The following is a 49,003-nucleotide window of genomic DNA, read 5'->3' on the forward strand; positions in this document are numbered from 1 at the left end:
AGATGGACGACTTCACTGAAGTGGTTGTGACCGGCTAAGTAAACCATCCGTGGCAGCTGCCCGTTGCGCTCCAGCAGCGCCTGGGCCAGCCCCAGGAACTGGCGTTGGTGCTCCGGCGGATCCATTTCCGTCACGACCACCATGATCGGCACTGCCGACTGCACCAGCCCCGGCAGTGGTGAAACGGGGGCGAGGTCTCGCTTAGTGCCGTAATAATTATCCAGAACTCGCTCCCGGGGCACGACCGTCAGATCGTACAGACCGGAGAGCAGGATGGTGCCCGCAACCGGCGCTTCGTCCAAAGCGGCTGCCGCGAGGTAGCTGGCCACGTGGATGGCGCCCGCAGAAGCTCCCATCAGCACAATATGGTCCGGGTTACCGTTCAAGGTGCCGATATTGCTGCGGAGCCAGGCAACCACGGCATTAAGGTCCTCGATCCCGGACGGGTATTGGGCGGCAGGAGCCAAACGGTACGAGATCGTAACGCCTATAAATCCATGCCGTACGGCCCAGGCACCGACATTGTCGTAGAACGGGCTTCCCTCTGTGTGCTTCTGCCCGGCAACGAAGTTTCCGCCGTGAACAAAGACCAGCACCGGCAGTTTTTCCGGCGACACAGCCTTGGGGCTGAAGACATCCAAGCGATGCCGGGGATGGTCCCCATACACAAAATCCCTTTCGATCACGACATCGCCAAAGGGCGCCAGATCATGCAAGGGCGCATAGACGGTGTCCGTAGCCTTTGCCCGGTCCGGAGCGATCACGTTTCCGATGTCCCGGATCGCGGCTGCAGTCTGTTCATCCATCATTTCCCCGCCCTTAACTCCTTCCAGCCCGCTGGCTGCTCTCCCCGTTACGGGGAGGTGTTTCAATTCGCTTGGCTGAGCTTAGGCGCGCAGGTCGGGCAATTGGCCCAGTTCCTCAGCAGAGACCCACAAACCATGGAAGGTGGGGCGGATGTGCAGCGGAATATGGACTGTGGCAATGGGTCCGTCGGTTAGTCGCGCGGTGTCCAGCACTACCAGGTCCGTTTTCTCGTCCGGGAAGCGGTTGACCAGGGCCACGAGGAAACCGTCCCCTTCAGGCGCATCATCGGAACGCGGGATGAAGACCGGCTCCTGGACATTGGAGTCGTCACCGGCGTACCACCGCTCAGATTCTCCCGTGAGGTGGTCCAAATGGATCAGCGTGTTGAACCAAACGCCCTTTGCGATCTCCTCATTGACCGGCTTGCTCATGTCGCGTCCGCCGAGGAAACCATGTCGATAGTTCAGGGTTTGGAAGCGCTGGTCAATCTCGGGGAAGTCCACGTGGATGCCGTCCAACAGGCGGCGTTGTTCAAAGTCACCGCCGCCACGAGAGGTATCGCAGGTCCATCGGGTCAGGTACTGCGTGACCCTCGCCGGATCGAAGGGCTGGCCGAGTGTATCCGGCAGCGGGGCGACCTCGGAAACGCAAAGGTCGATATGAACGAGAGGTCCCTCGGTGAACGAGTTCATGGTGTGAAAGGACCACTGCGCGGGACCATCGAAGTAGACGATATCTTCTACTGATCCGCGCCTTGGCAGAATCCCAAGGTGCGTTGTTTGGCCCGGCTCCCAGGCCCAGCGCGGCCCACCAGCCCTGACCCGCTCGACATCCGTGGTCAAGGGCATGACAGGAAGGATGCTGTGCTCCTGGGTCACGGCCCAATCATGCACCATGCTTTGGTAGGGAGGCAGGAGCCATTGCTCATCAGTTAACCGACCGCTGGCGCTGGCGCTGCCAACAGCGATGTCAGAGCTGAGCTCACCGTTGGCCGAATATCCGAAGAAGACCCACTCCCCGGTGAGCGGATCGATCTTCGGATGTGCCGTCATGGTCTTGCTCCGGAGCCGACCGCCGAAATCGTGTTTCCCCAGCGTTCTTAGAGTCATCGGGTCAAGGCGGTGCGCCAACCCATCCTCCTTGATCGCGAATAGCTGGTTGCCATGCCAGACCATGCTCGTATTCGCTGTCGTTCGGTCCACGCCGGCTACCGAGGGATCGTCGGTGTACGGGTTTCGGTAGGCCCCGAAGAGTGCCCGGCGCGCGTCCCGCTCGGCGTTGAATTTGTCGGTCCGTACGTAGCGGGTCCGGACATCGGCCCGTCCCTCGGCGAGCACAAACATATAGACCATGCCATCGCCGTTGATGTAAATGTCATCTCCTGCCCGGGGAGGAAAGGCCGGGTCTGGTCCGCAGCGGTAGAGGACACCTGCGACCTGGGGCGGAATTCGACCCTCAATCTCGAGCGACAGGACGTCGCTCTCGACGCGTCCCGGGCGGTTGATTCCGGTGAATTGCCGCGTTTTGGGAAATTCTGAGGATACTGCCTGAGCAGCTGCGGTGGTGGTCATTGCGGGCCTCCAGCGGATTGAAGGTGATACGGAATGGTTTGGGAGGGTCTCGTACATGCTGCCCTCCGAGAGGCCAGAAGCGCCGATGCTTCGCGCCCAATCTTCAGCCAGTGCTACGAGCCTAAGTCAGCAACGCAAAGATGACAAGCTTCTTTGCAATAATTCTGCCGCTTCACCGGGCTGGCTCGCCGCCAGAACTAACACCAAATTTGCTGCTGGCAGTCAATATTGATCAATTTGGTTTACACTAGAGTCACTACTAAATCTGACAATCGAGATCCGACAAGGACCCGGAGGATAAGGCAACGTGACTGAATTGGAGCCACTGTCGGCAGCGGCAAAAGCCAAGGCTGACCGCCGACCCTTGCTGGGACTGATCCTGACTGCCGACCGACGGCTTCGGGCGCTCATGGACGAGGTGCTCCAGCAGTACTCCCTGCCCACTCCCGAATACACCGCCCTCGTCATATTGCGGCGGCAGGGACCGTTGTCTTCCGCAGAACTTGCGCGTTTGGTTTTCGTCACTCCGCAGGCCATGGGACAGATCATCACCAGCATTGAACGACGCAACTTGATCATCCGGCACCCGGATCCCAATCACGGCCGAAAGCTGCTCGCCGAATTGACGCCCGTCGGGGTCGAACTCGTGGACAAGTGCGTGGACAGTCTTCAGGCCGTGGAACGGCATTTCCTCGGAGCGCTGAACGAACGGGAGCAAGAGTATTTCCTGAACCTGCTGTCGGCCTGCACCGACCACCTCGAACAGAATCCGAACCTGGGAAGCGAAGACCGGGTGGTTCAGGAAGCCTCGTTGCCATGAGCTGGGTGGCGGTTCCGTCGGAACCGCCACCCAGTGGCACGGCGTCGCCGCGAACCGCTGCCCCCTAGTGCCGGATCTCGTTAAGGATTCGCCGGCGCGCCTCAGTGAACCTTGCGTCCGCCTTGGTATCGATCTGGTCCCGGTCCATCCCAAACGGCACATCGACGACGTCCACTACGGTTGCAGGATGGCCCGACAGAACCACCACTCGGTCGGCCAGATAGACGGCCTCGTCAATATCATGAGTAACGACGACGATACTGATCCCCAGGCGCTTGCGGAGGTCCAAAACTAGGTCCTCCAGATCGAAGCGGGTCTGGGCGTCTACCGAGGCGAACGGTTCGTCCATGAGCAGGATTTCGGATTGGTATGCGAGCGCACGGGCGATGGCAGCGCGCTGCTGCATCCCGCCCGAGAGTTGCCACGGGTACTTGCGGCCTACCGCGGGCAGGCCAACGGCGTCAAGGCACTGTTCAGCCAGAGCCATCCGCTGCGACCTGCCCATTCCCCTGCCTTGCAGTGGAAAGGCCACATTTTCCTTGGTTCGCATCCACGGCAGCAATGACCGGCTGTAGTCCTGGAAGACCACGCCCACCTCGGAGAGCGGCTCGGTCATTTCCTGGTCCCCCAGCATCACCTTGCCTGAGCTCGGGGGCAGCAGGCCGGCGAGGCATCGCAGCAATGTGGTCTTTCCTGCCCCGGACGGACCGACAATGCAGACCACCTCGTTGGGTTCAACCCTGACGTCCAGCTCGTGCAGCACTTCCACGGCGTCGGCGCCCTCGCCATAGGACTTGCTCAGAGACTGGACAGACAGGGTGTGCCGAGCTTGGCGCTCCTCAAGTCGATCGAGGTTTTGAACTGTTGTCACTTCTTTGCCTTCCGACGTGATCTGGTGGTCTTGATACGACCGTGGCTGGCCAATGCGGCAGAGTCGAAGTACCAGCGAAGCGTGCCCTTTTCAAAAAGGATGAACGAGACACTCAGCAGGTAGCCCAAGGCGCCGACAAGGAGTGTGCCCGCCCATGCGCCGGAAATATCGAAGGAGCTGCCAGCCATATTGATGTAGTGGCCAATGCCGGCCACCGCACTGAAGATTTCGCTGACGACCATAATCACCACGCCGACGGCGAGAGAGACCCGTACTCCTGCGACGATCTGCGGGAGCGCAGCCGGAAGGACGATTCTACGGATTCGCAAGGTCGTCGGTATCCGATAGGACTTCGCCATATCCCGCACTTCGGGAGCGATGGACCGCACGCCGTCGATGGTGTTCAGCAGCACCGGCCAAAAGCAGGCGAAGGCGATCATGTAAATCTTCGGGGCTTGGCCGATACCGAGGGCGCCGATCACGATGGGGATCAGCGCGGACTGCGGCACGGAACGGACAAACTGCAAGAAGGGATCCAGCACCTGACGCAGGCGCTCTAATTCTCCGATCAGGATGCCCACCGCCACGCCGAGAACCGTCGCGACGGCGATGCCAATCAGAATGTTCGAGAGACTAAACACCACATCCCTCATCATCGTCCCGGTCGTGAATCCGCTGACTAGAGACTGCATGATCTTCGACAAGGGCGGGAAATAGACTGATGTGCTGTTCGCCGACAGGAACCACCAGGCGGCCGCCAGCACGGCTACCAGCCAAACCTGCTCCAGCAGGCGGCCGAGCTGTTTGGGCGCCTCGGCCAATATAGTGCTCATTGTCCACCTCCTGTTACTCGACGGTTCCAGCCGAGGAATCGGCCCTCAGCCAACCAAAGGATCTTGTTCAGCACGAGCCCGACCAAGCCGGAGTAGATGACATAGGCCAGGGCCAAGGCAGGGGCTCCGTCAGTCTGTGCCCGTGCCAGGTTGCCGCCCATACCTGGAGTAAGGCTCAGGACCTCGACGCCTACGGCAATCAGAATCGAGGCTGAGGCTGCAATCCGGATGCCGGTAACGGCGAATGGGGCGGCGTTGGGCAGGACGACCTTGAAGAACTTGAGCCCCATCGGGATCCGATAGCTGCGGACCGTGTCGGCAATGACTGGATCAATCCGTCGGGCCCCATAGATGGTTTGCAGCAAGATCGGCCAAACGACGCCGGAGAATACTACGACGACTTCCATTTCCCGGGTCGCGCCGAGCATCAGGACCATCACCGGCAGGAGTGCGATGACGGGGAAAGAACGCCCCAGATCAATGAGGAACTGCGTAGACCGGTAGAAGGCCGGGGTGATACCGAGGAACATCCCGACTGGGACACCCACGACGATGCTGAGCGCTAGCCCGACCAGGGCACTGGACATGGTGGCCGCAAGCGCCGCCCAGAACACCGGATCGACGGCCAAGCCTACGAATCGCACTGCCACGTCCCAGAACGGCGGGACGAGGTCTGGGCTGAAATAACCGGAAGCGTAAACGAGCGTCCACACCAGCAGGATGAGGACTGCTGTTGCCAACTGCCACATGACGAGCGCGATTTTCCTCCGGCGAGCCGGACCCGCGAACCTCTTCTGATCCGGCCGGCGTGCCGGACCCGAAGGCCTCTTCGGATCCGGCACCACCTTGGGCGGAGATAACTTTTCGGAGATGGCCATCCCTACACCTAACTTGGGTAACTTCAATTGACCGGAGGTGAACTAGTTCTGCGGTGCGCCTTCCCAGACGACGTCCTCGTAGGCAACTTCGGAATCGATGAACTTGTACTTGTTCAGCCCATTGATGGTGTTCTCCGTACCCGCCCGGTTGATCTGCCAGGTCAGGATCTGGATGGGAGCGGACTTGATGTACTCCGGATCCTGCTCCGTAAATTCGATCTGCAGTTCCTGAACAACTTCAGGGTTGTCAATCGCGTACTCAGTGGCCTGCTTCATGGCCTCGTTGAACTTTTCAATGGCCTCCCCGTTTTTCGCGATGAAGTCATCGGACGAGACGTACCAGGCGTTCGGGCCGCCCTCGAGGAATTCGTTACCGGGGGACCCAATGGTCCGGAAGCCCATGCCTATGCCGGTCGGGTAGAAACTGCCAATGTTGTAGGCAGCATCCACCTGGCCCTTTGCCAGGGCATCGTTGAGGCCGGGGAGCGGCAGCTGGACGAACTCGACCGAGCTCGTATCAACACCCGCGTCTTCCAAAGCCAGCAATGATCCGAGATGTGTGGTTTCTTTCAGACCCTGCAAGCCAACCGTCTTGCCTTCCAGATCGCCGTAGCTCTGGATAGGGCTGTCCTTCTCGACCAGCAAGCCGGAGGTAATGACTTCAGCATTGGCGTTCTGGTTTCCAAGGATGGCCTTGATGGGCATGCCCTGGGCCACAGCTGCGATCGTGGAGACGCCGCCGGTGGCGGCGATGTCCACCTTGCCAGACACTAGCTGCGCCACCTGTTGCGCTGCCGTTCCGCCGTCGATGATCTCAACGTCGAGACCCTGTTCCTCGAAATAGCCCTCGCGGTCAGCGATGATCAGTGGTTCGAAGAACACTGGTGCCCGAAGGACCTTGAGACTGGTGAGTGCGCCGGCCGCTCCGGAAGCGGCCCCCGCCGGCTCCTCCCCTCCGGCGGCAGTGCTACCGCCGCAGGCCGTCAGGGTAAGCCCGAGGGCGAGGATTGCTCCGAGGCCGGTCAGGCCCTGCCGTGAAAATTTCTTGATCATGGAGATTACCTTTGCCTAGGTGGTCAACGTTGACCCAAACTCTTCGCGGCTGGATGCCGGGACCGGCTCCCTTGAAACCACCGGTCTCGAAACCAACCATATGGATGTGATCTAAATCATGTCAAGTAGCTTGCCACTTATTTGTTTGATTGTGACGAACCGGTGTTCCTGCGCGAATTCCACGCCCTATTTAACGGCGTAGTAAGTGAAGACAGTGTGGTCAGGATTGGCGACCCGTTGCCCTGTGCCGACAATAATGGTCCGAGTCAGCCAATCATGCGGCCCAACCGGCGCATCGAACCGCGGAGTGATTCGGAAATAGAATTCCCTGTCGCCACCCCAGGAGGGGTCGTCCAACCGGGTTTCAGAACCGTCCATTGGATACAGGTAACCGGAATTGTGAATATAAATCGGCGAGCCATCCGAGGCCTCGAGCATGTAGTGAGCGTCCAGCCCGTAGACGCCCGCGTAGTCGGCTCCACTGCCGCCGACCACCCTGCCCTGGAGTCGCGGCCCCCAGATCTCGCCTCCGGCGGCTGGCACATAGGAGCGTTTGCCAGCGGGTGTCTGAAACCGGACACGTTCCGTGAAGTCGATCCGGATGGAGAACGCGTACTCCAGCTCGATACTGCCGATCGAAGGATTTTCGGTACCGAAGCTCAGCGTTGTCGGTGTGTTCTTATCGACGTTCGTCGTCATAATAAGGCTCCCTTAGTTCTCAGAGTGGTTGATCGATGCATACGTTCATTGTTCGTACTGGTTAGCGGGTGGACACCCCCTAGCCGAAGGCAACACTGATGGTCTTCAGCTCGCAGAATGCCTCGATTCCAACAGCTCCGCCCTCACGGCCCATGCCGCTCTGCTTCATGCCCCCGAAGGGCACCTCCGCGCCCACGTGCGGATGCCTGTTCACCCACGCTCCACCGGAGCGGAGCCGGCGGGCGAGCTTCAGCCCCTCCTGGATATCGGAGGTCCAAATGGATCCGCCCAGACCGAGCTCAGTGGAATTGGCCTCCTCAATAACGGCGTCTATGTCGCTGTACGGCATGACTGGCAGCGCCGGGCCGAACTGCTCCTCGTCCACGAGTGCCACTCCCTTGCCAATCCCGGTGATGATCGTCGGCGGAATGAAGTACCCCGGACGATCCAAGGGAGCCCCGCCTGTGACGGCTGTGCCGCCATTCGCCAGCGCGTCCTCGATCAGTCCCTTGACCCGTTCGAACTGTGGTTTGGTCGTCGAAGGCCCCATCGTGGTCCCGTCTACGAACGGATCCCCCGGCTGCGCCTGGTTCGCGAGCTCGGCGAGGGCGGCAACCACTTGGTCGAAGATGGATTCATGGACATAGAGGCGCTTGATTGCGGCACAGATCTGGCCGCCGAGGGCGAACGCGCCCCGATACAGCTTCGGCGCAATCTCTTCCACGTTGGCGTCCGGCAGGACGATGGCGGCGTCGTTTCCGCCCAGTTCCAGCAGCATGCGCTTCAGCGTCGGTGCGCCGGCGGCCATGATCGAACGACCGGCTTCGACGCTGCCCGTGAAGGCAACGAGATTGGTTTCCGGATGGGCGGTCATGGCCTTACCGAGTTCATCGCCGCCCGCGAGGATGTTGACGACGCCGGCGGGCACGATGTCCTTGATCAGGTTGCCGACGAGCAGCGAGGCGAGCGGCGTGAATGGCGAGGGCTTAGCCACCACCGTGTCGCCAGCGAGCATTGCCGCGGCGATCTTGTTGATCAGCATGATAATCGGGCCGTTCCAAGGCACGATGGCGGCCACGACCCCGACCGGCTCACGCACCAGCTGCACGAGCTCGGTCTCGTTGTCGGCCAGCGTGTCAACCGGCAGGTCCTGCATCGCATACCAGCGAGCATGAGCCGCCGCTCCCTTGATTTCGCCAGCACCGATGAAAGCTGGCTTACCGGTTTCAGCCGAATTCACCAGCCCGAGGGTTTCCGCCTGGGCGTCCAGACGCTCGGCCAGGGTCAGCAGGGCTTCCTTCCGACGGTCGATGTCGGCCGCCCATGCGGGCAACGCCCTGCGTGCCGCCGACATGGCCCGGTCCAATAGTTCAAGGGACGCCTCAGGGCAGCTGGCCAGCACTTCTCCTGTCCAGGGGGCAACGACGTCGAAGGACTCCTCTGTGGGAAGGATCTCCCCGTTGACGAGGTGCCCGATGCCGATCAATTGGTCCTGAATTCTCTGAGTGACATCGGTGATCTCAGCAGTGCTACTCACAAATACTCCTTGGTTGCGATGGGTGCTGGCGGTTTGCTACCCGCGTAAATCCGGGATTCGCCCCAGTTCTGCGGATGAAACCCACAGTCCGTGGAAGGTCGGCCGGACATGGAGGGGGATGTGGACGGTGGCGACGGGGCCGTCAGTGAACCGCGCCGTGTCGATGATGACAAGTTCGGTGCGGGCCGATTTCAGCCGGTTGATCAGGGCGAGCAGGTAGCCGTCGCCTTCCGGCGCATCGGGGCCGCGCTCTACAAACACGGGTTCCTGAATGTTGGCGTCGTCGCCGATGTACCACTGCTCGGATTCGCCCGTTTCTTGATCCAGATGGATCAGAGTGTTGAACCAGACGCCCTTGGCGATATCCGGATTGATTGGTTTGGTCCAGTCTCGGCCCGCCATGAAGCCGTGCCGATACTTCTTCGTTTGCAGCCGCTGGTCCATTTCCGGGAAGTCCACCGCGATTCCGTCGAGCAGGCGGCGTTGCTCGAAGTCGCTGCCAGGACGGTCCAAGTCGCACGTCCACCGCGTGAGGTAGAGCTGAGTCATGGACTGTTCAATCGGATTGCCGTTGATCTCAGGGAACGGTGCGGCCTCGCTGACGCAGAGGTCGATGTGGACGCGGCGGCCTTCAGTGAAGGCATTCAATGTGTGGAAAGACCACAGCGCCGGACCGTTGAAGTAGACGATGTCCTCGACAGAGCCATTCCGGGGGACGACCCCCAGATGCGTGGTCTGGCCCGGGTCCCACATCCAGCGCGGACCGCCTGCCATGACCCGCTCCAGATCAGTAGTCGCGGGCATGATGGGCAGAATGTTGTGTTCCTGCGTCACCGCCCAGTCGTGGATAGCGCTCTGATAGGGCGGCAGGAACCATTGCTCTTTCGTCAGCCGGCCGGCTGCGTTGGCGGCGCCCAGGGCAATGTCGGAACTCATTTCACCGGCTGCCGAATAACCGAAGAACACCCACTCGCCAGTCACCGGATCGATCTTCGGATGTGCAGTCATGGTTTTGCTGCGCAGGCGCCCCCCAAAGTCATGCTTGCCCAAGGTCCTAAGGGTCAGGGGGTCAAGCTGATGGGCCAACCCGTCCTCTTTCACGGAGAACAACTTGTTGGCGTGCCAAATCATGCTGGTGTTGGCGGTTGTCCGGTCCATTCCGGCAACGCTGGGGTCGTCCGTCCACGGATTGCGGTACTTGCCGAAGAGCGCCCGGCGCGCCTCGCGCTCCGCCTGGAACTTATCAGTGCGAACGTAGCGGGTGCGCATGTCCGCATGACCGTCGGCCAGCACGTACATCGACACCATGCCGTCGCCGTTGATGTAGATATCGTCGTCGAACATGGGCGGGAAGGCAGGGTCGGGCCCGCAGCGGTACAGCACTCCTGACAGCTGCGGAGGCAGCGTGCCATCGATTTCAAGCGAATAGATATCGTTTTCCATCCGTCCGGGACGGTTTATCCCGGTGAATGCACTTGTATCCGGAAATTGATTCTTGGATATTGACCGCGTTTCGGTCTGAGCAGTCATAGTAAACTCCTTATCGTCAATTGATGCGGGAATTCCCGCCTCAACTTGTGCACAGGTCGATCGGGGGCTTGCGGCCTGAAATGCGTTTTAGAGGGACCTTCCGGAGATCCTGGACGCCATGAGTTCGGCCATTGCAATGACAGTGAGGTTGATATTTCCGCTGACGACCGTGGGCATCACCGATGCATCGATGACACGGAGCCCCTCGAGACCAATCACCTTGCAGTCCGGGGTCACAACGGCCGCGGGGTCGTTCGCGGCGCCCATCCGGGCGGTCGACGAAAGATGCATGACGTCCTTGACCATGGAGAGGATTTCCTCGTCGTTGCGTGGCAGGTTCGCCTCACCGGTGGTTATCCGCCGCATCGAGGGGTGATCCAGCATCGGCTCGATCCTCGCCACGGCATCCCGCATGCGAACTAAATCCCGCTCGTCCGTCAGCAGGTCCATCTCCAGGTACGGGTCCTCGAACGGATCGGCGGACTTTAGGGTGAACCTGCCGCGGGAATAGGCCTGATTGAGCTGTACCGCGATGCCCGCTGTCGGCTGGCCAAACCAGTAGTTGTGGTTGCTGGCCATGATCATCATGTCGTTGCGGCGGCCCTCCCCCAACTCGGAGGAATAACGCACGACGACATTTGTCGGCCGGTTGCCGACGCATATCTGCGATTCGGGAGTCACCGGCACCTGAACGAAGATGACGGCATGGTCCTGGTGCCCTTCGCCGACGGGGAGCACTGTTACCGGCTTCACTCCGATGGCCTCTAAAGCAGCCTCCGGACCGATTCCGGACCGGAGGAGAATTCCCGGACTATGCACGGCGCCCGCGGCAAGTAACACTTCGCCGGCATCCGGTGCTACGTGGAATGATTCACCGGAAGCCAGCAGGACGCCGACGGCCCGGCCGCCGTCCAAGAGGATGCGGTCGACATGGGCGTTGCCGCGGATGGTGAGATTGTCCCGGTCTCTAGCGGGCTCCAGGTACGCGTCGTTGGTGGACACCCGGAATCCGTCCCTGATATTCATCGCGAAGGCGGCCACTCCGGCTCCGTCCGGCGAGTTGTGGTCCGGGTCCCACGCGTAGCCGGCGTGCAGGGCTGCGTCACGAAGGGCGACGTCCATTCCGCCCCAACCCTCCTCGAGTTCACGGTAGACGGGAATGGGACCGGAGGCTCCGTGGTGTTCCATCTCGGGGAAGTCGTGGTCGGACTCCAACTTGATGAATGCCGGGAGTATGTCGTCATACGACCAGCCGTCGGCACCCATCCGCACCCATTCGGCGAAATCTTCCGGAACCCCCCGGATGGCGCAGAGGCCGTTGACTGTTGAACTGCCGCCCAAGCCGCGGCCGCGCCGATAGGGAAAGGCGGGCTGGCTGGGATGCCGGCGGGCCGTGGGGCCGATCCAGAAGTATTCAGGATCGATTTCTTCCCGGTCCGGCGACAATGCCAGGCCGCGGCCGAGGTTACGGTCTCGGAACTGTTCCGGCGTGTCGGCGGACCGATAGTCCGGGCCTGCCTCCAGCAACAGCACTTTGACAGTCGGATCTTCGGACAGCCGGCCCGCGAGTGCGGCGCCGGATGAGCCTGCGCCGACAATAATGTAGTCCCACATTCCCATAGTTGCTCTCCACTGAGTGACTTGGCAGCTCTTCATTGAGTCAGGCGTGGGCGTCGAAGACGATAACGCATCCCGGGCCTGGCAGTGGACTTGAGCCTAGGTCAAAGAGCCATCTATGACAACCTTCTTTGCATATTTACCTGGAAGATTTCCATTCAAGACCCAGTTGCTAACGGAGAAACGAGCCACTTCGCCCTAAAACCCTACTCAAGCTACATTCCATGACGCAGGTCACAGCGGCTGCGGAAATGGTTGTTGAGAGCGCGCCAGCCGCGAACCTACGCTGTTGACAGTCCGGATCAAGGGCGGGAAGCGTCATGGGTCTTCGATGACGGTGGGAACTTCTCAAGGGGATGCCGGTCCTTCGGCTGGCCCCTAAGCCGGAACCAGCGCGTTCGGCCGCGGACGGATGACGGCGTCAGGGCACGGAAGAGCAACCGGGTGCATCACGTCGTCTAGTCCACGGGAGGCCTCGGTTCTGACGAACCGAGGCCTCCCGTTCAAGATGGTGACCCTTAGGTCAGCGCGGTGGTCACCGACTTAACCCGCGTGTAGCTCTCCAGCGCGTACACCGAGAGGTCCTTGGCGTTGCCGGAGTGCTTGAAGCCACCGTGCGGGGCCTCGGCCGGGCAGACCTGGTGGCAGTTGATCCAGGTCTCGCCGTAGTCCAGCGCGTTGATCACACGGTTGGCGCGGCCCAGGTCGCGCGTCCAGACGCTGGCGGCCAACCCGTAGTTGCTGTCGTTGGCCAACGCGATCGCCTCGTCCTCATCGGCCACCGGCTGAATGGTGATCACCGGCCCGAAGAGCTCCTCCTGCACAATCTCGTCGTCCTGTCGGACCCCGGCCACGACCGTGGGGGCCAGGAAATTTCCCGGCCCGTGCACCGTTCCACCGGTGAGCACGCGGGCGTGTTCCGGCAACCGGTCGAGGTATCCCTTGACCCGCTCCAGTTGGGCAGCACTGTTGAGCGGCCCGATGTCGGACACCCCGTCCGCTGGTCCGCCAAAAGTGGTCGCGGCCGCTGCCTTGGCCAACTGCTCGCACATCTCCTCATACACGTCCTGATGCACCAGCACCCGGGTGATCGCGGTGCAGTCCTGGCCGGCGTTGAAGAATCCGTGGAGGGCAAGGCTCTTCGCCGTCGCGGCGATATCGACGTCGTCGAACACCAATGCAGGGGCCTTGCCGCCCAGCTCCAGGTGCACATCCTTGAGACCGTCGGCGGCGCTGGCCATGACCTGGCGGCCCGCGCGGGTGCTGCCGGTGATGGCAACAAGTTCCGGCAGCGGATGCGCCACCAGCGCACGTCCGGTCTCCCGGTCCCCGCAGACCACGTTCAGCACTCCCGGCGGCAGATACTCTTGGGCCATTTGTGCCAGCAGCACAGTGCTGTAGGGGGTGGTTTCGGCGGGCTTGATCACCAGGGTATTTCCCGTGGACAGTGCAGCGCCGATCTTCCATACGGCCATCATCAGCGGATAGTTCCACGGCGTGATCTGGGCGACGACGCCGATCGGCTCGCGCCGCGTGTGGGTGGAGAAGCCGGACAGGTACTCCACCTGCCCCATCCCGGTGAGGGTGCGGGCCGCCCCGGCAAAGAACCGCAGCTGGTCGGCGGAGCGCAGCACTTCAATGGTCCGGGTGGCCTCGCGGGGCTTGCCCGTGCAGGTCAATTCCGCGTCGGTGAAAAGGTCCGCATTCGACTCGATCAGGTCGGCCAGCTTCAGCAGTACGCGCTGGCGTTCGGCCGGCGTGCTGCGCTTCCACATCTTGAAAGCGGTGGCCGCGGCCCACACGGCGTCGTCGACCACCTCGGCGGAGCTGTTCGGCGAGGTGCCCACCGGCTTGCCGGTGGCCGGGTCGTGGAAGGTCAAGACCTCATCGCAGGTGACTACCTGCCCATTGATGACATTTCCGAGCGTGATCATGCTGTCAGGCTCTCCTTTTCAATAGCGGGTCCTCGTGTCTCAGGGTCGACCACGAGGTGGATCAGGGCAGGGCCGTCGAACGCCGCGGCCTCCGCGTAGGCCTCGGCGAAGTCGGCGACGTCGGTCAACTGCCGCCCGTAGGCTCCATAGGCGCGGGCCAGCGCCGCGAAGTCGGGGTTGACCAATTCGGTGGCGCTGGGACGCCCCGGGTATTCCCGCTCCTGGTGCTGCCGGATGGTCCCGTAGCAGGAGTTGTCCACCACCAGCACCACCATGTTGGCCTTTTGTGCGACGGCGGTGGCCAGTTCCTGCCCATTCATCAGGAAGCAGCCATCACCGGCGACGGACAACACCTGCCGGTCCGGAAAGACCAGGCTCGCCGCGACAGCAGCCGGGATGCCCACGCCCATCGCGCCATTCTTCGGGCCCACCACGGACGGGTAGGAGCGCGAGGGCAGGAAGCGCTGCGGCCAGATGGCGTGATTGCCCGCGCCGTAGGTGACCACTGCGTCGGCTGGCAGCAGCGACCGGAGCTGCTCCATCACCGCGCTCAGGTCCACGCCGCTCCCGCCGTCGCGCAGCGGCGTGGAGTAGGTGTCCCAGTTCCGCCTGCCCTCGGCCAGCCAGCCAAGGGCATCTTCCCGGAACTGCGCCTGGACGGCGGCCCGTTCGACGAAGCGCGATGGGGAGACCAACAGCTGCAGATCGGTGCGGCCGAAGTGCGCGGTGGCTTCTGGGTCGGCGCTGATCACGACGGTGCGTGCCTCTAGCCCCAGCGTGTAGCCGTCGCTGAGCACGTCCGAGCGCACGGCACCCAGGTAGACGATCAGGTCGGCCCGTCCCGCGTAATCGCTCAGCTGCTTGCTGCGGCCGTAGCCCAGCATGCCCACGTAGCTGGTGCTGTCGTTGTCGATCACGTCGTAGGAGCGGAAATCAGTGGCCACCGGCAGTGCCTTCGCTTCGGCCCATTTGGCCAGCGCGACAGCGGAGTCCGGGCTCCAGCGCTCACCGCCGGCGATCACCAGCGGTCGCTCGGCCGCGTCGATCAGGGCTTCGACCGCGGCCAGGTCCGCGTCGGAGACTTCGGTAGAGGCCAACGGGCGGGTAGGGGCCACGCGAGCGGACACCCGCTCGCGCAGCACCTCCTCGGGCAGTCCGATGATGACTGGGCCGGGCCGGCCGGACGCCGCCACATGCATCGCCTCGGCCACCAAGGCCCCGGCTTGGTCCGGAGCGTCGAGTACGTAAACCCGCTTGGCTGTCGAACCGAACCAGCCCTCCAGCGAGAACTCTTGGAAGGCCTCGTGGCCGCGTTGGGCGGTGGGAATCAAACCGACGAAAAGCACCATCGGTGTCCCGTCCTGCCAAGCGGTGTGCACCGAAATCATCGCGTTCGCCGCTCCCGGCCCGCGGGTGACCATGGCGACGCCCGGGGTTCCGGTGAGCCGCCCCTCGGTCAGCGCCATGATTCCGGCGCCACCCTCCTGCCGACACACCACGGTGCGGATCGTGGAGTCATAGAGTCCATCGAGTGTGTCGAGGTAGCTCTCCCCCGGCACGCAATAGACACGCTGCACGCCCAGTGCTTCAAGTTGGCGCACGATCAGGTGTCCTGCGCTGGTGGTCGAGGTTTCTTGTACTGCGTTCACTGCTGTCCGTTCTGCCGGGTGCCGTTGAATCGTTCGGTGCCGTGTCAGTGCCGGCCGGTGCCGGTCAGTTCGCCATCGAACTCCAGCGCGGCGGCCTCATCCTCTGCTTCGCGCTTGGCGGCCACTTTGCGGGAGCCGGCGCCAATCGCTCCGATCATGCTCACCAGCGAGACTCCCATCAGCAGCAGGGCCACGCCCCACGAGGCGTTGCCGTTGGCCACCAGCAGTGTCTGGGCGATGATCGGCAGGAAGCCCCCGATGATGCCGAAGACGTTGTAGGAGACGGCCATGGCACTGTACCGGTACTGGGCCGGGAAGATACCGGCGAGCAGCGACCCGATCGGGCCGTAGGGGATGGTCAGCGAGGCCATGCCGATGATGATGCCGAGGGTCACCAGCACGGGGTTGGCGGTATCGACCAAGGCGAAAACCGGGAAGGCCAGCACTGCGGAGATCAGGGCGCCGGAAGCGCAGACCCGCCAGGCTCCGAAGCGGTCGGCCAGCCTGCCGGAGACAATGATGACCACGATCTGGGCCAGCGCGCCGAACAGGGTTGCGTTGAGCATGGTCTGGCGCTCCATGCCCAGGACCGTTGTGCCGTAGCTGATCATGAAGGTGGTGATGATGAAGAACCCGGAGCCGCCCAGCAACGCGGCCATGCCGCCGAGAATCATGCGGCCGCCGGTGTGGCGGACTGCCGCGGCGAGCGGGACCTTCACAACCTTCTGCGTGGCCTGCAGTTGTTTGAAGATGGGCGATTCCTCCACGCGGTAGCGCAGGTACAGGCCGACGCCGAGGAACGGGAAAGCCAGCAGGAACGGGATGCGCCAGCCCCAGGACAGGAAGTCTTCCTCAGGCAGGGTTGCGACGATAGCCAAGGCGCCGGTGGATAGTAGGGTGGCCACCGGCGAGCCCAGCTGCGGGATGGCGGCGTAGATACCGTGCTTCTTCTTCGGCGCGTGCTCCATCACCAGCACCATGGCGCCGCCCCATTCGCCGCCGGCGGAGATGCCCTGGCACAGGCGCATGAGCAGCAGCGCGAGTGGCGCGAGCAGACCAGCAGTTGCGTATGGCGGAAGCAGACCGATAATGCCGGTGGACAGGCCCATCAGCGCGATCGACCCGACGACGGCGGCGCGGCGGCCAATCCTATCGCCCACGTGGCCGAAAATAATCGCGCCCAGGGGCCGGGCGACGAAACCGGCCGCGAACGTGGCGAAGGAGAGCATCGTGGCCACGGCGAGGTCGTGGGCCGGGAAGAAGAGATGTGTGAAGACGACGGCTGACGCCGTGCCGTAAAGAATGTAGTCGTACCATTCCATCGCGGTGCCGGCGAAAGCCGACGCTGCGACGCGCTTCAGCTCGCGGGGCGAAGTAGTGCTCGTGGATGACATGCGGTCTCCTGATGCGAGTGCCGACCGCCTGCTGCGGTCTTGACCTGTATCACGGAAGCCTGCCAGTCGGCGGCGACTACTCAACATCGCCCCCGCGTACAATTGCCGGAGCCATCTATCCGTGGCGGACAGTGCTTGAGAGGTCCGGGGCGCGCAAGCTGGGACGTCGGGTTAGGCAGGATCCGGCAGGCAGAGGGGAGACCGGCAAGAATGTTACGACTATCCACGGTCCTGGTTTCGCCAGGGCTGGGGCTGACCCGCGTCGGTCCCGCCACCGGCGCAGACCCTGAGGTCAAGTGGGCCCACGTGAGTGAGCTGCCCGACCCCACGCCCTGGCTGGCCGGTAACGAACTGCTGCTGACCACCGGCATGGATCTCTTCCGGGATGATGCTGCCACCGACGCCTACTGCGCCAGGCTGGCCGCGGCTGGCGTGGCCGCTTTGGGGTTGAGCACGGGTGCTTCCCTGCCGCATCCGCAGATGCCGCCGCGGCTACCGGCCGCCGCGGAGAACGCGGGCTTGGAACTGGTTCACGTGCCCGAGAGCACCCCGTTGCAAGCGGTGGTTCGCCGAGTCAGCGATGCCCTGAACGAAGAGCAGATGGAGCCGCTGCGGCGCGCCCTACTAGCGCAGCGCCAGCTCAGCGAAGCCGCCACCGGCCCCGACGGCGTTACGGCCGTGCTTCAAGCCCTGGCGGCCAATACGACCATCACCGCGGCGGTCTATGACCCTACCCTGCAGCGATTGACCAGTACCGGGGCCGCCGCCGAGGCACAGTTCGCGTCCCGGCGCTCGGAGATTTCGGCCCGGACACTCGAAGGGCTGCGCTGGACTATCGCCGACGACCGCGCCGCGGAATCCACCGTGGTGGCCCCGCTCGGCTCCCAAGGACGGCTGCGCGGGGTGATGATCGCGGTCAAGTCCGGCGCCATGACCACCTACGACCGGGCGCTGCTGGCCATGGTGTTCTCGCTGCTGAGCGTGCTGCTGGAGCTGCGGCACTCCAGCACGTACCAGCAGCGCAGGGCACGCGACAGGGCGGTCGATGCGCTGCTGGCCGGGAACCTGACTGAAGTCGAGGCCACGGTGCGCTTGGCCCGGGCCGGTGTGGAGTGTTCCGCGCTTCAGGCGGTAGCGCTTCCGGCCGCGCTCGGGGAGCCCAGGGTGACGTCGCTGGTCTCGCAACTACAGGGCGAGTGCACGGATGTCTTGGCCCGCGAGCGCACCGACGAGTGGGTGCTGTTGCTGTGCGACCCAGAGCCGGGTGTCGCTGCCCTGCTGTCCGATTTGATCGGCCGGTCGGGGGCCGGCCCGGCCGGCATCGGCACAGAGGTGAGCCCGGAACGCGCTGCGCTCAGCCTCCGCCAAGCCCGCCGCGCCCAGGCCTTGGCCGCGAGCCGCAAGGTGGAGTGCGTCGTGCTCCCGGACAGCGCCGGCTACCGCGCCATGCTAATGCTCGGCGACGCCGCCGAACGGGGCAGTTTCGCGGACACGGTGCTGGCACCGCTGGACGAGCAGGACGCACGGGGGAACAGCGATCTGGTCCAGGCGCTGCACGCCTATCTGGAGAACACCTCGAATGTAGAGGCGGCGGCCACCCAGCTCGGAGTGCACCGCCACACCATGCGGGCGCGGCTGGCAAAAATCGCGGAGCTGACCCAGCGCGACCTGGCCAACTCGGCGGACCTGCTGGAACTCTGGTTGGCCTGCGAGTTCCGCGCCCTGGCCCGCGAGGCCAGCTGACCGTCCACGAGCCCATGCGGCCCGCGAGGCCAGCTGACCGTCCACGAGCCCATGCGGCCCGCGAGACCGGCTGACCATCCCAGAGCCCCTGCGCGCTGAGCCGCGCCGACACCTAAGCGTCCAAGACGCCGTCCCACAACCGCGACGACAACTGAACCGCGGGGCCCGCGGGACTCAGCCCGCGAAGATCCCCTGCGGGTCGTGTTCGGCGACGCCGCCCACCAGCGTGGCCAGCACCAGCGTGGCTCCGATCTGCTCGGTGGGCACGGCGGTGGGGTCCTGGTCCAGCAGCACAAGGTCGGCGTGGAACCGCTCGCGGATCCGCCCCTTGCTGTGCTCCTCGCGGGAAGCGTAGGCCGAGTCCACCGTGTAACTCTTGAGCGCCTCCAGCGCGCTGACCCCTTCGTGGAGGTTGAACGCTCGTCCGGAGGACGTACGCCGTTCCACCATGGCCTGCATCGCCGGCAGCGGCGCACCCTGGACAACCGGGCGGTCTGAACCGCCCGGGACCACCAGCCCGGCGTCCAGGAAGGAACGGTGCCGGTAAGTCCACGGCAGGCGCTGCTCGCCGATCACCTCGGCCACGCCGTCGCCAATCTCATAGACGAAGCGGCCCTGCGGAGAGGGAATGATGCCGAGCGCCACGAAGCGCTCCAACTGGTCGGGCCGCACCACCGAGGCGTGCTCGATCCGGTGCCGCGGGTCGGGCCGGTGCCGCGAGGACAACGCGGCCTCGATCACGTCCAGCGCCACGTCGACCGCGTGGTCTCCGATGGCGTGCACGGCCAACTGCCAGCCGCCGCGGTGTGCCTGCACGGTGAGGTCGCGCAGCTCCTCGGGGCCGAACTGCATCACCCCGGCATGGTCATGGCCGCAGAAGTTCTCCGTCATGGACGCGGTCCGGCTCATCAGCGCCCCGTCGGTGAACACCTTCAGCGGACCCACCGAAAGCCGGTCGTCGCCCAGCCCGGTGCGGATTCCCAGGTCCAGGCCCAGATGGTAGTCATCCGCCGCCGCGGTGACGACGGAGTGGAAGTTCTCCATGGCCACCATCAGTTGGGTGCGCAAGCGGATCCGCCCGGCCTCGTGCCCTGCCTGGTAGGCGGCGAGCTCCACCGGTGACGAGCCGACCAGCGGGGAGGCACCGATCCCGGCCTCGGCTACCGAGGTCAGCCCCTCGGCCAAGTAGCGGTCGCCGGCCAGCCCCAACGCCTGGATCAGGTCGGCCTCGCTGAACGGCTTGCGCAGGTCGCGGAAGGCGGTCATCGCCTGTTCGGCCACTAGGCCGGTAGGCGAGCCATCGCCGTCGCGCTCGATAAGACCGCCGGACGGGACCGGAAAGGACGGGCTCAGCGCGCCGACTGCCTCGAAGACGGCGGTGCTGGCCACCAGCATGTGCGAGGTGCGGTGGATGAACATGACCTTGCGCCCGCCCGACGCCGCGTCCAGCTTGGTCCGCACCGGATGGCCGCCGATCCGGGTCTGGTCGTAGCCCGAGCCGGTGATCCATTCCCGCCCGGGTTCGGCGGCGGCCGCGGCAGCGACCGCGTCGTAGAGCTGGTCGGCGGAGGTGAATCCGCTCGCGTCGATTTCCTGCAGCTGCTGGCCGAACGCCGCCATGTGGTTGTGCACGTCGTGGAAGCCGGGCGTGACGGTGGCGCCGGCGGCGTCGACAATGCGCGCGGCGGGCAGCTCCGAAATGTCGTCGTCGAGGCCGACGATCCTTCCGTTCCACACGCCCACGGCGCGGGCCTGGGGGCGCTCGTCGTTGAGCGTGAGGACATTGGCGTTCTTGATGATCAGATCCAGCTTCACCCTCCCCACTCTAGGCATCACGGCGTGAGGACCCGAATGTCCAGCATGGACAACATTGCCGAAAGTTTGTCCACCACGGATACATCTTGTGGCGCTGCCGACACGTAGGTTCTTACTCAACACGCTCCGGCATCCGCCGCACCACCCAGGAGGTATCCATGGACCAAGGAACTATGCCCGTGCACCCCTATGTCCCCAACTCGGCCCCCGCTACCAAGCAGGCCATGCTCGACACCATCGGGGTCGCGTCTATCGACGAGTTCTTCGAGTCCATCCCGGACGAACTGCGCATGAAGCGCCCGCTGGACCTGCCGCCGGCCCTGTCGGCGGAATCGCAGCTCCAGCGCCACATGAGCGGGCTGCTGGCGAAGAACCAACCGACTACGGTCGCCCTGTCCTTCCTGGGCTCTGGCTGCTACCCGCACCACGTCCCGGCCGTGTGCGATGAAATCAACCAGCGCGCCGAGTTCCTCACCGCCTACGCCGGCGAGCCTTACGAGGACCACGGCAAGTGGCAGGCTCTGTTCGAGTACACCTCGCTGATGGCCGAGCTGCTCGAGATGGACGTGGTGAACGTCCCCACGTACGACGGCTACCAGGCCGCCGCAACCGCACTGCGGATGGCCGGCCGGATCACCGGCCGCGGCCGCGTCATCGTCGCCGACACCCTTGCCGCCGGCAAACGCGCAAAGATCCAGACCTTCCTGGCCGGGGCGCTGGACATCGACTTCGTGGCACCGCGGCCGGCTACCGGCCGCATCCATCTGGAAGACGTGGCCGCTCTCCTCGGCGAAGACACCGCCGCCGTGTTCCTGGAGACCCCGAACATGCTCGGCGTCATCGAGGGCGACGCCGGTGCTATCGCCTCGTTGGCGCACGGCAACGGCTCCTTGCTGGTCTGCTCCACCGACCCGCTGAGCCTGAGCTTTACCGCGTCGCCGGCCAGCTGGGGCGCCGACATTGTCTGCGGAGACATTCAGTCCTTGGGCTTGGGCATGCACTTCGGCGGTGCGCACGGCGGCTTTATTGCCACGCACGACGACGAACGCTTCGTTTTCGAATTCCCGTCCCGTTTGTTCGGGCTGGCTCCCACCCGCGTCGACGGCGAGCTGGGATTCTGCGACGTCGCCTACGAGCGCACCTCGCTGGCCATGCGCGAGGAAGGCATCGAGTGGGTCGGCACCGCGGCCGCGCTGTGGGGCATCACCGCCGGCGCCTACCTCGCGCTGATGGGCCCGGAGGGCATGCGCACGCTGGGCGACACCATTGCGGTGCGGACCCGGCAGGCGATGGACGCCCTGGCGAAGGTCGACGGCGTCGAGGTGCTGCACACCGACAGCCCGCACTGGCGCGAATTCGCCGTCCGGTTCCCTGGCCGCTCCGCTGCCGAGGTGAACGCCGCGCTGCTTGAGCGCGGCATCTACGGCGGGGCCGCTGCCCCCGCGGTGCTCGGCGCCGGAGCCGACGACACCGCCATCTACTGCGTGACCGAGCTGCACTCGCTCGGCGACATCACCCTGCTGGCCAGCGCACTGGAGGACATCCTGTCATGACCGTGATCGACACTGAACCCACTGCCGTCGCCGCGCCGCTGCCGGCCCTGCCCGTGGAGAAGCCGCTGCTGCGCGACTACCACGCGGCCCGATGGGACGAGCCACTGATCTTCCAGCTCAGCGCCGAGGGGCACCGCGGCATCGACGTGCCCGCCGAGGATCCCGCCGCGCTCGAGGCCACCCCCGAGTCCGTTTTCCGCCGCAGCGATGCACCGGGCCTGCCCGAGATCGGCCAGTCCCAAGTGCTGCGGCACTACCTTCGGCTGTCGCAGGAGACGCTGGGCGCTGACCTGAACGTGGACATCGGCCAAGGCACCTGCACCATGAAGTACAGCCCCAAGGTCAACGAGCGATTCGCCGGTTCCGGGCAGTCGGTGCACACCCACCCGTTGCAGGACACGTCCACCATGCAGGGCACCCTGCAGATCCTGCACGAGCTGGAGTCCTATCTGGCCGAGGTGTCCGGAATGGATGCCGTCAGCCTGCAGGCCGGTTCGGGTTCCGCCGCCATCTACGGCAACGTGAAAATCGTCCAGGCCTTCCACGAAAGCCGCGGCGAGGCCGAGCAGCGCGACGAGATCATCACCACGATCTTCTCCCACCCGTCCAACGCGGCCACCGCCAAGACCGCCGGGTACAAGGTCATCACGCTGTACCCGGATGAGAACGGTTTCCCCGATCTGGACGCGCTGAAGGCAGTTATTTCCGACCGGACCGCGGCCCTGTTCATCACCAACCCGGAGGACACCGGGATCTTCAACCCACGGATCACCGAGTACGTGGACGCGGTGCATGCCGTGGGCGGCATCTGCGTCTACGACCAGGCGAACGCCAACGGTCTGCTGGGCATCGCCCGTGCACGCGAAGCAGGCTTCGACCTGTGCCACTTCAACCTGCACAAGACGTTCTCTACCCCGCACGCCTGCGGCGGCCCCGCGGCCGGCGCGATCGGCGCGACCAACGAGCTGGCGCCGTTCCTGCCCGGGCTGCGAGTCGAGCGCACCTCCGAAGGCTACGCCTGGGCCAAGCCCTCGGAGTCGGCCACCGCCGACATCCGCCCGTTCCACGGAGTCATCCCGAACCTGATCCGCGCTTACACCTGGATCCGTTCGCTGGGTCCGGAAGGGCTGCGGCAGGTTTCAGAGATCGCGGTTCTGAACAACAACTACGTGCTGGCCCAACTGCTGAAGGTCGACGGCGTCACCGCTCCCTATGCGGCCGGCCAGCACCGGATCGAGCAGGTGCGTTACTCGTGGGAGAAGCTCGCCGGCGAGACCGGCGTCAGCTCCTCGCAGATCGGTGCCCGCATGGCCGACTACGGCATGCACTACTGGACCAGCCACCACCCGTATGTGGTCCCGGAGCCGCTCACGCTCGAGCCGACCGAGTCCTACTCCAAACGCGAGCTGGACGAGTACATCGAGGCGCTGCGGCACACCGCGGCCGAGGCGCGCAGCAACCCGGCGCTGCTGCAGGAAGCCCCCTACCGCAGCAGCATCCATACCGTGGATGTGGACGCCACCACTGACCCGGACACCTGGGCGACGTCGTGGCGCGCCTACCGGCGCAAGTACCTGGGCGAGGAGTTCGCCGCGGTGCCGCGCTGGCAGCCGGCTACCGACTTGCCGGTGCGGCAGCGGCCCCCGAAGGCACACCACCGATGAGCACCGCGGCGGGCCCGCTCCGGATCGGCCTGATCGTGAATCCGGTGGCCGGTTTGGGTGGGCCTGCCGGACTTAAGGGCAGCGACGGCACGGACATCCAGGCCGAGGCGCTGCGCCGCGGTTCCGTGCCGCGCAGTGCCGCGAGGATGGGCCGGATGCTGCGGGAGCTGCGCCGCCGCGACGTGCCGGTGTGGCTGCTGGCGGCTCCTGGAGCGCTGGGCGAAGACGCGGCCCGCGCCGCCGGGTGGGAATCCGACGCCGTCGTGCCTTGGCCCGGTGCCACCGCCCCCGCGGCGACCACTGCGGCGGACACCACCACGGCTGCCGCGGCCCTGACCGCGTGCGGCATCGACGTGCTGGTGTTCGCCGGCGGCGACGGAACAGCCCGTGACGTCGCCGCCGGGCTCGGTCCCGACGACGTGGTGCTCGGCTTGCCCGCCGGGGTCAAAATGCAGTCCGGCGTCTTCGCCCGCTCCCCCGAGTCCGCGGCCGGCATCCTCGCCGACGCCGCCCGCGGCGTCGGCACCACCAGCGTGGCCGAGGTGGTCGACATCGACGAGCAAGCCCGCCGCGAAGGCATCATCAGTTCGACGCTGTACGGGCAGCTGCGCGTGCTGGGCGCCCGGGCGCAAATGCAGGGCGGCAAGGTCGGCTCTCGTTCGGAGCCGCGCGAGGTGCTGGGCGGGATCGCCGCCGAGTGCGCCGGGCGGATCGACCCTGAGGCCATGTGTCTGCTCGGCCCGGGAACCACCGTGGCCGCCGTGGCGGCAGGGATGGGCCTGGACTCCTCCCTGCTCGGCGTCGATGTGCTGCACCGCGGCCGGCTGGTCGCCACCGACTGCTCGGCCGCCGAACTGCACCAGGTCACGGCCGGCCACCGCCTGCAGGTGCTGCTCTCCCCGGTCGGCGGTCAGGGCTTCCTGCTCGGGCGGGGCAACCAGCAACTCGACGAGGCCTTGCTGGCCAGGCTGTCTCCTGCCGAACTGCTGATCGTCTGCACGCCGGAGAAGCTCGGCGCCCTCGGAGGCGGCCCCTTCTACGTGGACGTGCCCGGACCGGACCTCGCGGCCGCGCTCACCGGGCCGCGCCGGGTCGTTACGGGCCGCCGTCAAGAAGCCGTGGTCCGGCTTCAAGCGGCCTAAAATTTCCCTCACCCCACCTGCGAAAGGACGTTTCCCGATGTCTGCATCATCCCGCGTCGCCGTGATCACCGGCGGCGCCGGCGCCTTCGGCAGTGCGATCTCCGCCCGGCTGGCCGACGACGGTTTCCGCGTTGTGCTGGCCGACGCGGATGCCGAACGCGCTGCCACCGCCGCCGCCAAGATTCCGGGCGCTACGTCCTGGAAAATGGACGTCACCAGTGCGGAATCGGTGCACACGGCCATGGCCGGCATCGGGGAAGAACTCGGCCGCATCGACGTCGTCGTGAACAATGCCGGCGTCGCCCCGCCGGGCGGCATGACCACGACGGCACTGGATGCCTTCGACCGGACCTTGTCCATCAACTTGCGCGGCTCCTATCTGGTCACCTCCGCCGCCATGCCCTGGCTGCAGGCCAGCGAGGCGGCCCGGGTGGTGATGATCGGTTCGCGCACCTGGCTCTCCGGCGGCAACCCGGCCTACACAGCGTCCAAGGCCGGGATCGTGGGCCTGTGCCGCAGCGTCGCCCAGGAACTTGGCCCCTTCGGCGGCACTTGTAACGTGGTCGCGCCCGGCCCGGTGGACACCGCCTTCGTGGACGGGATGGGCATGGGCACGGACCGCGCCGCGAATTTTGAGCGCTACATCGAGCAGACGCCGCTGCGGCGGACGGCCTCGCCGGACGATGTGGCACGGGCCGCGGCCTTCTTCGCCGGCGACGGCGCCTCCTTCATTACCGGCGAAGTGCTGCACGTCGCCGGCGGCCTCCAACTCGCTCCAAAGCTGTAGGGATGGATACCTTGATCGATTTTGCCGACCACTTCAACCACCGGGCCGTCGTCCTCGGCGCGGGCACTATGGGCGCCGGCATCGCGGAAACCTTTGTTGCCGCCGGCTGGCACGTCGACTTGGTAGACCCCTCGGACGAACAGCGGGCCGCCGCCGCCGGACGCGTCGCCGAAGCGGGCGGATCGGGCACGCTTAATCCCGTGGTTTCCGTGGAAGCGCTGGAACCGGCCGGATTCGTCGTCGAATCCGTGCCAGAGAACCCGACGTTGAAGGCTTCCGTGCTCGCCCAGGCGGAGCGGGTGCTTCAGCCCGAGCTGCTGTGCAGCAACACCAGCTCGCTGAGCATCGGCGAACTGCAGCTGGCGCTTGAACGGCCGGAGCACTTCCTCGGCATGCACTTCTTCCAGCCGGTCCCGAAAACCCGGCTCATCGAATTGATTACGACGGCGGCCACCTCCGAACATTCACTCGAGCTGGCCCGCGCCTGCACCATCGGACTGGGACGCAAACCCGTGGTGGTCAAGGACTCGCCGGGCTTCGCCACCAGCCGACTCGGGGTCGCCATCGGCTTGGAAGCCATGCGCATGGTCGAGGAAGGCATCGCCACCGCGGAGGACATCGACGACGGCATGATTCTGGGCTACCAGCACGGCGTCGGACCCCTGCGCATGACGGACATGGTGGGCCTGGACGTCCGGCTGGCCATCAGCGAGCACCTGGCAGCTACGCTGGGGCCGCGTTTCGAGCCCCCGGCGCTGCTGCGGCAGATGGTCGCCCGCGGGGAGCTGGGCCGCAAAACCGGCCGCGGTTTCTTCCACTGGCCCGAGACCGTCTGATCAGATGGGTGGGGCCCCGGCAGTCGCCGGGGCCCCACCCATTCCGCTGCGCGAACGCCGAGAGACCAGCCCCTACTTCAGCTCGATTTCCACAAAGGCCACTTCGGCACCGGTTTCGTTGACCACGTTGTGCTCGCTGCCGGCCTCCCGGGTGTAGGAGGCCCCGATGGCCAGCGGGTTGGTCGAAGCGCCGGTGCGCGTCTCGACGGTCAGCTCGCCGCCGGTAATCGGCACGACGACGTAGTCAACCGGGTGCATGTGCCAGCCGGTCTCCGTCCCCGGCGGGAAACGCCACTCGGTGACCGTGACACGCTCATTGTCGATCTGCACCGTCGCGGCTGCGCTGCTGCGCACCACGTCGTCGGCCGTGCTGACGCGATCGTTGGAGTTCACGTTCAAAACCACACCTTCCATTCGTAGACTTTGATGCCCTTCGACCAGCCTCTCGCCAAGCGCCACGTCCTTGGATATCCACCGTGGACAATCTGCCTCCCGGTTTGTCCCGGACGTACAGGCGTTAATCCGTAATGCAGCGCATAGGGTTCACATGATCAATGTGTTCCGTGCCACTATTCTTCGCGGAGTCACCCAAGATGCAGTGGCGTTATGCAAGGAGAATCATGCAAAACCTTCAGTCTCCCTCGATGACGGAGAAGACCGTGGCGCCCCCACAATCCTCCGCCAAGAAAGTCGCTCTTGCCAGCTTCATCGGCACCAGCATCGAGTGGTACGACTTCTTTCTCTACGGAACCGCATCTGCCCTGGTCTTCGGCCAACTCTTCTTCCCGTCCGGTGATCCGCTGATCGGCACCCTGCTGGCTTTCGGTTCGTTCGGCGTGGGCTTCGCCGCCCGTCCGATCGGCGGCGCCATCTTCGGAAACCTGGCCGACAAGATGGGCCGCAAGAAGATCCTCGTGGTGACCCTCTTGATCATGGGGCTGGCCACCACCGCCATCGGGTTCCTGCCCACCTACGACGAGATCGGCATTCTGGCTCCCATCCTGTTGGTGCTCCTGCGCCTGATCCAGGGATTCGGTGTCGGCGGCGAATGGGGCGCCGCAGTGATGATGGCCGTCGAACACGCCCCGAAGACCAAGAAGGGGTTCTTCGGCTCGGTGCCCCAGATGGGTGTTCCGGTCGGGACCATCCTGTCCACCGGCGCTTTCGCCCTCTTGACCTTGTTGCCGAATGAGGACTTCCTTAGCTGGGGCTGGCGGATCCCCTTCATCGCCAGCATCGTCATGGTCATCGTCGGCCTGGTCATCCGCTTCACCCTGTCGGAATCACCGGAATTCCAGCAGGCCGTCACCACGGGAACTGTCGAGAAGATGCCGGTCAAGACGGCCATCAAGGACCACTGGCGCGAAATCCTGTACGCGGGTGGCATCCGCTTCTCCGAGAACTCGGTGTTCTACGTGGTCACCGTTTTCGCCATCACCTACGGCGTCGACGCGCTGGGGCTCGAGCGCGGTCCGATCCTCAACGCGGTGCTGATTTGTTCCGCGGTCGAACTCCTGCTCATCCCCTTGTTTGGCTCCTGGTCGGAGCGGATCGGGCATCGGCGGCTCTTCCTTGGTGCTGCCATGGCATCGGTGGCGGTCGCCTTCCCTTTCTTCATGCTCTTCAACACGGGCAACTTCATCGTCATTGCCGTGGCCATGTCGATCACGATTGGCATCGCCTGCGCCATGTTTGCGTTGGAGCCGGCCGTGATGGGTGCTCTCTTCCCGGTCGAAGTACGGACCAGCGCGGTGTCCATCGGCTACCAGCTGGCGGCCGTCCTGGCCGGCGGCCTCTCGCCCTTCATCGCCACCGGCCTGTACGCATGGTCCGGTCGCCAGTGGTGGCCCATCGCAGCTTACTTGTCGGTCATGGGCCTGATCACCCTGCTCGCCACCCACATGGCGACGAAGTCCGCGAAATCAGCACAGGAGCAGGTGGCCACTTCCTGATTTGGCTGCGGATGGGGTCCGGGGGTGAGCGACAAGGCGCACGACGCCGTTGCTCCCCCTCGGGCCCCGATGCCAGTTCCCGGGACGCTGGTTCCGCGGAGGCCCGTCTACGTCGTCCGTTACGCGGCAATTTGCAGTGCGGCAACGACGATGATCAACTAATCGGAGAGCAGGGCTGGAAGTGACCTTCGTCGCAACGGCTCAGTCCTTCTCTCACCCGCTTCACCACCACGGGAGGTCCACTTGACGCACGCAGCCCACGAAGATCACAAGACCGGAATCACCGCCTTGTTGTCAGCCTCCTACCATTTCATGATGGGGCGGATCATCGATGACCTTGCCGCCGCCGGACATAGTGACCTGTCCAAGACGCAGCTGCACCTGCTGTCGAGGATTGACGGGGACGGCATGACCGTCGGCGATCTGGCTGCGCGGGTCCAGATTCCGCTCCAGATCGTGAACAACCTCGTTCAGATGATGACCGAGAACGAGTACCTCGCCACCGAACGCGTCGGCGACGACATCCAGGCGACCTCGGTGCGGGTTGCTGACCGCGGCACCGCAGCTCGGCGGCTCATCATCGAGTCCCAGCAGTCGGTCGAGCGGGACTGGGCGACCGCCCTCGGCGAGGAGTCCTACGAGTCCCTCCGCGGCCGCCTCCGCGACCTCTTCGACTCCACAACGCATCGCCAGCCGGCGAAGACCCACAAGTAGGCGAATTCCACCACGGACAGCACCAACGGCGAAGCGGTCCCGGGATTCAAAAGACCCCGGGACCGCTTCGCGTGATGTTCGACCGCCAAGCCCTCGCTTAGAGCCGGACGACCTTCTTATTCATGAACTCGTCCATACCGAGCGGACCAAGTTCGCGGCCCACACCCGAACGCTTGATGCCGCCGAACGGCAGGTCGGCTTGTGATCCGCCCGCTTGGTTGATGTAGACCATGCCGGCCTCAATCTGGTCCCCGACTCTCCGCGCCCGCTCCGGATCAGCGCTGAAGACGCCGGAACCTAGCCCGAATTCCGTATCGTTAGCCAGTTCCACGGCCTCCTCCTCGCTGGAAGCTCGGAAGACAATAGCGGCCGGGCCGAACACTTCCTCATGGTATGCGGCCATCTCGGGAGTGACGTCGGTGAGCACTGCGGGCTGGACATAAGCGCCCGGGCCGTCGATCCTGTATCCGCCGGTACGCAAGGTAGCTCCCTGTTCCACGGCTTGCTCGATCTGGCGTACAACCTCGTCTGCAGCACTTACCGAGGACAGCGGTGCCAGGGTGGTCGACGGATCGCTGGGGTCACCGGGGGCAAAGGCCGCCATCTTCTCGGTCAGCTTTTCGACGAACTCATCGTAAATGTCGGCCATGACAATCATGCGCTTGGGTGCATTGCAAGCTTGGCCCATGTTCCCCATCCGCGACGCCACCGCGATATCCACGGTTTTGTCCAGATCGTTGGAGTCGAGAATGACCATCGGATCCGAGCCGCCCAGTTCCAGGACAACCTTCTTGAGGTTCCGGCCGGCTTCGGCCGCCACGGCGGAACCCGCACGTTCGCTGCCTGTCAGTGAAACGCCCTGAATGCGCTTGTCGGCCAATGCAGAAGCGATCTGCTGGTTGCTGGCGTAGATATTGATGTAGGCGTCCTCGGGCACTCCTGCTTCGCGAAGCACCGACACAATCGCAGCTGCGGATTTCGGGCAGTTGGAGGCGTGCTTAAGCAGAATGGTGTTGCCCAGCATCAGGTTCGGGGCCACGAAACGCGCCACTTGGTAGTACGGGTAGTTCCACGGCATGATGCCCAGGATCACCCCAACGGGCCGCTTTTGGATCACGGCGTTGCCACCCTGGATTTCCAGCGGTTCATCGGCCATCAACGTCTGGCCGTTCTGGGCGTAGTAGCTGAAGATTTCGAAGACAGTGCCGAGCTCGCCCTTGCTTTCTTCGATCCGCTTGCCCATCTCCTGGGTAATGATCGCGGCCAACTCGTCCGTGCGCTCCTTGAAGACTTCGGCGACCCGCTGGACGATCTTGGCGCGGGTTTCCACCGGGGTTTCTTTCCAGGACAGGTAACCCCGATGCGCCTGCTCGATGGCTTCTGCGATCTGCTCATCAGTGGCGGTGGGGAATTCTTCGATGACCGTGCCGGTGGCAGGGTTCGTAACTTTGTACACGAGGTCTCGCTTTCGTTGTCGTGTTCGTTAGGGAAGAACGTAAGGGTTCAGAGGAGAGAACGTTGACGCAGGTTTTGGATCAGCGCCCAGATACCGAACTCCCAGCGGTGCGCAGTTTCCGAGTGCTCTACCTTGTTGATCAGCGCGCCCAGACGTGGGTTCGAAATGCTGACGGTATCGCCAAGTTCATGGGTGAATCCTGCACCGGGCGCTTTTCGATCCTGGGTCGGCGCGAACAGGGTGCCGGTAAACAAGACGAAGCCGTCGGGATACTGGTGGTGGTCGCCGTAGGCATGTTCGATGAGGCTGGCAGGATCCCGGCTGATGTTTTTCATTGAGCTCTGCCCCTCGAGCGTGAATCCGTCCGGCCCTTCCACCCGCAGGTTGATGTCGAGTTCCCGCACGTCGTCCATTCCGAACGAATCGTCGAAGAGCCGGATGAACGGTCCGATCGCGCAGGAGGCGTTGTTGTCCTTGGCCTCGGTCAGCAGCAGCGCGCTGCGTCCTTCGAAGTCGCGAAGGTTAACATCGTTGCCCAAGGCCGCGCCCAGTGGGGTGCCGTCGGAGCGCACGGCCAACACAACTTCCGGTTCGGGGTTGTTCCACGTGGACCGCGACAGCACGCCAATCGACTCACCGGTGCCGACCGATGATAGCACCGGGGCCTTCGTGAAGATCTCCGGGTCTGGTCCAATGCCCACTTCCAAGTATTGGGACCACAGACCTTCGGCTTTGAGGATCTCCTTGACCCGGGCCGCTTCCTCCGTGCCTGGCTGCACGCTGGAGATGGCGCCGCCGATGGCGTCGGCCAACTGGTCGCGGATGGCTGCCGCTTGGCTGGCGTCACCCTTGGCCCTTTCTTCGATGACGCGTTCCAGCATGCTCTCGACGAAGGTCACGCCGGCGGCCTTCACGACCTGCAGATCGATCGGTGCAAGGAGCCGCGGCTTGGACATGTCGGCGTCCACAGTGGCGGCGATGACGTCGGTCAATGCCCACCGGGGGCGGTTTTCCAGATCCTGAACAGCAGAGAGCAAGTCGGCGCGTTCGAACAGGGATGAGACCGTCGGCTCGATGCCGGTGATATCAACAATGTCCGTTCCATCGACGACGACGACGCACGGCCCGTTAGCTTCCGGATCAAAGATTCGCCCAACAAGGGTGGCATTCTCCGCGTCGAGTGGCAGGAGATCGGAGAGAGAAATGTTCACGTTTACTTTCCAGTCGTTGGGTGGCGGGTCAGGAAGCGGCGGCGGCAGCAGCAGAATCAACGGCGCCGGGCTCTCCGCCCTCATACCATGCGAAAAATTCCCAGAGTTCGCCGCACGGCCCCGCAAAGTAGAGGCACCGCGCGTTCCAGGGGTAATCCTCCGGTTGGGAGTAAACCTCCACACCGCGAGCGGTGAGGTCCGAGTACATCGCATCGATTGCCGCTGGTGAATCGAGCTTCACCGCGAGCATCACTCCGTGCCCGGCGGGATCGGTCGTTTGGGACGGCACGCCGGTAGTCTCGGTGATTTTTCCAGCCTCCCAGAGGGCGAGGATGACACCCGGGCCAGCGAAGTCAGCGAATCCCGGCATCCGGTGCTTGAGGGTGTAGCCGAGTTTCTTCGTGTAGAACGCAATCGAGGCGTCCAGATCGCGGGTAATCAGGCAGATATCTGTAATCGTTGGCTTTTCCATTATTTGCTTTCACTCGTCGGGTCGCCGACCGTCCAGCTGTTCTCATGCGGGAACATCCACGGCTCGGGCATTAGGGTCTTGGCGGGCACCTTGCGCACGGCCCCGCGCAGGTCGATGATGACGTCGGCGTCGGGACAGTAGGTACCCATAAGTTCCCGGCAGACGCCGCACGGGTTGGTGACCACCACTCGTCCTGCGCTGTCTTTGCAGACGGCAACCACTTGGGTGATGTCTGCATCGGCCGCCATCTGTGCGTTGGCGATGGCCGAGGACTCCGCACAAACATTTATCCGGCGGGAACCGATGTGCAGGCCCAGATAGACGGCCCCGGTGCTGGTCCGCACGGCGGCCGCCACCTGATGCCGCTCTCCGTGATGGGCCTTAGTCAGCATGGCCTTGGCCTGTTCGAAGAGGTCGACGTCAGCGGCGGTCAGGGATTCGTCGTTCATGCTTCAGTCCTCCAGTACGGGGGTTGCAATGCGGATGCCGCCGTCCTTGGCGGTACGGGCCAGGACGATGAGGCCGATAAACGCGACCAGGTAGGGGATCATCTGGGCGAACTGGGGTGGCATCACGGAGGCGTTCACTTGCACCGCCACCGCAGACGAGAGACCGAAGCCAACCGACATGAGGGCGAGCAGCAGTACCTTACCGCGGCAGAAGATGACGGCTGCCAAGGCAACGAATCCAAGGCCACTGGTCATGCCTTCGGTGAAAAGGGTGAGCTGACCCATGCTCAACTGCACTCCGGCCAAACCGCACAGCGCGAAGCACCAGACCTGGGCGAGAATGCGCATCCGCGTGACGTTGCCGCCAGCTGCAGTCAGGGCTGCCGGATGCTCGCCTGCTGCCTTCAAGTGGCGGACCAAGACCGTGTAGCGGACCGCGAGCGCAGCGACAACGATAATCGCCCAACTGACGTAGGTCAGGATTGAATGACCTGACAGGACAGCACCCAACACCGGGATACCGTCGATGCCCGGAATGCTGACCGAAGCCATGGCCGGGATTCGATCGTCGCTCAACGTTCCCTTGACACCGAACATTGATCGCAGCAGGTAGACCGTCGCGCCCGCGGCGAAGACGTTCAGGACTATGCCGGCCACAAACACATTCACCCGCAAATAGGTGATGAGGTAACCAAACACGGCACCACACGCCGCACCGATGAGGACGGTGAGTCCCACAGCCGCAATCCCTGATTCAGTGGAGAGGCCAATGACGACGCCGGAGAAGGCACCGAAGAGCATGGCGCCCTCCAGCCCAACATTCAGGTCCTTGGTCCAAGCGGTGGGAAGACAGGCCAGCGCAGCGAGCAGGATCGGTGTGGTGAACCGAATGCCCGAAGCGAGGAAGGCATCAATCCAATCCATGTCTCAGTGTCCTTTCACGTGGGCGAACCGCTGCTTCAGGGCGGTAAATTGGCTGAAAATTCCGGCGCGGGCGGCGGCCGCGATGATGATGCCGGAGATGAGGACCAGCGAGAGCTCGGACGGCACCGTTGAGACCTGCTCGATGCCGCGGGCCGCGGACCTCATGATGCAGTACACAGACACCCAGATGATGGCCGGCACGGGGCGTGCCCGGCTGATCAAGGCGATCAGTACTGCGTCCCAGCCGATGCCGGTACCGATTTCGGTCCAGAAGCGGCCTTGGGACGCCGTGACCAGGAGGGCACCGCCGATGCCACACAGGGCACCGCTTGTCGCCATCGACGCGATGCGGGCTTTTTTCACGCTGATGCCCGAGGCAGCGGCAAAGTCCGGGCTCTCGCCGGTCATCCGCCAGCGGTAGCCGGTGACGGATCGTTCGCTGAGCCACCAGGTAGCGGCGCAGAGGACGATGACCACGAAGAGTGCCGAGGTCAGCTGGGTCCGCGGCATGATTTCGCCAAACATGGCGGTGTCGAACACTTCTTTGGTCGTGCCGCTTTGCCGCGCGGGATCTCGGAGCGGCGAGGTAGCCAGATAGGCGCAGAACAGCATGATGATGTAGTTCGACAGCAGGGTGGAGAGGACTTCGTCCACCCCCCAAGCTGCGCGCAGCCATCCCAGGCCAGCCGCAATGAGTCCGCCGACTACGGCCGCAAACAGCAAGCAGAGGAGCAGATGGAGGCCGCTGAGCATGGGCCCGATGTAGGCTCCCGCCAAGGCAGCTGCCATGGCACCCGCGTAGATCTGTCCTTCGGCTCCGATGTTGAACATGCCGGAGCGATACGCCAGACAGACGCCGATCGAGGCGACGAACAAGGGCAATCCCCACGCCAGCGTCCTGGCGATGCTTGCCGGATTACCTAAGGCGTAGTCGAGTCCGGCGCCCAGTGTGGAGAAGGGTTCATATCCTTGTGCGGCAATCAGTACCAAGGCCATGATCAGCCCGGCAACAAGAATAAACGCAGGTTGGATCAAGCGACGGGCCAGGGGCATGCCAGCTCGGCCGGAGGCCTTAGGCCGGCGTCGCCGGTCACCCTCCGGGAGGTGGCTCTTCCTCTGCGGGTCGGCCTGCTGTGCAGTAGCGGTCTGGGTGTTCATGCTGCTGTTCCTAAAGCTTTGGCGCCGGTCATATGCATACCGAGTTCTTCGCGGCTGGTTTCAGTCGCCGTCTCCTCTGCGACCATCCGCCCCCGGTACATCACCAGCACGCGGTCGGACAATCGCAGGATCTCGTCGAGGTCTGCCGAGATCAGCACCACGGCGCAGCTACGCGCGGTCGCTTCGGCAATCCGGTCGTAGAGGAATTCGATGGCGCCCAGGTCAACGCCCCGGGTCGGCTGTGCGAGGACAATGCATTTGGGCTGCTCTTCAAGTTCCCGGGCCATGACGATCTTCTGCTGATTGCCGCCAGAGAGGGTGTGGCACTTGGCGTTGCGGCCCGACGTCCTGATGGCGTATTTGCTGATCATGTCGGTGCCCCAAGCTTGCAGCGCGCGCGGGAAGGCATTAGCGAGTCCGTTCCAGCCCCGGTGCCGGCGAAGCGTACCCGCGGCGAGCCCCTCGAGGACCGATCCGTTGATGGGAATGCCTTCGCGGTGGCGGTCCTCTGGAACATAGGAGAGCCCCAGATCGCGGCGCGCCGAGACCGCCAGCCGCGTCAAGTCAGTACCGGCAAGCTCGATCTTCCCCGCGAGCGGGGCCGCGGTGCCGATGAGGGTTTCCGCCAAGGCGGACTGGCCGTTGCCCTCAACGCCGGCGATCCCGACTACCTCCCCCGCCCTGACTTCAAAGTTGATCGAATCCAGCGCCGCATCGTGCTCGAACTTCGCGGTACTGAGGCCGGAGACCGACAAGACAACGTCGTCTTCCGGCGCGTTCCGGGTAATCCGCCCCAGGTTAACGTCGCTCCGCCCCGTCATTGCGGCCACCACAGCGGACGCGTCGAGGTCTCGGGCCGGTGTGGTGCTGACGGTGCGTCCATTGCGCAGGACGGTGATCCGGTCTGCCACGGCAAACACCTCCCGCAACTTGTGCGAGATGAAGATGATCGACGAACCGTCAGCGGCAAGTTTCTTTAAGAGGACGAAAAGCTCCTCGGTCTCCTGCGGGGTCAGCACTGCTGTGGGCTCATCCAGGATGATGATCTTGGCCCCGCGGTAGAGCACCTTCGTGATCTCAAGCTTCTGCTGGGTCGCCACGTTGAGGCTGCCGGTGACCGTACTCGGGTCAAGGGCCAGCCCCAGCCGCTCCATGGGACCGCGGGCGGCCTCTTCCGCTCGGCCTCGGTCGAACAGGCCGCCGGCGCCAGGCTCGGCACCGAGAGTGATGTTCTCCAGTACCGAGAAGCTAGGCACCAGCATGAAGTGCTGATGAACCATGCCGATGCCGTGCTCAATCGCGTCCATTGGCTTTTTAAGCTCGACTTCCCTGCCACCCAAACGGATACTCCCGGCGTTTGGCCGGTACATGCCGAACAGAATCCTCATCAGAGTGGTTTTCCCGGCACCGTTCTCGCCCACGAGGGCGTGGATTTCACCGGGATAGAGGTCGAAATTGACGTTTTCATTGGCGACGACGGGGCCGAACGTCTTGGTAATACCCTGCAGTTCCAGCACGGGGCTGGGGGCCGCCTGATCGTTACTGGACATTGACTTTCACTTCCCCGCTGGCGATCTTCGCCTCCAACTCGCTCAGGGCCGCGACGTTGTCCGCACCGAGGATTTTCTCGTCGTAAACCATTCCCCAGCCGTCCTCGGCGAATCCATAGCTCTGCTGGGACCCCTGCTTCAAGGTGCCGGCGGTAAAGTCCTCGGTCAACTGCTCGATTACTGCATCGACCTTCATTTCAACGCTGCCCGGGACCTTACCGGGGGCCAGCGAACTCTTGTCGGTGACGATGCCGATGGGTGCGATCTCCTGGCCTGATTTGGCTGCATCGAAGATGCCTGCACCGGAAAGACCTGCGTAGGCGTACTGCGCGTACGCACCCTTGTTCTTCAAGGCCAGACCGATTTCGCGTCCCTTGGCCGGATCCACGAAGGAGCCGACGTACTGGGCAGCGACCTTCATGTCTGGCGCAACATGCTCCACGCCCTGAACGTAGCCCGCTTCGCAATTTTGGATGACCGGGGCGTTCACGCCGCCGATAAACCCGGCAGTGTCCGCGCCTGCCTCGCCGTTGACGGTGGCGGCCAAGGCTCCCGCCATGAAGCACCCTTCGGCCGTACGGAACTCGGCAGAAACCACCTCGGCGCTGTCCACCACACCGTCCAGGAAGACGAAGGTCGTGTCCGGGTTTTCCGCCGCGGTGTCGATCAGGGCATCAATCGCTTCGAACCCAAGCACGAACACCAGGTCGTTGGCATCTGCGGCGTCCTGCAGCAAAGGCGCAAAGTTCTGCGCCTGAAGCTGCCCCTCGTAGGTGTTGACGGCCGCGCCGCCCTCCTCCAGGGATGCCTGGGCCTTGGCTGCCTGGTCGAAGAAGTCGCCGTCGCCGAAGGCGTTGTCCACGAAGATGCCGATGCTGAGCTCCGCATCGCTCGCGCCGGCGGCTGCCGGAGCCTTGCCTCCACAGCCGGCCAGCAGCAAGCCGGCACAGGCCAGACCAGCCACGCCGGTCCAGGCTCTAAAGCTCGGAGCGTGGCGGCGCCCGTGACGTGATGCGGCGATGGGTTCGATGGCGTTCATGGTCGTGCCTTTCATGAAGGTGAACGGGGACTAATCGGCATTTACCGTCGTCTTCTTCCAAGAAACTGTGCGGTTTCCCGTGACTGGAGTCACAGGCTAACATACAATCATCATATGATGTGATCAACTGGTTTACGGAACCACGTCGCAAAGCGCGAGAACCGGACCTCTACAAGAACCAAGGGAGATGAAGCGATGAAGCGAGTTGTCGTCACAGACCACGCATTCCGTGATGTCACGATTGAAGAAGCCGCGGCGGTGGAAAACGGTGCGACGTTTGCCTGCTTCACCTGTGTAGAGGAGCAGGAGACCGCTGATGCCGTGGCGGGCGCAGACGTTGCGATAGTCAACTTTGCGCCGATCACACGCGCCGTGTTGGAGCGCATGAATGCCGGAGCGACCGTGGTCAGGTATGGAATTGGCTACGACAACGTGGACCTGGATGCCGCGCGTCAATTAGGCGTGCAGGTGGCGAACGTGCCGGATTACGGTGTGGACACCGTGGCCGATCATGCAGTGGCTTCGCTGCTGACCATGGCACGCCGCATCCCCTTGTACAACCAGCGGATTCAGGCGAACGGCTGGACCCGCCCCGGCGACGTGGGACCGATCCCAGGTTTCCGGTCCATGACCGTGGGGCTGGTGGGAATGGGGCGCATTGCGCAGGCCGTACACAAGCGGCTCACGCCCTTTGGCTTCAGCTTTGTCGGATTCGACCCGTTCTGCCCTGCCGAGGTCTTCGCCAACCTTGGCATCGCGCAGGTGGGCATCGAAGAGCTGGCCGCTCGTTCCCATGCCGTCACCCTGCACGCTCCGAGCACTCCGGAAACCCATCGGATGGTTGGAGAAGACTTCTTCGCGAGAGCCCAGGAGGGCATCGTCCTGGTCAACACGGCACGCGGTCCCCTCGTCGACCTTGACGCCTTGGCGTCCGCCGTCAAAGACGGGAAGGTTGCCGGTGCGGTTTTGGACGTTACCGATCCGGAGCCGTTGCCGGCCGACTCGCCGCTCCGCCTCATGCCGGAAGTTGTTCTGACACCCCATGCTGCCTTCTACGACGAAGATTCACTGCGCAATCTTCAGCAGTTGGCGAGCGATGAAGCCGTGCGCGCCGTGCGCGGAGAGGAATTACGATGCAGGGTTGCCTAGAGGAGCCGATATCAACGCCATGGAAAGGGGAACTGCCACGATGGTAGCCACAAACAGCACCCAAGCCGCGGCGGCACCACGCAGCCAGTCCAAGACCGCACGCAATCGTCGGAACCGGCTGTCAGACCAGATCGCCGAAAAAATCAAGGACAAGCTCATAGCCGACGGGCTTCAGCCCGGCGACAAGCTGCCCACGGAACCCGAACTGGCCGATTTGTACGACGTCAGCCGCAGCGTGGTGCGGGAGGCCGGAAGGATCCTCGATGAGCGGGGCTTGGTCGACATTCGACCAGGTCGGGGAATGATTGTGGCCGAGTTTGACGGCACATCGATCTCGCGGCAGTTCGAACTCATGCTTGAGCTGAAGCACGGCGCTTTTCCGGACCTGATGGAGATGCGTTTGGTTCTTGAAGTGGGCATGACGGAACTGGCGGCGCGAAGGCGGACGCCGGCCGACGAAGCCCGGATCCGCACCGCCCTGAAGGAATTTTCTGCGGCCGGAGATGACCACGTCTCTGCGCTCGCGTGGGACCTGGAATTCCATGAGGCCATTGCAGCCGCGTCGGGCAACCAGTTTTTCGTGCACATCGTCAATCCGATCAACGAATACTTGCACCGCGTATACGAAACAAGCCTCGGATACGAAGCTGCGCAAAACCAGACAATGATGGAGCACACGGAGATTGCGCAGGCAATCTTTGCCGGTGACGCCGCGGCCGCCCGGGAAGCCTCCTTGCGCCATCTCACCCGAATCTACGATTCGGCTGAGCAACTTCTCGACCCACTGAAGGATGCTTAGGCCCCCGCGCCCAGGATTCAAAGCATCGTTCGCTTACCCCACACTTTAAGGAGCAATTCATGACATCGGTCGCTGCCGACCCCACCTTCCCGGTAGACCTCGCCTGCACGCCGTCGGATTTCAGCCTGGCAGGACGCCATATTGTTGTCACCGGGGCAGGCCGCGGCCTGGGCCAGGGCATGGCGCTGTCCGCCGCGCTGGCGGGCGCCCGCGTCACGCTCGTCGCCCGTTCGGCGGACCAGCTGGCAGAAACAGCTGATCTGGCCCGGCGTGCAGGCCGTTCAGACTGCTTCGTCCACCCTGCCGATTTGTCGAACCTGGAAGCTATTCCGGAACTAGTCGAGACCATCAGTGAACGCGGTGCAATCGATGGTGTCGTCCACGCCGCCGGTGTCCAACGCCGCAAGGACGCGGTGGACGTCACCCCCGAGGACTGGCGGTTCGTTCAGACGATGAACGCCGAAGCACCCTTCTTCCTCAGCACGGCCATCGCCCGGCGCCAGCAGGCCGAGTCCAGGCCGGGCTCCCATGTGTTTATCGGCTCGCTGAACAGCACCATCGCCCTCCCCCGGATTGCGCCGTACGTGGCCTCCAAGACCGCCATGGTCGGCATCGCCCGCATCCTGTCAACGGAATGGTCCCGCTTCGGCATCCGGTCGAACGTCATCGGACCCGGCTATTTCCAGACCAAATTGACCGAAGACCTGTTCAGCCAGCCTGGACAGCGCGAACGGATCATGGGTCGCATTCCGATGGACCGGCTGGGAACCCCGGCCGATCTCGGCGGGATGGCCGTCTTCCTGCTCTCGGACGCGTCCCGCTATGTGACCGGCCAGCTCCTGAACGTCGACGGCGGCTGGCTCGCCGCCTGATCCGGATCGACATCAGCGACCCTTCCCTCACGACTGAAAGAGGCAACATGCCCATCACTGGACGATCGATCATTGCCAGCGAGCCCACCGTCGGTTCACACGGCAGTACCCGGGCCATCAACCCGGCCACCGGGGAATCCCTCGACCCCGAATTCACCTTCGTCGGCCCGGCGGACGTAGACGCCGCGGCGAAACAGGCGGCGGAGGCATTCGACACTTACCGAACCACCGCCCCTGACCGGCGCGCCGCGTTCCTTGAAGCCATTGCCGCCAACCTGGACAGCATCAAGGATGAAGTCGTTCAGCGTGCACATCAGGAAACCGGGCTACCACTGGCCCGGCTGCAGGGCGAACACGGCCGCACCACCGGCCAGCTACGGATGTTCGCAGCCGAACTCCGGCTGGGCGCCCACCACGAGGTCCGAATCGACCGCGCACAACCGGACCGGCTTCCCGCAGCGGCGCCAGACATCAGACAGCGCCAGATCCCCTTGGGGCCCGTCGCCGTCTTCGGCGCCAGCAATTTTCCGCTGGCATTCTCCACCGCCGGCGGCGATACAGCCTCAGCCCTAGCTGCTGGCTGCCCCGTGATCGTGAAGGCGCACAATGCCCACCCCGGTACGGCCGAACTCGTCGGTCAGGCCGTGACCCAGGCTGTCTCAGCCTCCGGGCTGCCTGCCGGAACCTTCTCCATCCTTTTCGGCTCCGGCAGCACCATCGGGCAGGAATTGGCAGCCCACCCCGCCGTCAAAGCCATCGGCTTCACCGGCTCCCAAGCGGCTGGCACCGACCTGATGCGCACAGCGGCGGCCCGGCCGGAGCCCATCCCCGTCTACGCCGAGATGTCCAGCATCAACCCGGTGGTTATCCTCCCGGAGGCCATGCAGGCAGATCCCGAGTCCCTCGCCGACGGGTTCGTCGGGTCGCTGACATTGGGGGCGGGCCAATTCTGCACCAACCCCGGCCTCCTCTTTGTTCCAAAGGAATCGCAGCGGTTCGTGGAACGCGCGAGCGCAGCCGTCTCCGGAGCGCACGGCCAAACCATGCTGTCCCCCGCAATCGCCACCTCCTACCAGGACGGGATCGCGGCCCTGGATCACCCCGGAGTGGAGCCGTTGGCTGCCGGCCTCCCCGGCGACACTTTCAACGCTCCCGCCCCGGCGCTCTTCCGGACCACGGTGCACCACTTCATGCAGACGCCTGACCTCCAGGAAGAAGTCTTCGGCTCGGCCGCGCTCCTGGTCGAATACGCCGATGCCGCTGAACTACGCGAAGCGCTTGAGGGGCTCCACGGCCAACTGACCGCCACCATTCACTCGGCACCAGCTGACGGCACAGTGGTCCGCGACATCCTGCCAGTGTTGGAACGCAAGGTTGGCCGGATCCTCTTTAACGGCTGGCCAACCGGGGTGGAAGTCAACCACACCATGGTCCATGGCGGTCCGTTCCCTGCTACCTCGGACAGCCGCACAACGTCTGTCGGCTCGCTGGCTATCTACCGCTTCCAGCGGCCCGTCAGCTACCAGAACGTCCCGGCCGAGTTCTTGCCGCCGGCCCTCACGGACGACAACCCGTGGTCGTTGCCCCGCAGGATCGACGGGACCCTCCACACCAGCTGACGCCGGCACGTCCGAACATCCAGTTGCAGCAGCAGGGAGACCACCTATGGCCTCCCTGCTGCTTCATCTTGTTCTAGGACCCATCCAGACGTCGGCCACTGATACGGGCAGGTCGCCAATGCTTGGGCGCACTGTGCCCCGCCCATCGGCCCCTGGGGCAGGACCCGGATCAGCGCGACCGATGCATCTGCAGCCCCTCGAGCAGCGTATTGACGCCGAAGAGGAACGCTTCGCCGTCAGCGTCGGAATCAGGGCCCGGTTCCAGCAGTCCGGATCGGGCAAGCTCGGCCCTGGCCTGCTCCTCCGCCACCGCGCCGAGGATGTAGTGCGTCAGGCTCTTCGCCCCCCAGCGTGCGTGCAGTTCGCTCAGTCCGCTCTCAGCCAAGAGCGCGGTCATTCCATGCACCGGGGTGAAGGACTCCGGCGCCAGCGCCTGCGCGAGCGAAACGACGTCCGAGCCGTCGCGCACGGCAAGCAGCGCACCGCGCAGATCCTGCGCGGACCGCCGCACGGCGCCGTCAGGGTCGCCCCCGGCGTGACCCACTTTCACGGGCTCCAGGATTCGCCCAGCCAGCGCCACCAGCAGTTCCTGCTTGTTCTTGACATGCCAATACAGCGCTCCGGGCTGAACGCCGAGATCCCGGGCAAGCCTGCGCATCGAGAGATCGGCCAGACCGTACGAGCGCAAGATTTCCAAGGCCGTATCGATAATTTTCTGGCGCGTCAGGGCCACATTGGACTCCGTCCTCTCCGTCTCCCAACGATGTCACGTTATCGCGTCCATCATGCACCATCCTTGACAAGCACTCCCGCCCCACCCACTATTGAACAGTGTTCAATTCCTTTCATGACCTGGCCGGCCGGCAGCTGGCCGGCGGCACCCTGACCCGCGACGATGCGCGTGCCATTCTCGCTTCCGACGACTCACAACTGCTGGAGCTGACGGCGGCAGCAGCAACGCTGCGGCGGGCCCACTTCGGCAATACCGTCAAGGTGAATTATTTGGTGAACCTCAAGTCGGGCCTCTGCCCGGAGGACTGCACCTACTGCTCGCAGCGCCTGGGTTCGGCCGCCGAAATCCTCAAGTACACCTGGCTCAAACCGGAAGAGGCAGCCGAACAGGCCGCCAGTGGCATCCGCGCCGGCGCCTCACGGGTCTGCCTGGTGGCCAGCGGCAAGGGTCCGACCGACCGGGACGTGGACCGAGTGGCCAACATGGTCGCCGGGCTCAAGGACGAGCACCCGCAGGTGGAGGTCTGCGCCTGCCTGGGCATCCTCAAGGACGGGCAAGCGGAAAAGCTCAAGACCGCCGGGGTGGACGCCTACAACCACAACCTGAACACCAGTGAATCCAACTACGCCGACATCTGCACCACCCACGAATACTCCGACCGCGTGCGTACCGTCAATCATGCCAAGGACGCCGGCCTCTCCCCCTGCTCGGGCCTGATCGTAGGCATGGGCGAGAGCGACGAAGAGCTGATCGACGCGGTCTTCGCCCTGCGCGAGTTGGAGACCGATTCGATCCCGGTCAACTTCCTGATGCCCTTCGAGGGCACCCCGCTGGAGGACACCTGGCTGCTCACGCCGGCGCACTGCCTGCGGATCTTGGCGCTGGTGCGCTTCGCCTGCCCTTCGACGGAACTGCGGATGGCCGGCGGCCGCGAAATGCACCTGCGTTCCCTGCAGCCGTTGGCCCTCCACGTGGCCAACTCGCTCTTCCTCGGCGACTACCTGACCAGCGAGGGCCAGGCCGCGAAGGCGGACTTGGAGATGATTGCCGACGCCGGCTTCACGGTCCTGGCTCCCGCCGGCCCGGTGCCCACTGCGGCCGCGGACGACGACGGTGCCCCGACACAGATTTCCATCCGGCGCCGCGGCGCGGGGACGGAGCTTGCCCCCAATGCCTGAGGCAGCGCTGTCCGGCGCCGCGCTGCTTGCGCGCGACCGCGGCCTGCTCTGGCATCCGTACGCCCCGCTGGACGGTCCCGCGCCCTATGCGGTTGCCGCCGCGGACGGCGTGCGGCTGCAACTGGAAGCCGAGGACGGGGCGCGCTTCGAGGCGGTGGATGCCATGAGCTCCTGGTGGTCCGCCATCCACGGCTACCGGCATCCCGTCCTTGACGACGCGGTAGGCCGCCAGGTGGAGCGGTTCAGCCACGTGATGTTCGGCGGGCTTACGCACGAGCCTGCCGTCCGGCTGGCCGAGCAACTGGCGGAGCTGGCCCCGGATCCGCTGCGGCACGTGTTCTTCGCGGACTCCGGTTCGGTCTCGGTGGAGGTCGCGCTGAAGCTGGCCATCCAGTACCAGGCCGCTGCAGGGCGGCCGGGCCGGCACGCTTTCCTGGCCCTGCGCGGTGGTTACCACGGGGACACCTTCGGTGCGATGAGCGTGTGCGATCCGCTGGACGGCATGCACTCGGCCTTCCCCTCCCTGCCCGTCCAGCATTTCCTCCCCCGGCCGCCGGCCGCGAGGCTAGACGGCGGCAGCCTGGTCTCCGACGCCGGAGCGGTTGCCGGCTGGACCGCGGAACTGGAGACCGCCGTCGCCCGGCACCGGCACGGGCTGGCCGGGATCATTGTGGAACCGGTGCTACAGGGCGCCGGCGGAATGCATACCTACGCGCCCGAATGCCTGCAGGCCCTGCGCCGGGTGGCCGACACGCACGGCCTACTGCTCGTCTTCGACGAAATCGCCACCGGCTTCGGTCGCACCGGCAGGCTCTTCGCCAGCGAATGGGCAGGAGTGGTCCCGGACGTCATGTGCGTGGGCAAAGCCCTCACCGGCGGCTACCTGACCCTGGCCGCGGTGCTGTGCTCCACGACGGTCGCGGAAGTCATCACCGCCTCCGAATTCCGGGCCCTCCTGCACGGGCCGACCTTTATGGCCAACCCGCTGGCCTGCGCCACGGCCTTGGCCTCGCTACAGCTGCTGGAATCCGCCGGCTGGAAGGAGCAGGTGCGAGGCGTCGAAGCCGGCCTGCGCGCATCCCTGGCCCCGGCATCTGGGCTGGGGTCCGTCCGGGACGTGCGGGTACTCGGCGCGGTCGGCGTCGTCGAACTCCACGATGCGGTGGACGTCCCGGCCGTGACCCGTGCGGCCCTGGCGCACGGGGTCTGGGTGCGCCCGTTCCGCAACCTCGTCTACACCATGCCGCCATATGTCTGCACGCCGGCTGACGTTGCGACGATCGGCGCGGGCATGAGTGCCGCCGTTAAGGAGGTGCACGGCTGATGGGTTCCATGCAGGACTGGCTCGCCGCCCAGGCCCGAGTGCGCGCCCGGCGCGGCATCATCCGGCACGCGGTACCGCGGACCGGCGCCGTGCTGGACTTGGCCTCCAATGATTATCTGGGCCTGGCCGCGGACCCCCGGCTACAGGCTGCCGCCGTCGCCGCCGTCGAACGTTACGGCACCGGCGCCCGCGCTTCCCGCGTCGTCACCGGCACGCACGCCGTGCACGCGGAACTCGAGGCCGAACTGTGCGCGCTCACCGGCCGGCCCGCGGCCCTGGCCTTCTCCAGCGGCTACGCCGCGAACCTGGGCATCCTCACCGCTCTCGGCGGCCCCGGCACCCTGATTCTGAACGACGAGCACGTCCACGCCTCGCTGATCGACGCCGCCCGGCTCTCCCGCTCCCCGGTTGAGGACTTCCCGCACGGCGACATGGATGCCCTGAAGCAGCGGCTGGCCGCGCGCAGCCAGCCGCGCGCCGTCGTCGTGATCGAATCGATCTACTCGGTGCTCGGTGACGCCGCGGACGTGTCCGCCGCCGCACGGCTGTGCGCCGAACACGACGCGCTACTGGTGGTGGACGAGGCGCACGGGATCGGCGTTGCCGGCCGCGGCCGCGGCGCCGTATACGCTGCCGGGCTGGCCGGAGCGGAGCATGTGGCGGTGACCGCCACGCTGTCCAAGGCCCTGGGCAGCCAGGGCGGGGCCGTGCTCGGCTCCCCCGCGCTGCGCGAGCATCTGGTCAACACCGCGCGGAGCTTCATTTTCGACACCGGGCTCGCCCCCGCCGCGGCCGCTGCTGCCGCGCAGGCCTGCCGCATCATTGCCGATGAGCCGGAGCGCGTGGCCGCCGTCGGACACAACGCGGCGCTGATCGCCGCCGCCTTGGGTGTCGACCAGGCTGCTGGCGCCGTGCAGTCGGTGCCCGCCGGCTCGCCGCGGCACGCCGCGGAACTGGCGGCCAGGCTGGAGGACGCCGGCGTGCTGGTGGGCTGCTTCCGTCCGCCGAGCGTGCCGGACGGGATCTCGCGGCTGCGGCTGACCGCCCGCGCGGATCTGGCCCCGGAGCAGTTGCGGAACGCCACCGGCCTTATTAATACGCTGCTATCCCGAATGGAGGTGCCCGCGTGAGCCAGGGCACGGGCTATCAGGTCATCAGCGACCCCGAGCAGGTCCGCCAGGTGCTGCGCCGGGTGGACGATTTCCTGCCCACCAACGCCTTGACCTCGGTGGTGCCGCTGAGCCCGGCGGCCCTGCGGATCCTGAGCCGCAGCCGCTTCGCCCTTCCGCCGGTGCTGGCCTCGGCCACCGGGGAGCTGCACCGGACGGTGCGTTCGGTGGTAACAGGCTTCTTCACCCCCGCCAAGGTCGCCGCCATCGGCCCGCGGGTGCGCGAATTAACGCACCAACATGCCGACGCCGCCGCCGCGGAGCTCGCGCACGGTCCGGTGGACCTTGCCCAGGCTGTTGGCGCCCACATCCCGCCGGTGATCATGCAGGAACTGACCGGCTTCCAGCTGCCGGACCCGGACGTGCTCAAGCGCTGGAGCCGGGAATCACTGGAACTCTTCTGGGGCTGGCCGGATCCGCAGCGTCAGCTGGAACTCGCCAAAACCGCCGCCGAGTTCTACACCTGGCTGCGGGCCGAGGCCATCGCCAGCCACGGGCGCGACAACCTCTTCGGCGCACTGCACGCGGCCGGGCTCCGGACCGCCGAGGTCTGCTCGCTCGGCTACTTCCTGCTCATCGCCGGGCAGGAAACCACCGCGCTGCTGATCGGCACCGCCTTGTACCGAGCGCTGCAGGATCCCGCTTGCTGGCAATCGCTGGCCTCCGGCGGCACCGGATCGACGCTAGTGCGCCGGGTCCTGGCCGAGGAACCGTCCGTGCACACCTGGCGCCGGGCCGTCCCCCGCGACACCGTCTTGGACGGCACGGCGCTGCCCGCCGGATCGGAAATCCTGCTGGAACTGGCCGGCCACCACCCGCCCGATGCCGGCCCCACTGCCTACTCGCTGTCCTTCGGCCACGGGCTGCACCGCTGCCTGGGCGCGAGGCTGGCCGAACTCGAAACCGTCCTGGCCCTGGAGGAAACTGCCCGTGCCCTGCCTGATATACGGCTGATTGGGCCGGAACCGGACTGGCTGCGGCTGCTGTCCTTCCAGGCGCCCCTGTCCGTCACGGTGGAAGCCGCGGCGCCGGAAAGGAGCAACAGGTGAGGCACCCTGATGCGGGCCTGCCCGGCCTGCCCCGGATCCTGTTCGTGACCGGCACGGATACCGGCGTGGGCAAGACGATGACGACGGCGGCGCTTGCGGCGGCACTGTCGGCGGGCTCCCGCGTGGCTTCCGCGCGCAGCGTCCGCCCCTCCGTCGCGGTCTACAAGCCCGTCCAAACCGGCGTGCTGGCTGAGGAGGCCGGGGACATCGAGGAGGTCCGCCGGCTGGCCGGGATCGACGACGTCTTGGAAGGCGCCCGGCTCCGGTTACCGATGGCCCCGGTCGCCGCAGCCGCGCGGGAGGGCGCCTCCCTGCCGGAACGTGTGAAGCACACCGAGACCATCCGGCGGCTAGCCGAGGGTTTCGATAATGTGCTGGTGGAGGGGGCCGGCGGACTGCTCGTCGAACTCGAGCCGGGTTTCTGCCTCGCTGATCTGGCCGCCGGCTTCGTCGACGGGACAACGACAGCCGGCGCCGGCGACAGCCCGCAAACGGCGGGCATCGTCGTCGTGTGCCGCAGCGGGCTCGGGACGTTGAACCACACCTTGCTCACGCTCGAGGCACTGCAGCGCCGGTCGCTTCCCGTCGCGGGGCTGGTGATCGGTGCCTGGCCGCAGGAGCCCACCGACATTGAGTTGGATAATCAGCGGTACCTGAGCGATCTCCCCGTTCCGTTCCTGGGGATGGTCCCTGCGGGAGCCTCGGCGCTGCCTCCGCCAGAATTTCGCACCCTAGCTTCCGGATGGTTCGGCGGAGCGGGCGAGGGCTAAACATCGCGGCCGGGAACGGCGTCTCTATTTCGGACAGTCGTCCGGGAGTCAGCTTTCCGTGAACCTCCTCGGCGTGCCCAACGTCCCGCTAATCCAACAACGGCAATCCTCGAACGGCGCCCGGCTCTGCTGAAGCAGGGGCCGGGCGCCAGGTCCACCAGCCTGCCGAGGAGTCGACCTCATTTTGCTTGCACGCGACGAAGTTCCCGCTCGATCTGAGTGAACTTTTCACTAGCGTTCAATAAATCTTCTAGTGGCATCCGATCCTCCAACTCCTGCAAGAATTTGCGCATCAAGCTAATAACCTCATAACTGATTGGCGCATCACCGTCACCTGCTGGCACGCTTTCTATCTTCAACCTAGCGGACATCCTGTACGGACCTTTGTGACCCCGTTGTGCGAGTGTTCCTTTGAGCTGATCGTCAGCAGATGCCAATGAAAACGTCCCAAGTCGTTGGCCATTGATTCTATGCTGCACGTAGATTGAAGAGCGAAGAACTTTTTCAACAATACCCTTCTGGGTGCTCCCATCCGGGTAGACGACGGTTACATGTTTACCGGCTCATCGGAATCGAGAGTGTAAATGCGGTCTGAATCCGCCGGCTTCGAGCAGTGATCTGGCGATGTAGTTGGTGAGGTTGCGGAATCCGAGGGCTGAGCCGCGAAGGTGCTCCAAGCGACC

General features: G+C 64.8%; 43 protein-coding genes (1 of these 43 only partly in view). 18 read left to right on the forward strand and 25 right to left on the reverse strand.

The genetic code is table 11. The features are described 5' to 3' along the window. Positions 1 to 764: the 5' portion of an alpha/beta hydrolase gene (locus tag E4J89_RS10185; RefSeq protein WP_169303968.1), read on the reverse strand. It extends 73 nt beyond the left edge of the window; the window shows 764 of its 837 coding nt (coding positions 1–764); its start codon is at positions 762 to 764; the stop codon falls past the left edge of the window. 123 nt (positions 765 to 887) lie between these two features. Then, a complete protein-coding gene (locus E4J89_RS10190) occupies positions 888 to 2,378 on the reverse strand; it encodes a carotenoid oxygenase family protein (RefSeq protein WP_169303969.1) in 1,491 nt (496 codons plus the stop codon). 307 nt (positions 2,379 to 2,685) lie between these two features. On the opposite strand from E4J89_RS10190, the gene E4J89_RS10195 reads away from it, so the two are divergent. After that, complete coding sequence (locus tag E4J89_RS10195; RefSeq protein ID WP_136786020.1) at positions 2,686 to 3,198, forward strand: MarR family transcriptional regulator; 513 nt, start codon at positions 2,686 to 2,688, stop codon at positions 3,196 to 3,198. A 64-nt stretch (positions 3,199 to 3,262) separates the two neighbouring features. Here E4J89_RS10195 and E4J89_RS10200 read toward each other — a convergent pair whose 3' ends face one another. From E4J89_RS10200 to E4J89_RS10250, 11 genes are all read right to left on the reverse strand, one after another. Then, a complete protein-coding gene (locus E4J89_RS10200) occupies positions 3,263 to 4,069 on the reverse strand; it encodes an ABC transporter ATP-binding protein (protein WP_205754455.1) in 807 nt (268 codons plus the stop codon). Continuing rightward, the gene (locus E4J89_RS10205) at positions 4,066 to 4,890 is read right to left on the reverse strand and encodes an ABC transporter permease (protein ID WP_205754456.1); all 825 of its coding nucleotides are present in this window, start codon (positions 4,888 to 4,890) and stop codon (positions 4,066 to 4,068) included. The genes E4J89_RS10200 and E4J89_RS10205 overlap by 4 nt, the downstream gene beginning before the upstream one ends. A gap of 8 nt (positions 4,891 to 4,898) precedes the next feature. Next, positions 4,899 to 5,642 (reverse strand): ABC transporter permease subunit, encoded by a 744-nt coding sequence (locus E4J89_RS10210; protein WP_169303970.1) that lies wholly within the window; start codon positions 5,640 to 5,642, stop codon positions 4,899 to 4,901. A 180-nt stretch (positions 5,643 to 5,822) separates the two neighbouring features. Next, positions 5,823 to 6,833 (reverse strand): ABC transporter substrate-binding protein, encoded by a 1,011-nt coding sequence (locus E4J89_RS10215; RefSeq protein WP_136786023.1) that lies wholly within the window; start codon positions 6,831 to 6,833, stop codon positions 5,823 to 5,825. Between the two features lie 186 nt (positions 6,834 to 7,019). Then, entirely contained in the window at positions 7,020 to 7,532 is a 513-nt protein-coding gene (locus E4J89_RS10220; RefSeq protein ID WP_136786024.1) for a DUF3237 domain-containing protein, read from the reverse strand. Positions 7,533 to 7,611: 79 nt separating this feature from the next. Beyond that, positions 7,612 to 9,069: an aldehyde dehydrogenase family protein gene (locus E4J89_RS10225; protein ID WP_205754457.1), complete on the reverse strand. Its 1,458-nt coding sequence runs from the start codon at positions 9,067 to 9,069 to the stop codon at positions 7,612 to 7,614. Between the two features lie 36 nt (positions 9,070 to 9,105). Next, positions 9,106 to 10,599 carry a carotenoid oxygenase family protein gene (locus E4J89_RS10230; protein WP_136786025.1) on the reverse strand — a complete coding sequence of 498 codons (1,494 nt, stop codon included), beginning with the start codon at positions 10,597 to 10,599 and terminating at the stop codon, positions 9,106 to 9,108. Between the two features lie 87 nt (positions 10,600 to 10,686). After that, positions 10,687 to 12,219: a GMC family oxidoreductase N-terminal domain-containing protein gene (locus E4J89_RS10235; RefSeq protein ID WP_169303971.1), complete on the reverse strand. Its 1,533-nt coding sequence runs from the start codon at positions 12,217 to 12,219 to the stop codon at positions 10,687 to 10,689. Positions 12,220 to 12,734: 515 nt separating this feature from the next. Continuing rightward, positions 12,735 to 14,150 carry an aldehyde dehydrogenase family protein gene (locus E4J89_RS10240; protein ID WP_136786027.1) on the reverse strand — a complete coding sequence of 472 codons (1,416 nt, stop codon included), beginning with the start codon at positions 14,148 to 14,150 and terminating at the stop codon, positions 12,735 to 12,737. Then, positions 14,147 to 15,799, reverse strand: coding sequence for a thiamine pyrophosphate-dependent enzyme (locus E4J89_RS10245; RefSeq protein WP_136786028.1), 1,653 nt, complete (start codon positions 15,797 to 15,799; stop codon positions 14,147 to 14,149). The genes E4J89_RS10240 and E4J89_RS10245 overlap by 4 nt, the downstream gene beginning before the upstream one ends. A gap of 44 nt (positions 15,800 to 15,843) precedes the next feature. Beyond that, positions 15,844 to 17,193: an MFS transporter gene (locus E4J89_RS10250; protein WP_136786029.1), complete on the reverse strand. Its 1,350-nt coding sequence runs from the start codon at positions 17,191 to 17,193 to the stop codon at positions 15,844 to 15,846. A 210-nt stretch (positions 17,194 to 17,403) separates the two neighbouring features. On the opposite strand from E4J89_RS10250, the gene E4J89_RS10255 reads away from it, so the two are divergent. Further along, the gene (locus E4J89_RS10255; protein WP_136786030.1) at positions 17,404 to 18,936 is read left to right on the forward strand and encodes a PucR family transcriptional regulator; all 1,533 of its coding nucleotides are present in this window, start codon (positions 17,404 to 17,406) and stop codon (positions 18,934 to 18,936) included. Positions 18,937 to 19,110: 174 nt separating this feature from the next. Here the strand turns inward: E4J89_RS10255 and E4J89_RS10260 are convergent, their stop codons facing one another. Next, positions 19,111 to 20,751, reverse strand: a complete 1,641-nt coding sequence (locus E4J89_RS10260) for an amidohydrolase (RefSeq protein ID WP_205754458.1) — start codon at positions 20,749 to 20,751, stop codon at positions 19,111 to 19,113. Between the two features lie 158 nt (positions 20,752 to 20,909). Here E4J89_RS10260 and gcvPA point away from each other — a divergent pair, with 158 nt between their 5' ends. Genes gcvPA through E4J89_RS10285 form a run of 5 tightly spaced genes read left to right on the forward strand, consistent with a single transcriptional unit; the run spans position 20,910 to position 26,733 of the window. Beyond that, positions 20,910 to 22,304, forward strand: a complete 1,395-nt coding sequence (gene gcvPA / locus E4J89_RS10265; RefSeq protein WP_205754459.1) for an aminomethyl-transferring glycine dehydrogenase subunit GcvPA — start codon at positions 20,910 to 20,912, stop codon at positions 22,302 to 22,304. Further along, positions 22,301 to 23,968, forward strand: coding sequence for an aminomethyl-transferring glycine dehydrogenase subunit GcvPB (gene gcvPB, locus E4J89_RS10270; protein WP_136786032.1), 1,668 nt, complete (start codon positions 22,301 to 22,303; stop codon positions 23,966 to 23,968). The genes gcvPA and gcvPB overlap by 4 nt, the downstream gene beginning before the upstream one ends. After that, on the forward strand, positions 23,965 to 25,110 hold the full coding sequence (locus tag E4J89_RS10275; protein WP_136786033.1) for an NAD(+)/NADH kinase: 1,146 nt from the start codon (positions 23,965 to 23,967) through the stop codon (positions 25,108 to 25,110). The genes gcvPB and E4J89_RS10275 overlap by 4 nt, the downstream gene beginning before the upstream one ends. Positions 25,111 to 25,147: 37 nt before the next feature. Then, positions 25,148 to 25,897, forward strand: coding sequence for an SDR family oxidoreductase (locus E4J89_RS10280; protein ID WP_136786034.1), 750 nt, complete (start codon positions 25,148 to 25,150; stop codon positions 25,895 to 25,897). Positions 25,898 to 25,899: 2 nt separating this feature from the next. After that, positions 25,900 to 26,733: a 3-hydroxyacyl-CoA dehydrogenase family protein gene (locus tag E4J89_RS10285; protein WP_136786035.1), complete on the forward strand. Its 834-nt coding sequence runs from the start codon at positions 25,900 to 25,902 to the stop codon at positions 26,731 to 26,733. A gap of 72 nt (positions 26,734 to 26,805) precedes the next feature. Here E4J89_RS10285 and E4J89_RS10290 read toward each other — a convergent pair whose 3' ends face one another. After that, positions 26,806 to 27,126, reverse strand: coding sequence for a cupin domain-containing protein (locus tag E4J89_RS10290; protein ID WP_276606341.1), 321 nt, complete (start codon positions 27,124 to 27,126; stop codon positions 26,806 to 26,808). 227 nt (positions 27,127 to 27,353) lie between these two features. Between E4J89_RS10290 and E4J89_RS10295 the strand changes: the two genes are divergently transcribed. Further along, positions 27,354 to 28,685 (forward strand): MFS transporter, encoded by a 1,332-nt coding sequence (locus E4J89_RS10295; protein ID WP_205754460.1) that lies wholly within the window; start codon positions 27,354 to 27,356, stop codon positions 28,683 to 28,685. 243 nt (positions 28,686 to 28,928) lie between these two features. Next, entirely contained in the window at positions 28,929 to 29,399 is a 471-nt protein-coding gene (locus tag E4J89_RS10300; protein WP_136786036.1) for a MarR family winged helix-turn-helix transcriptional regulator, read from the forward strand. A 97-nt stretch (positions 29,400 to 29,496) separates the two neighbouring features. On the opposite strand, the gene E4J89_RS10305 is transcribed toward E4J89_RS10300, so the two are convergent. The 8 genes from E4J89_RS10305 to E4J89_RS10340 are packed head-to-tail and all read right to left on the reverse strand — an operon-like array spanning position 29,497 to position 37,658. Further along, a complete protein-coding gene (locus E4J89_RS10305; protein ID WP_136786037.1) occupies positions 29,497 to 30,855 on the reverse strand; it encodes an NAD-dependent succinate-semialdehyde dehydrogenase in 1,359 nt (452 codons plus the stop codon). Positions 30,856 to 30,902: 47 nt separating this feature from the next. After that, the gene (locus E4J89_RS10310; RefSeq protein ID WP_240691839.1) at positions 30,903 to 32,066 is read right to left on the reverse strand and encodes a fumarylacetoacetate hydrolase family protein; all 1,164 of its coding nucleotides are present in this window, start codon (positions 32,064 to 32,066) and stop codon (positions 30,903 to 30,905) included. 28 nt (positions 32,067 to 32,094) lie between these two features. Further along, positions 32,095 to 32,538 carry a VOC family protein gene (locus E4J89_RS10315; RefSeq protein ID WP_136786039.1) on the reverse strand — a complete coding sequence of 148 codons (444 nt, stop codon included), beginning with the start codon at positions 32,536 to 32,538 and terminating at the stop codon, positions 32,095 to 32,097. Further along, positions 32,538 to 32,987, reverse strand: a complete 450-nt coding sequence (locus tag E4J89_RS10320) for a cytidine deaminase (protein ID WP_136786040.1) — start codon at positions 32,985 to 32,987, stop codon at positions 32,538 to 32,540. The genes E4J89_RS10315 and E4J89_RS10320 overlap by 1 nt, the downstream gene beginning before the upstream one ends. 3 nt (positions 32,988 to 32,990) lie before the next feature. Beyond that, the gene (locus E4J89_RS10325; RefSeq protein ID WP_136786041.1) at positions 32,991 to 33,911 is read right to left on the reverse strand and encodes an ABC transporter permease; all 921 of its coding nucleotides are present in this window, start codon (positions 33,909 to 33,911) and stop codon (positions 32,991 to 32,993) included. 3 nt (positions 33,912 to 33,914) lie between these two features. Then, positions 33,915 to 35,069, reverse strand: a complete 1,155-nt coding sequence (locus E4J89_RS10330; protein ID WP_136786042.1) for an ABC transporter permease — start codon at positions 35,067 to 35,069, stop codon at positions 33,915 to 33,917. Beyond that, positions 35,066 to 36,619, reverse strand: a complete 1,554-nt coding sequence (locus E4J89_RS10335; protein ID WP_136786043.1) for an ABC transporter ATP-binding protein — start codon at positions 36,617 to 36,619, stop codon at positions 35,066 to 35,068. Before E4J89_RS10335 ends, E4J89_RS10330 begins: the two co-directional genes overlap by 4 nt. Then, on the reverse strand, positions 36,609 to 37,658 hold the full coding sequence (locus E4J89_RS10340) for a BMP family protein (protein ID WP_169303972.1): 1,050 nt from the start codon (positions 37,656 to 37,658) through the stop codon (positions 36,609 to 36,611). The genes E4J89_RS10335 and E4J89_RS10340 overlap by 11 nt, the downstream gene beginning before the upstream one ends. 195 nt (positions 37,659 to 37,853) lie before the next feature. Between E4J89_RS10340 and E4J89_RS10345 the strand changes: the two genes are divergently transcribed. Genes E4J89_RS10345 through E4J89_RS10360 form a run of 4 tightly spaced genes read left to right on the forward strand, consistent with a single transcriptional unit; the run spans position 37,854 to position 42,097 of the window. After that, on the forward strand, positions 37,854 to 38,807 hold the full coding sequence (locus E4J89_RS10345; RefSeq protein ID WP_136786045.1) for a C-terminal binding protein: 954 nt from the start codon (positions 37,854 to 37,856) through the stop codon (positions 38,805 to 38,807). Beyond that, positions 38,755 to 39,606, forward strand: coding sequence for a FadR/GntR family transcriptional regulator (locus E4J89_RS10350; protein ID WP_205754461.1), 852 nt, complete (start codon positions 38,755 to 38,757; stop codon positions 39,604 to 39,606). Before E4J89_RS10345 ends, E4J89_RS10350 begins: the two co-directional genes overlap by 53 nt. 59 nt (positions 39,607 to 39,665) lie before the next feature. Continuing rightward, a complete protein-coding gene (locus tag E4J89_RS10355) occupies positions 39,666 to 40,478 on the forward strand; it encodes an SDR family oxidoreductase (protein ID WP_136786046.1) in 813 nt (270 codons plus the stop codon). A 47-nt stretch (positions 40,479 to 40,525) separates the two neighbouring features. After that, complete coding sequence (locus E4J89_RS10360; protein WP_136786047.1) at positions 40,526 to 42,097, forward strand: aldehyde dehydrogenase (NADP(+)); 1,572 nt, start codon at positions 40,526 to 40,528, stop codon at positions 42,095 to 42,097. Between the two features lie 169 nt (positions 42,098 to 42,266). Here E4J89_RS10360 and E4J89_RS10365 read toward each other — a convergent pair whose 3' ends face one another. After that, entirely contained in the window at positions 42,267 to 42,830 is a 564-nt protein-coding gene (locus E4J89_RS10365) for a TetR family transcriptional regulator (RefSeq protein WP_136786048.1), read from the reverse strand. 98 nt (positions 42,831 to 42,928) lie between these two features. On the opposite strand from E4J89_RS10365, the gene bioB reads away from it, so the two are divergent. The 5 genes from bioB to bioD are packed head-to-tail and all read left to right on the forward strand — an operon-like array spanning position 42,929 to position 48,320. Continuing rightward, a complete protein-coding gene (bioB, locus tag E4J89_RS10370; RefSeq protein ID WP_136786049.1) occupies positions 42,929 to 44,008 on the forward strand; it encodes a biotin synthase BioB in 1,080 nt (359 codons plus the stop codon). Beyond that, positions 44,001 to 45,332 (forward strand): adenosylmethionine--8-amino-7-oxononanoate transaminase, encoded by a 1,332-nt coding sequence (locus tag E4J89_RS10375; RefSeq protein ID WP_136786050.1) that lies wholly within the window; start codon positions 44,001 to 44,003, stop codon positions 45,330 to 45,332. Before bioB ends, E4J89_RS10375 begins: the two co-directional genes overlap by 8 nt. An 8-nt stretch (positions 45,333 to 45,340) precedes the next feature. Beyond that, positions 45,341 to 46,462 (forward strand): 8-amino-7-oxononanoate synthase, encoded by a 1,122-nt coding sequence (locus tag E4J89_RS10380; protein WP_205754463.1) that lies wholly within the window; start codon positions 45,341 to 45,343, stop codon positions 46,460 to 46,462. After that, a complete protein-coding gene (locus tag E4J89_RS10385; RefSeq protein ID WP_136786052.1) occupies positions 46,459 to 47,550 on the forward strand; it encodes a cytochrome P450 in 1,092 nt (363 codons plus the stop codon). The genes E4J89_RS10380 and E4J89_RS10385 overlap by 4 nt, the downstream gene beginning before the upstream one ends. After that, entirely contained in the window at positions 47,547 to 48,320 is a 774-nt protein-coding gene (gene bioD / locus E4J89_RS10390) for a dethiobiotin synthase (protein ID WP_240691840.1), read from the forward strand. Before E4J89_RS10385 ends, bioD begins: the two co-directional genes overlap by 4 nt. A gap of 179 nt (positions 48,321 to 48,499) precedes the next feature. Here the strand turns inward: bioD and E4J89_RS19380 are convergent, their stop codons facing one another. Continuing rightward, positions 48,500 to 48,664, reverse strand: coding sequence for a hypothetical protein (locus tag E4J89_RS19380; protein ID WP_169303973.1), 165 nt, complete (start codon positions 48,662 to 48,664; stop codon positions 48,500 to 48,502). Between the last annotated feature and the right edge of the window lie 339 nt (positions 48,665 to 49,003).

The sequence above is a fragment of the Arthrobacter sp. CAU 1506 genome, assembly GCF_005047635.1.
Lineage (GTDB): Bacteria > Actinomycetota > Actinomycetes > Actinomycetales > Micrococcaceae > Crystallibacter.

What these genes read in the sequence shown, in the direction of transcription:
- E4J89_RS10355 (WP_136786046.1), top strand. Translation starts at nt 39,666, where the DNA reads ATGACATCGGTCGCTGCCGACCCCACCTTCCCGGTAGACCTCGCCTGC.
- E4J89_RS10230 (WP_136786025.1), bottom strand. Translation starts at nt 10,599, where the DNA reads ATGACTGCTCAGACCGAAACGCGGTCAATATCCAAGAATCAATTTCCG.
- E4J89_RS10235 (WP_169303971.1), bottom strand. Translation starts at nt 12,219, where the DNA reads ATGGGAATGTGGGACTACATTATTGTCGGCGCAGGCTCATCCGGCGCC.
- E4J89_RS10240 (WP_136786027.1), bottom strand. Translation starts at nt 14,150, where the DNA reads ATGATCACGCTCGGAAATGTCATCAATGGGCAGGTAGTCACCTGCGAT.
- E4J89_RS10345 (WP_136786045.1), top strand. Translation starts at nt 37,854, where the DNA reads ATGAAGCGAGTTGTCGTCACAGACCACGCATTCCGTGATGTCACGATT.
- E4J89_RS10215 (WP_136786023.1), bottom strand. Translation starts at nt 6,833, where the DNA reads ATGATCAAGAAATTTTCACGGCAGGGCCTGACCGGCCTCGGAGCAATC.
- E4J89_RS10360 (WP_136786047.1), top strand. Translation starts at nt 40,526, where the DNA reads ATGCCCATCACTGGACGATCGATCATTGCCAGCGAGCCCACCGTCGGT.
- E4J89_RS10325 (WP_136786041.1), bottom strand. Translation starts at nt 33,911, where the DNA reads ATGGATTGGATTGATGCCTTCCTCGCTTCGGGCATTCGGTTCACCACA.
- gcvPB (WP_136786032.1), top strand. Translation starts at nt 22,301, where the DNA reads ATGACCGTGATCGACACTGAACCCACTGCCGTCGCCGCGCCGCTGCCG.
- E4J89_RS10380 (WP_205754463.1), top strand. Translation starts at nt 45,341, where the DNA reads ATGCAGGACTGGCTCGCCGCCCAGGCCCGAGTGCGCGCCCGGCGCGGC.
- E4J89_RS10250 (WP_136786029.1), bottom strand. Translation starts at nt 17,193, where the DNA reads ATGTCATCCACGAGCACTACTTCGCCCCGCGAGCTGAAGCGCGTCGCA.
- E4J89_RS10285 (WP_136786035.1), top strand. Translation starts at nt 25,900, where the DNA reads ATGGATACCTTGATCGATTTTGCCGACCACTTCAACCACCGGGCCGTC.
- E4J89_RS10350 (WP_205754461.1), top strand. Translation starts at nt 38,755, where the DNA reads ATGAAGCCGTGCGCGCCGTGCGCGGAGAGGAATTACGATGCAGGGTTG.
- gcvPA (WP_205754459.1), top strand. Translation starts at nt 20,910, where the DNA reads ATGGACCAAGGAACTATGCCCGTGCACCCCTATGTCCCCAACTCGGCC.
- E4J89_RS10315 (WP_136786039.1), bottom strand. Translation starts at nt 32,538, where the DNA reads ATGGAAAAGCCAACGATTACAGATATCTGCCTGATTACCCGCGATCTG.
- E4J89_RS10190 (WP_169303969.1), bottom strand. Translation starts at nt 2,378, where the DNA reads ATGACCACCACCGCAGCTGCTCAGGCAGTATCCTCAGAATTTCCCAAA.
- E4J89_RS10280 (WP_136786034.1), top strand. Translation starts at nt 25,148, where the DNA reads ATGTCTGCATCATCCCGCGTCGCCGTGATCACCGGCGGCGCCGGCGCC.
- E4J89_RS10375 (WP_136786050.1), top strand. Translation starts at nt 44,001, where the DNA reads ATGCCTGAGGCAGCGCTGTCCGGCGCCGCGCTGCTTGCGCGCGACCGC.
- E4J89_RS10295 (WP_205754460.1), top strand. Translation starts at nt 27,354, where the DNA reads ATGCAAAACCTTCAGTCTCCCTCGATGACGGAGAAGACCGTGGCGCCC.
- E4J89_RS10320 (WP_136786040.1), bottom strand. Translation starts at nt 32,987, where the DNA reads ATGAACGACGAATCCCTGACCGCCGCTGACGTCGACCTCTTCGAACAG.
- E4J89_RS10330 (WP_136786042.1), bottom strand. Translation starts at nt 35,069, where the DNA reads ATGAACACCCAGACCGCTACTGCACAGCAGGCCGACCCGCAGAGGAAG.
- E4J89_RS10335 (WP_136786043.1), bottom strand. Translation starts at nt 36,619, where the DNA reads ATGTCCAGTAACGATCAGGCGGCCCCCAGCCCCGTGCTGGAACTGCAG.
- E4J89_RS10275 (WP_136786033.1), top strand. Translation starts at nt 23,965, where the DNA reads ATGAGCACCGCGGCGGGCCCGCTCCGGATCGGCCTGATCGTGAATCCG.
- E4J89_RS10220 (WP_136786024.1), bottom strand. Translation starts at nt 7,532, where the DNA reads ATGACGACGAACGTCGATAAGAACACACCGACAACGCTGAGCTTCGGT.
- E4J89_RS10340 (WP_169303972.1), bottom strand. Translation starts at nt 37,658, where the DNA reads ATGAACGCCATCGAACCCATCGCCGCATCACGTCACGGGCGCCGCCAC.
- E4J89_RS10255 (WP_136786030.1), top strand. Translation starts at nt 17,404, where the DNA reads ATGTTACGACTATCCACGGTCCTGGTTTCGCCAGGGCTGGGGCTGACC.